Source organism: Providencia burhodogranariea DSM 19968, assembly GCF_000314855.2.
Taxonomy (GTDB): Bacteria; Pseudomonadota; Gammaproteobacteria; order Enterobacterales; family Enterobacteriaceae; genus Providencia; species Providencia burhodogranariea.
In genome coordinates this window covers 1,231,381-1,277,290 of the sequence record NZ_KB233222.1, presented here as the reverse complement: position 1 = coordinate 1,277,290, position 45,910 = coordinate 1,231,381, and the positions used below count along the sequence as shown (strand labels likewise).

Sequence of the window (45,910 nt, the reverse complement as noted above, 5' to 3'; positions counted from 1 at the left end):
ACAGCACATTACACATTAGTTTTTATGATGATTTCATGGTTAAGATGCAAGGACCGGTGCAGAAAATATCAACATCAACACTCGATGAAGACTGTTTTTACGATATGTAAGTTGTTTTTATGTTAAGTAAGATGTTTAATGGCAAATACGCACTTTATGTGAAGTAATTTATTGAAATTAATAGGTTATGTAAGCACGCCGTGTCCGGTGAGCATCATGGTTTCATCGGCACATCTTTCCGCCAGATAACACGATGAGTCCGCCTAAAGATATGGTTTCTCTTAAAGACGTCGCTCAACGCGCCGGTGTATCGTTGATGACCGTATCACGGGCGATCAATTACCCCGAGCAATTGAAGCCAGAGACGTTGCAGCGAGTCCAGCAAGCAATAGCAAGTCTTAACTATGTGCCAGACTTCTCTGCCAGGAAGATACGTAATAATAATGGCAAAAAAGTCTCTACACTTGGGGTCTTGTCGCTTGATACGGCGACTACGCCTTTTTCTGTTGATATCTTGCTTGCTATCGAAGATACCGCCCGTGAATTTGGCTGGGCGGCTTTTTTTGTCAATCTCACCTCACACCAAGATGATGAACGCACCATAAATCACCTGTTAGCTCAGCGCCCAGATGGAATTATTTATACCGCGATGGGCTTGCGGCAGGTCACTGTTCCCGAGCGTCTGAAAGATCAAAATCTGGTGTTGGCTAACTGCACGACGAAAGAGAACAATTTTCCGGCGTATGTCCCCAATGATTTTGATGGCCAATATCAAGCAGTACGCAAAGCCATTGAAATGGGCTATCGTCGACCACTGTGCTTTTATCTGCCCGAAACGGCTATCGCCAGCCAGTGTCGGCGAGGCGGGGCGGAGTTGGCCTGGCGAGAGGCCGGATTGCCGCCGCAAGATTTACGGCAATTTCATATGGCAGATGGCGAGGGACATTATCCCGACGTGGTGCCATTTATCGAACAACACTGCCCACACAATATCCCTGATTTTGATTTATTGATTTGCGGCAATGACCGCATCGCTTTTTTGGCTTATCAAGTCTTGTTGACTAAAGGTATTACGATTCCGCAACAGGTGGCGGTGTTGGGATACGACAATCTGGTCGGTATTGGTGATTTGTTCTTACCGCCGCTGACAACGGTACAGTTACCGCATCATGAGATAGGCAGAGAGGCGGTGCTGCATTTGATCGAAGGACGAGAGTCAACCGGTATTCAAACGCTGCATTGTCCATTATTGGTCAGGCAATCGATGTAAGTATGGGGATTGCCTGGAACCAATAATGAGTTCGATGAAATAACAAAAGAGGGATGGGCTTACACCTATCCCTCTTTTGTTGAACACGAATTAGCGTTTGAGTCTAAGCAGTAATCCCATACCGACCACACAGCAAGCAGCGGCGACGGCAAATACCGCTGAATAACCTAGCTGAGTGGCTAAAACACCTGCTATAGGGCCGGTTACGACATAGGAAATATCCTGAAATGCGGCGTAGGCACCCATCGCGGTACCACGAACTTGTGGCTCGACTCTTTTCACCACTTCGACACCTAACGCCGGGAAGATCAGCGAACAGCCGCAACCAGTGAGTGCTGCACCCAACAGCGCGATATGCGAGGAATGGGCACTAAACAGCAGCAACAGGCCAAGTGTTTCAATTATAAAGGAGCCCAGTGCGACCGGTAATCCACCAAACCGATCAGGCATATGACCGAAGAACACCCGCACCAGAACGAACGCACCGCCAAAGCAAGTCAATGTTAATCCGGCATGTGGCCAGCCTTTGGCGTTGAACAGCAAGGAAACAAAGGTACCAATAACGGCAAATCCGATCCCTTGCAAGAACAGAGCAAAACCTAATGGCGAGACGCGTACTAACATGGTCCAGATGGAAACAGGATGGCCATTAAGCGGTGCCACACCTGCGATACGGGCGTTAATCAGCAATCCAATCAATGGCAGAATAATCACTGCGGCGCCTAAGGCCAAAATTCCCCAATGTTGGTTAATATAAAGACCTAAAGGGGCGCCTGCGGCCAATGCACCATAGATAGCCATGCCGGTCCACGACATCACCTTGCCTGAACGCTGTTTGCCCACCAAACCTAATCCCCAGGTCAAATGACCGGTTATTAGCTGGCTTTCGCCGAATCCCAGAATGAGACGACCAACAATCAGAATTGAGAATTTAACCATCACATCGGCAGGTAACAAGGCCGCCAGAATGTAGGTCAAGCCAGCCAGTGCACAGGCAACGATACCTTGCAGATTAGAGCGTTTACCGCCGCGGCTATCGGCAAGTTTACCGGCATAGGCACGGGTTAATACCGTCGCCAGGAATTGTATTCCGACGACGATGCCAACCATGGTATTGCTCAAACCAAGGACTTTATGAACGTACAGTGGGATCACGGGCAAGGGTAAACCGACGCACAGATATGCCAGAAAAAGTGAAAACGAAAGAGGCAGAAGAGAACGGCTGTTCTCAGCAGTGGTATTGATAGTGTTATCAGATGACATAAACATCACTCATTACGCCAGGTTGGCGCGTAAATACACAAGGTTTCCCGCATAGAAACCATGCGGGAAAATTTCCAACGCTAAAACATAAAGCCGTGCCGCATCATTAATGTGAACAGCGGCCCAGCGATTTTCACCGTCATTAAGATAAGCAGATACCCCTTTTTCCCGGGCTAATTCAATCAGCGGGCTAATGAGTCCCTGTTTAACGCAGTCATGAACTTGTGGCAACCGCACAACAGACACATTAACACCGCGTTGTGCCAACGCGATGCCTGCTAACTCAGAGGCTTTACGTGGATTAGGGGAATCAGCATTGAAATATTCCTCGCTTGCTAGTTGGCCCTTCGTCATCGCGCCTAAGCCAGCAATGGAGGTGATAATCAACGGGCGATCCGAGTCAAGCAATGCTGAACCCATGGCTTCAATAGCTTGTCGGTCGGTTTCGCAGTTGGCGACAAAGGTCGAAAAATCGTGATTAAACGCAGTGTGAATCACGGCATCTGCCAGACTCGCGCCATGTTGCAGGCTATCGAGATTTTCAATATCGCCAATATGTGCTTGAGCCCCCATGCTAAGCAGGGATTGCACGCCAGCCTCTGATCGCGTTAGCCCGAGAACCTGATGTCCCGCATTGATCAGTTGCCCGACAATGGCCGAACCCAGAAAGCCTGTCGCGCCGGTAACGAAAACACGCATGGTAATGATCCTTATAGTGGTTGAGAACCGCCTTTGCATCGCGGTGACAATTACAGTAGATTTTGTTGCTGATACGAACAATGCGATATCGTCGCTATTTTTTGTCTGATCGTCCGGAGTTATATGGATCCTCTTTCAGAATTGTTATCTCTGCTAAAACCACAAAGCTATGTTTCTGGTGGCGTGACGATACGCGCTAACATGGCAATTCAGTGGCCGCCGCATATCGGTATCAAATGTTATGCCGTGGTGTCCGGTCAGTGTTGGTTATCTGTTGAGGGCATTGCCGAACCGGTGCTGCTAACCGCTGGCGACTGTTATTTGTTGCCGCCTGGGCCCGCTTTTTGCCTGGCCACTGACCCGTTGGCAAAACCTGTTGATTTTACAGTTGTGCGCGATGCGTTGCGTCGAGGCGATGAGGCTAACGTTGAAGATGACGGGGGAGATAATTGCATGTTGGCTGGTGGACATTTTGTCCTCACCGGACGTCATGCCGATATGCTGCTTGGATCGTTGCCTGTGATTGTTCATATCAAAAAAGAGGCAGACAAAGCGGCAATGCGTTGGTCAATTGAACGCATGGTCGCCGAAATTCGTTACCCGCAGCCCGGTGGGGCGTTGATTACCCAGCAGCTAGCTTACATGATGTTGGTTCAGGCATTGCGGCTGCATTTGTCTGACAGGAGTAAAAAAGATAGCGGTTGGTTGTTTGCTCTCGTGGATAAACCCCTGTGTGCGGCGATTAGTGGCATACATGATGAACCTGGTTATCCCTGGACGTTACAACAGTTGGCAAGACGAGCAGGGATGTCGCGTTCGACCTTCGCACAGCGCTTTAAAGACGTGATTGCTACCACGCCTATTGAATATCTGACGCGCTGGCGAATGTTGTTAGCCTGCGAAAAACTCACAAGTAGCAGCGACTCGGTTTATCTTATCGCCACCTCACTGGGTTACGAGTCAGAAAGCGCCTTTAGTAAAGCTTTCAAGCGCGTGATAGGACAGACTCCGGGGCAGCATCGTCGGGCATCCATACTCAACCATCATGGAAATGTGGTCTAGCGTTGTGGCTCAACCAATTGCGCAATCACTTGTTCTAAACGGGTTGTGCCATACATCACGGTATCTGTCTCAAACTCAATCCAGCCTTGATTAAAGCCATCAAGCATCTGCATACGCGGCAGCGGATTTTTCATGCCTTGACTGGTAAATAGATCGTGCCAGCTATCGCGTGGTACCACCTGCGTGGCAACGTTTTGTTGTAGTGCCAGCGCAAACGCGTTTGCTACCTCGCGTGGCGTATAACGCTGCGGGCCTTCCAGCTCGACAACGCGGTAACCGCTTGATGCTTCGGTCAATAAAAACGCCGCCAGACTGCCGATATCTTGCGTGGCGATCATGGGGAACGTTTGACTGAGCGGTTGCAAGAAACTGCGATAAACCGACTCCTCTCGCGCTGCCGCAACATCCCACACCGCGTTTTCCATAAACCAAGCGGCACGTAAAACGGTGACGGGCATAGAGAGCGTGGCAAACGCCTGCTCAGCAGCCCCGAGTTGGTTGAGCAAGTTAGGCTCGAGCGCCTGTGCGCCGATGGTCGATAACAGCACCACTTTCGGCGGGTTAGCGGCGCTAATGGCCGCAATGATATTAGCGATCAGTTGGTGTGTTTCAGGAAAGCCCGGCGTTGGGTCGAAATTCGACGGCATTAAAATAAAGACACCATCGACGCCGGTAAAGGCTGTTGTTAACGCCGAAACATCGTGCAGTTCAGCCAGGGCTACGTCGCAACCGCGTTCACGCCATGTTTGCGCTTTTTGTTTATCGCGCAGTACGGCACGAATTTTATGTCCAGCAGCCAACAGTGTTTTTGCCGTTGCGCCGCCAACTTTGCCGCTAATACCTGTGATTGCATACATTGTCATTTCCTCATTGATAAACATTGTGCGAGGAGAGTAATGATTTTGCAGCGTTGACTGAAACGACATTGACTCATATCTTAAGTGACAATTAATCATCAATGGTGACGTGATGGCAATCGACGGACGTATGTTATCGGGGATTGGCGTATTGGTGGCGGTAGTGGAAAGCGGTAACTTTGCCCGTGCGGCAGAAACGCTATCCATCACGCCGTCGGGCGTGAGTCGGGCGATATCACGCTTAGAAAATCGTCTTGGCGTGTTGCTATTACAGCGCACTACGCGTTCGGTGAAATTGACCGAGGAAGGGCAGCAATTTTACGCGCAGGTGATGCCGATGTTGACGTCAATGGAGGATGCTGCCGATGCGCTGTCTGACTCTCCGCATCAGGTACGTGGGCGTTTGCGGGTTAATATCGACAGCTATTTTTCGCGCTTGATCCTGGCACCGCGTTTACCCGAATTTTTTGCCCGTTATCCTCAAATCAAACTAGAGTTGATCACCCGTGAGCAGTGGGGAGGTTTAGTCAGCGATGGCATGGATATCGCCGTACGCTTTGGTATTCCTCAGCCTTCCTCATTGGTCGCACGCCGTTTATTAGAAACCCGGGTGGTCACCGTCGCGTCCCCTGATTATCTACGCCAACACGGCAGGCCCGCCGCGCCGGAAGCGCTTAGTCAGCACAATTGTATTCAGTTTCGTGACCCACAAACGGCGCGTGCCTTTGACTGGGAATTTCATCGCGGACGTCATGATCAAGGGCTGGGAGCAAAAGGCCAACAAGTGCTGAAAATACACACCGACGGCGGATTGCTGATCAACGATGCAGGTGTGTTGCACATCACCTGCCTGGCTGGTGTAGGTATTGCGCAAATGTTTGAGCTAGGTAATGAACAGCAATTAGCCAGCGGTGAATTAATCGATTTATTCCCCGACTGGCCGGGAGAGATTTACCCATTATATGCCTTTTATCCCTCAAGACGTTTTACACCGGCCAAAGTGCGCGTGTTTATCGATTTTTGTCTGGAGATTATCGGGGCGGATATTGGCTGAAGGTTTTAGCTTTTTTATGGATGACTTTTGGATGAGGGAAAATCATGACATTAAAGATTAAGGTATTACTGGAAAATCGTCGCGCAGTTGGAGCAGACAAATCCTTGTTAGCTAAGGCCGGGCTGAGTCTGCTACTTCAGGATGATACGACGACGGTCTTATTTGACACCGGCCCTGATGGCAGTTTTCTGCATAATGCCGTGCTTATGGGTGTCGACCTGTCTCAATTAACCGCGACCGTACTTTCACATGGACATTATGACCACTGTGGTGGGGTGCCTTGGTTGCCGGATAATAGCCGCATAATTTGTCATCCGCAAATTGCTAATGAACGTTACTCGACAATGAGTCTTCCCGGTTATACAGCCAAAATAAAGAAGCTCTCCCTGGATATTGATTACTCGCGATATAATATGGAATACAGCCGTGCGCCATTGAATATTAGTGACCGCTTTATGTGGTCTGGAGAGATTGCTGTTGCCACACCTCGGGCATACGGAATTATTAGCGGGGAAGTGATGGCTGCGGATTGGTGATTGTTACTGGATGTGGGCACCGTGGAATCATTAATATTGTTCGGCATTGTCAAAATATTACCGGAATAAATAAAATTCATGCGCTGATCGGCGGTTTTCATCTTCGCTGTGCTTCACCTTACGCACTTTGGCAAGTAAGGACATTTATGAAGCAACAAAAGCCAGAAAAAGTAATGGGATGCCATTGTACTGGCGCATGGGGGCGCTTATGGTTACCTGAAGTTATAGCTCCGGCAACCGGGGATGTCTTTGTTCTTGGATAAAAAAGCGCAATGCATCAAATTAACATGGTCATTATAATGCTAGGGTTTATTGTTCCAATAAAAGCCACCAAGGTATTTAACGGTGGTAAGGGTTCAATCTGCACGTCTGTTTTCGCTCCAATAGAGTGGGGAAATATAGGATGAGGAAATAATCGCTCTGCCATCATTTTCATCATGGCTTGCCCAAGCTTATTACACGGACTGCCGGTAAGTCTCGCTGAATGGCTGAGCATAGTTGATTCGCAGGCAGTTGCGATGCTTTCCTGAGGCAGAAAGTCTTTAATCGAGAGTAATGTGTACTTTATTTTTTGATTTTTACGTGACATTGTCACTTTTAAGGGGCAGTACCCGCCACTGTGCGAAAAGTGGCGGGTGTGATGTTGTTAAAGAGACTTATGCCTTGGTGCATTCCCCCCCGCAGGGCTTATCAGCATGGAGTATTTGGTATTAGTGACCATTGCTGTGATATTAACAGCTTCCTCTCGTAAAATATTGCGTATATTAACTGAGCCCGCCTTATTCTTTGATGCAGTAGGTTTGGGCTTTTTTGCTGCTTTTGGGGTGCATAAATCTTACAGTTTGTATGGCAATACCGAATTGGCCATATTTCTTGGTTGTATCAGCGCCGTAGGTGGCGGGGCATTACGGGATATCTTCTTACGAAGAGTACCCGCTATTTTTACTAAAGAAATATATGCATCAGCGGCACTTGCAGGCGCGGTTATTCAACTGGCGGGCGAGGTCGGATATATCAATAAGAACTATAGTTTATGGTTTGCCATCGGCACCTGTACCTTAATTCGTCTGCTTGCCATTAGGTTTAAACTCAACTTGCCAAGGATCCACCCATAATGTAAAGGGTTATGAATCAATAATCTAAGTCAATTCTGAAAATCATCAAAACGTTTAGATTTCATTTGTATTTTTTGCAAGATGTAAATAATACTTCTAAAGTTGTAAACGTTGTTGTGCTGATGCTTTCAGCGTTCTGTTTAAAAACACATGGCACTGAATAAAAACCATATTAATGTTGTTGTTAATTCAGGGCTTTTATGTGCCGGATTAAATTGACTTGGACTAACATGAATAAAATCTGTCTCGCTATCATTATGTTGTTGTCAGGTTGTGCTGACTTATCTTCAACGGTGACCAATACGATGGATGGTCTTGGAATGACCCCCGATTACGCAAAAGGGATGACAGCTGCAGACCTAAAAAGGGAGTCGATGAAAGTGTCTGTACCTGAGATTGCTGTCTCAGAAGGAACGCCAGAAGGCGCATTAGTTAAAAATGATGATAATGGACATCTTCTGTTTAAAACCGTCGTGAAAAATAAATGCTTTGATGAGTATATGGATGTGTATTATCCCAATGGGCAATTAAGAGCTCATACTCCGTTGGTGAAGTGTAAAGCGGAAGGGCTCTCGCAAAGCTATACCCAGGCTGGAAAGCTGAAAACGGAAATTTTTTATAAAAATGGGTTAGCGGATGGTGAAATCAAGGTATTTGACGACAATGGCAATGTGGTTAAAAAGATGCAGTACAAAAACGGTTATCCTGAATAGCAGCAGGAACATGAATAAGTCACATTCATCCCAATGAAATAATGTGCATGCTTATTATTTTATGATACCTATATATACCCAATAAACTTCAAGTTGCAGGGTCTACATGAGTGCATTATGCCGATAGTGTTTGATAAGGCCTATCGGCGAATCAATGGCAAAGCGACACCGTTTATTCCCCTCACTGCTAAAGCTCAACGGTTAACATTCCCCCAATGCGTTGTATGGTTTACATGACATTGCTGGCACGCTATTTTGCTCGACTGGCAAGTTATTGCGGGTTGATGATCTTCACAACAGGAAGCCTGATAAACCCGTCACGATTTCACAGTTGGGATAAAACATGACTATTACCGTAACGCTCACGTCTGATTTTGTTTGCCCTTGGTGTTTTATTGGTGAGCGCCGCTTGCAGCAGGCCATTCGTAATCTGGCTCAGGATGTTCAAGTCACTCTGGTGTGGCAGCCTTATGAGCTTAATCCAACGATGCCGGTGGAAGGGGTTGATCGCACCAGCTATCGCATCAAAAAATTTGGCAGCCTGGAATACAGCCAAATGCTGGATCAGCGTATCCTTGCGGCCTCTGCGAACGACGATATCCATTTCAATCACGCCGCTATCTTAAAAACGCCCAATACCTTTAAGGCGCATCGCCTGATGGGATGGGCGCGTCAGTTTGCTAAAGCAGATGATTTAGCCAATGCATTATTTAGCGGTTATTTTGAACATGGCCGAGACATTGGTGATAGCCATGTTCTTGCCGAGATTGCTGCAGAAAATGGCCTTGAGAGGGCACAGGCATTAGCCTATCTCAATAGCGATGCTGGTGTCATACAAACGCGTCAAGCGATTGCGCAGGTCGCTGATATTCAGGGCGTGCCGAACTTTGATATTGACGGAGAGATTATTTCTGGTGCTCATCCAGTGGGTATCATTCAAAACGCTTTGCAAGACGCTATTACGCGAAAACGAGGCGAGCAGGATTAAAAACGGGACGATTAAAAAATGGCTGCACGATTTGTCATAAATCACAGGCATGATTTGTCATAACTGGTTGCGATTTGGATGGTCGTTACTCGCTGAAATTCCTTGCGAACCATTAAGGGATAATGCATCTTGAGGGGCGATTGCTGGCGGGTTATTCGTTAGCAATCGTGACCTATCAATTTGCTTCATTTCACAGTAATACTAATAAAAAAGGGCCGTTATGACGTTAATGGATATTATCAGCCAAACGCCAGTTTTTGTATGGGTAATATTGGCTTGGCTGATTTATCGGGGTATTAATGCGTTGCAGGATCGTGAAATTTTATTGAAACGATTATTCCTCCTGCCACTAGTATTTCTTATTTTGGCCGGCTCTGCTGTTGCTGGGCAAGGTGAGTTAGCATTGGTATTTATGTTGCCTGGGTTATTAGTCGGTGGGCTTATCGGGCGGTTCTGTGCCCGTCGCTCACAACCCCTACGTGCTGGCAGCAAGCCAGGTTCAGTGATAAGACCGGGTTCTTATAGTACTTTATTATTGATTTTGTTTGCCTTTTTTACCAAGTTTGCGCTGATATCTTATGGTGCAACGCATCCAAAAGTACAAAAGCAATGGCTATATAATTCGGTATTTGGTGGCATCAGTGGTGTGACTGCTGGCTTATTCTGGGGGCTGATCTTAACGTTAGTGTTGCCTTTCCAACGCCAAAATAAAGCACGTTCTGCTGCACTGTAAGTGTAATAAATTAAAAATAAGCGGTTAAAGGCGGTCTGATTTAAAACGGGTGATATTCTATATCGCTGATTGGACCGCTGCCTTCACTCATGCAGGTATTCCCCCTCATAATCCATTTCACAAAAGTGTCATATTCGTTTGATATAGTTAGCTATCTATGTGAATTTCAAAAGAAATGGTTATGAGTCAATCTCAGCTTGAAGGGCAATTTATTGCCTCTCACTCCGATAAAAAAGCTTTCAGGAATGTGTTTTTCTCTTCTATCGTCGGGCGTTTTAAAACACGTAAATACAGCATTCTCTCTGGGTGTGTGGCGATTATTCTGCTGTTCTCTTCGCTGCAACTGTTTTCAACCTTCGTTTTATCGAAAATCCTTCACGTTACTAATAATAATGTGGCCGAAACATCGACGCTGCGACAAAGACAAATGATGCTGGACCACGCACGTATGGCATTAGTTATTGCCAGCGATAAGCTTAACCGGGCCGGCGTGTATTATATGGAAGATAAAGAAACTGGCTCGGTAGGCAGTTGGAATAGTTTGCTCAGTGAGGCGCAAGCCGCGCTAAAAGAGTCGGAACAATCGTATCGCCAATTTATTGCGTTGAGTCATCATATGCCTGCTAATCAACAGGCGGCGTTTACTGATTTAAAGACCAGCTATGAGTTATTCATGGGCGGTATTATTGAAGAAGCCGATGGCCTGAGTAAAAAAGGTAATATTGATGCCTTTTTTGAGGTGCCGATTCAGGCATTTCAGAGTGATTTCAATGATAAGTATTTCCAGTTTCAAGCCATTAGCGCGAAGAATTCTGATGATCTCAGCCATAATTTGTTAACGTCACTGGTTAAGGCGAAATGGCTCTCCGTCGCGACACTGATTTTTCTATTCATTATTGCGATAGTGGTGTGGTGGGGAGTGAATTCCTGGATTATTCGCCCACTGAAATCCGTTAATGCGCAATTAAGAATAATGGCGGAAGGGGATTTATCACCAGCCGATGATTTTACCGCCAAGGGCAGTCGTGAAGTTCGCCAACTAGCAGAAAGCATGCAGAGCATGCAATTGGGGTTGGTTAAATTAGTGGAAGATGTTCGTCAAGCATCGGGGCACATTAGTGTCAATATTGATCATATCGTTCAAGGTAATGAAGAACTCTCGCGGCAATCTTCGACGCATCTCTCATCGCTCAATGAGCGAGTGAAAAACAATGTGGCGCATGCACAATCGGCGAATACCGAGTCTGAGCAGGCGCGCACATTAGCGGCGGGGGGAAGCAGCATGATGCAAAAAGTTGAGCACTCAATGAAAGGCATCGTCAGCCAGTCTTCAGAGATGAGCGGTATTGTGGCGATGATAGAAAGCGTGGCGTTTCAGACTAATATTTTGGCACTCAATGCCGCTATTGAAGCGGCACACGCGGGTGTACAAGGCCGGGGATTTGCGGTGGTAGCGAAAGAAGTGGGGATGCTGGCGAGCAAAAGTAGCCAGTCTAGCCAGGATATTCACCAGCTGATCCGCAGCTCTGTCGAGCAAATTGGTAAAGGCGCTGATTCTGTCGGACACCTCGGCCAAAGTTTACAGCAAGTGATTACCGTTATCGAAAGGCTCAGTGCATTAGTCCAAGAAATTACTGACGGTTCCGTCCATCAAAGCCAAAGTATTGATGATGTTGCAGAGCGAATTTCGACACTGAATAAAGTGACTGAACGTAATCACGTATTGGTCAATGATACGGCCACATCCTCAACTAAGCTCTTTGGCCAATGCCAAAGCCTGCAACAGGCGATATCACGCTTTAGATTGCCAGCCTGATTTTTGTGTTACGGTTGTTTATAGCCCAAACACGAGGTGTGCGAGGGCTGTATTAACAAGGCGTTATTTGGCCAGTGTTTTAGCCCGCGGAATCGACTCTGACAGGACTTTGCGCAATGCGCGGTTATGCAAAGAATACACGAGCATCAGATAAAAGGTTCGCGAGTGAATGATAAAAAAACTTCCAATCACCAAGACAATACTGATGCCGCCGCTAAAGAGATTAACGCCTGACCAAGACACCTCGTTGGAATAACTTAGCAGGGTAGTGAAAAAGTATAGACTGGCGATGCGCAGGGTGACTGTGGCTAATACCAAATGTGCTCTGATTGCCGCCATAACACCTTTGCCAACCATAAAGACAATCACAGCATTTATGCCTGCAAAAACTAACGCAGTAGCAAACACTGCAACTAATACTGCATGTTCTGGCAACTAGAACCACGAAAAAATAGCCGACCATAGTGCAAATTGAGGGATAGAAAAGCTCAAAATGATGCCGAGCATACTCAATGCAAGTAGCAGCTCCATAGTATGAAACCCAACTGACAATCCCATTTCGTCTGACAACTTTTCTTTTATTACCTGCAGTTGCTTGCCTTTAGCGCGTTTTATCTCGCTTTCAGTTTGCGAACAGTAAGCCAATCGTGCCTTAAGCGTGTGGATCCACATTAGCGCTCCCATTAGTAGAGGATTGAGAAAACTGCAATAAGCTCCAAAGCATATTATCCACCATGTATAAATGTAGAGGATGACGAATAGTACCTGTTATTGCACCAGTGACAAAAACACAGTCATTAACAAGAGGGGAGGTCAATAGTTGCGCTTTGTAATTATATTAATTGTGGTGTTTTTGCGAATATAATACCGGGCATGGGTTGTCGTTAATATTGATTATCGTTAATAAGGAAGTGAGATGAATAAACATGTTGCACCAGTGGCACTGGAAAAAGCTTACCGCTTACTTAATCATGGGCCAACAGTATTGGTCTCAGCGAGTCATGATGGAGTCAAGGACGTGATGGCGGCGGCCTGGGCCTGCGCTCTGGATTTCACGCCACCAAAATTGACCGTGGTGTTAGATAAAATCTCTAAAACGCGTGAATTGATTGAGAAAAGCGGCACTTTTGTGATTCAAATTCCCACCGTGGCGCAGATGCAACTGACCTATGAACTCGGCAGCCACAGCCTGTTCACCGAACCTAATAAACTGCAAGACAGCGGCGTAGAGCTATTCAGTGTTGAAGGCCACGAGATGCCGTTTGTTGCCGGATGTTCCGGCTGGTTGGCATGCCGATTGATTAACGAGCCACATAATCAAGCCGCTCACGATTTGTTTATCGGTGAAGTGGTAGGAGCCTGGGCGGATAGCCGGGTATTCAGAGAAGGGCATTGGTATTTTGATACGGCTCCCGCAGAATTACGCAGTCTGCACTATATCGCCGGTGGCAATTTCTACACCATAGGCGAGTCATTACAGATTGAAAAGCCGTAGTGATAACGACGATAGCCAGCCAATGCTCAGAGATAATCTATTGGGTGGTTGGCTGTTTATTATTTTATTCATGGAGGAATACCTATCAACTTTACACAAGCAGAATTGCTTTCCCGCGATAAGACGGATTATCGCAAGCGGCTGGCGCTTATCGAAAAACTTCGCCAAGTACCCGGTAAGGAAAGCCAGACTATTTTGTTGCAGATTAAAGAAAAGGACTTTGTATTTAGCGTGCGAGTCGCCGCCTGGCAAGCGCTGTCAGAGCAGGGCGTTGTTTGCCCGCAACCGAAAGAAAAATCAACCTTTACCGTCTATTTAGAAAAAGTATCCCGCACAATAAAAAGAGTTCTGAAGTTCCTTTATGACCTCTCCTGGCTCTCGTAACGCTAAATTCTGTTTATGCCATTAGTGTTAACTTAACGGTTAATCTGGGGATATTCCCCACAAACATTTGCCATCTTTCATCTTATGTAATATTATAAGTTACATGAAAACAAACAACTCATTTTCCGCAACACTGCACATCCTGCTTCATCTTGAGGATGCCGATAAACCGCTAACGTCTGAACAGATGGCCGCTTTCATTGAAAGTAACCCGGTGGTGATACGTAAGCTGCTCGCCGGGCTACGTAAGAGCAAAATTGTTTGCTCGTCGAAAGGACACCACGGGGGATGGACCCTGTGTAAACCGAGTAGTGCGGTCACCTTATATGATATCTACGCCGCACTGGGTTCCCCGGAAATTTTTGCGCTCGGTCATCGTAATGACAACCCCAATTGCCTGGTCGAGCAAGGTGTAAACCGTGTGATGTCAGAGACTTTTCACCAAGCAGAAACGCTTATTTTAGATAGATTTAAGAGCCTTACTCTACAAGATATAGGCACAGAGTTTATTAACTACCTCAACGATAAGGGACAACATAATGACTGATATTTTAGCCTCGGACCTGTCCGTATGCCTGATGATCGCCTTGGCGTCAGCGAGCATATCAATGACCATCACCCAGACTGAGTTATTTGCTGGATGGCGGGCATGGACGGCCAAGAAAAATCCGATGATCGGCCACCTTTTTCAATGCTTTTACTGCTTGAGTCATTGGACGGTGATTGCCGGTATGGCCGTTTACCATCCGTACCTGCTGCATAGCGGCATCACGGCGATTGATTGGGTGATGACCGCTTTCATCACCCTGACGATTACCACATTTATTAATGGACTTATTTTCAAAGTATTCCAGGCCGCAGTAAGCACCCATGTGATGAAGTTCGAAGCGCATAAATTATTGAAGCCAAATGAGCAGTAAGTAGATAGTGGTTAAATCCTGAGCTTACCTCCAACTGACCCCACGTCTATCGTGGGGTTTTACTTTAACTATCCTATGGCAAGTAACGGATGTCATTTCGTGGCTTATTCTCAACACGCGGGGCAGTCACCAAAAATCAAAGCATTCCTGACGTGGATCAAAAGGTTTACCAGGAACACCTCTACCGAGAGAAGCTGAAGCCAGCTCCCGCTATCGTTTACTCAATATTTTATTATTGTGCGGTATAGCGCTTGAATTACCCAAATTGCTAGGTTAGAAGGGTACTGATAACGCTAATATACCTAGCAAAATAATAATTTCTAAGGAGATAAGATGAGTGTTGAACGTGTTCGTCAGTTTCTCGCAGAGCATGCCCCCGATATTAACGTCACCGTACATGAAAAACCGACGGCAACGGTGCAGCAAGCGGCAGAAGCCTTTGAAGTAGAAAACGGACAGATAGCTAAGACCTTGTCATGTAAGGTTAATGAGCAAGTGGTATTGTTGGTAATGGCGGGCACCTCGCGCATAGACAATAAGAAATTTAAACAATTTTTTGGCGTGAAGGCTCGAATGCTACCAACGGAAGAGGTGGCAATCTTGACCGGTTATCACCCTGGTGGTGTGTGTCCTTTCGCTGCTCTCGATGGCGTCAACGTTTATTGCGATCAAAGTCTGAATCAGTATGACGAAGTGATCCCCGCCGGAGGAAGCGCTAATTCTGGCGTTAAAATTACGCCAGAACGGCTTGCCAGTATTACCCGTGCGACCTGGATAGATGTTGCCTGCTAATTTAATCCTATACTCGTCATACTTGACGCTGTTTCTGCGTAGGCTTGACGCAACGCCAATTATTTTGGGTATATCTTTATAAAATCTTTCTTTTTATAATAATCAATTATTTATAATAATAATTGGCAATGACTCCAATTAGTAGAACATGTGTTTTTCGATAAAGGCACCGATGACTTTTTCATGCAGCTCAACAGAGCGTGAGAAGCAGATGGTTCTGCGGGCCAGCCTTTTGATTCGGGTTCTCAGCGTCAGGTTATTGCGCTCAATGCGCTGAGTAAAAATCTTGCCGGTCAGATGCTTATCCTTCGGCACCTCTCTGGCATAACTCCCCCATTCGTCGCTGGTTATCATGCCAATGTTAAAAGGTGTGAGCAGTGCCAGTAATGCCGGGCTTTACTGCCGACAAAGCTCCATTGCTCGTCGAGTTCACAGATAAGCGTAACATCAGCATGGGCTACCGGAGATGACGTTATTCGTCGTGGCGAGAGTTTTTTAAAGTGCGAATGACGGTGTTAATGCCGACTTTCAGTACCCTGGCGGTATCACGAACTCCGGCACCGTTGAAGGCCATCTCGGTGATCTGCTCTTTAACTCCCGGTTTACGGGCCTCGTAAGAGTAAGTGAGCTGAAACACGCGGTGGCAGTCACGGCAGCGAAACCGGTCATGCCCTTTAGGGTTCTGACCATGACGGTAAACCCGGGCGGACTGACAACGGGGACAATGAACGGTAACACTGACCATGAGTGAACCTTAAAATCGGGCATTATACATCACATTCAACCAATTAGAGGCATTACCTGAAACTGCTTATGGTGCACTGGTTTCCTATCTAAAGGGGACTCATGGCTACAAAAAGTGGGAAACAGAAGAGATGGTGAGAACTTCTCGTGATTTCAAAGCTCTTGGTGTTGACAACTTTCGCACGAAAGCTGCTCGCGAAGTTCGCGATCACGCACTAGAAAAAGGACAAGTTAATTTCCTTATTCAGGCATTTAGATACCGTGGTAAAGCGAACTATCGTGACTCTATATTTTTATCCTACGGTGACAACAACGAAGCTACTATAGAAGAATTTATCCAAGATTTGTATGACGTCGCTATTGGCTTCATTAGGGCAACTTCGCATTATTGCAGTCGAAGAGTCGAGAGAGGTACGTGGGCTGAGTTTGTCGAGGATATTTCTGATAACTCAAGGTTGTCTATTGACTCTGTCGTGCTTGAAGTATAACAAACAATTTAAGTTTTGATGGCCATGTTCGGGTGCTCACTTCCCCGGCTGGTTCAGCGAGCTTTATTGAGTTCGAACCAGGTGAACGCCCTATGCAACTTTTCCATATGCCAGATGAAGAAGGTACTCAATGGCAAGCTGCTTTCCATGATTTCGGTTACTTCCCGGGCCAGTTCATGGCCCGTCGGTTTGACATAACCAGTGCGCCCAGCCACCTGGCCAGACCTTTGAGCAAATCTGGGAGCGCTTCGACCGCCAGGGTTACATCTGGCTGGCGCGCAAACCCGGTGACGATCTGGTGATCGTTGGCACCTTCCTGCACTGATTTAAATTTTATTATATCAGGCAGTTTTTTACTTTGATTAGACTTCAAACAACAATGCATAGAGGGAACCATGAAAAAGCCACAACAGATGTACGACCTGCAAATTCCTGATGACGACTATAAAATGGCAGCAGTCATGGAACGTGATAAGTTGAACTTTGAGTCTCCCAACAAATGGTTTTACGTGGGTGCTGACAGCCGAGACCTCGGCTTTGCGAAAGTAGGAATTACGATGGGCGATTTAACATCCCGCTCATACGGCACCAACAACCCTAATTTCTACCTGTTCTGCGCCTTTCAGTGCCAGCAAAGCACAACGGAAGCTCAGCTCAAAAGCATTGAAAAAAGCGCTATAAGCTATCTCGATGGTGTGTTCTGCGCCGAAAACGGTCAGACAAAGCGGGCGCGTCACATGGAGTCACAACGCCTGTCAGAGTGTTATTACGATGTAAATTTCGAGGATTTTTTTGTCGAGGTGCATGACTACCTATTGGATAATCACGTCAGCTATTTCCAGACTTGTGGTTTCGAAAATGAAGCAGGCGGTGATGAAGGCTATGCACTTGCGTGGGAGTTCAGTTCTCTCCTTAAACCCGAAGTTAAAAGGTATTTCCTGAACAGGATCCTCCGGGGGTGATAAATTAAGTACCTCTCTCACAAAGAAAAGCGCCCGTAGAGGCGCTTATTTTATGGGCGTTAATTAGTTAATGTCGTGTTTTTTCTTTAACTTACTAATTGCATCAGATTTTTTTCACATTCATCAAATACTCGAATGTAACGACGGTAATCGTTTTCAGTGTCATTTGCCCAGGAATAAAGAAAACAGCGTTTCTCCGCTTTTCCTTCTGAACGATGGCGCCATGATGCATTAACTTCGTAAAGAGTATACGGAAGTTCCTCTTCATTGAACTGAAGTGGCACACTGAATTTGGCCGCCTGAAAAGAGCTGATTTTATTCGGCATACTATTTAAAAAAAAACATCGCGAGATCAACAATAGCTGCCAACGTCCGATTTTGGCTCAGACCAGACAGTCAGGTATGCTGTGTTCTATCAACAAAACCGGTCTGTACAAGTCCGAACTGATACAAATTAAGACTCCCAAGGAATGATACCCTGGGAGTCTTAATTTATTTTTTCGCTTTCCTGAGTTCTCTTATAAGAAAAGGCGAAAGAAGGTCTTCAACTTTGATAGGGGTTGTTAAATCAACAGCATTTATTATATCTAGTACGGCCATTGTGTTCAGTTCCAACTTTTTTGCCATTTCATCACGCTCGTTTCGCATTCGTAAAGCCTGTTTCCTATACGTTTCATTTGCTTTCCTACCATTAACCAAAGTAGCGATTTCATTAATATCCATATCCATTTGGTTTAACTGACGTTTTTGATAGTCACGTATCATCTCTTTGCGGTTAGGTGTTGATAGAGTGCTGAGTGACCCTGTCACATAGCCTTTCAGCAAAAGACGTTTGTGTAATGTAGCCGCTTTAATCGGGGCATGTTCTATTCCTTCTCGAACCATAGCCAAAAGCTCGGACTCGATGTATTTATCTAATTCGCTACCAGCTAATCGCTTGTTATTATCCATTATTAGTATCCATTCTAGCTTGTTGTGCTTTTTTTCGCTTATGCTCAATGAAGAAAAGGTCTGCGAGTGTATTAGGTGTTTTGCCTATAGCCATTTGTGTTTCAATACGTTTAAAAATAGGTAGCAGAGGGTTAGCTTCATTATGAGATAAAATAGAAATGAATTTTTTATCCCTTAATGAAACAAAGGTGTTTTTTTCAAACTCTTCTAGAATTAAAAGCGACTCTTTGGCTTCATTTAAAGCAGATGTGTATCCTGGATCCTCATCAACCAACTCCTCTAATTTTTTGATATCTATTTCTCGTTGAGCAATCTGTTTACGAATGATAAATATCTCCTTGGGATGACCTGAGAGCGTGAAATATCCACAGGGTAAACCAGATTGGCATTTCATCGCAAAAGGGCATCCCCAACGGCCAATATCGCGTGTACAGCAACCTAATTCGAGAGGATGGAGTAACGCATGCCGTGATATTAATTCAGATGCTTCTTTATCTTTTTGTGATGTAATTAAAGCAGCATGAGCAGCTTTTAATTCAGGTAAAAATGAATCAGAAATGGTACTGGTTATATAATTAGCAACCTCTTTATTAGTTTGGCCATAGGTCTGCAAGTTTGTTTTAAAATTAGTTTCAATATTTACCGTTAGGTCGATCAGCATCATCCCAGTTTCTTTAAGAAACGAATTTGAGTGATTCAAGTCCGGTGCTTGAACTGAAATGTTTTCTCTACGGTAAATTGACAATTGATGATCAATGCCGGTTTGGTTTTTATTAGAACGGTCCTCTAACATCATTGTTGATAAGGATGCAGCACGAAAACTTTGCGATTCAGCCACATGTTGGTAATGGATGTTCTGTGTTATGTCCATTCTCCCCATTAACATCGCTTGTAAGTGATCAGTTACCTCGGCAATGGCTAAAAACGTATTAATATTATGCCGAGGGAAATGAGTGCCCATAGAGATACGAGAACCATCATCTTCAGTCATTCCTAGCATTTCGAAAAAAGATTTGCGATTCGGTTCCGCTCCCAGCCAAGCCAAGATATTAGCCGAATCAACTGGAACAGGATTCGATAAAATGATGAGATTTTTATTCAAAGCAAAAGATCCGATAGGGGCTATAAATAATAAGTCTTCATATAAAAACTTGTGGGATTGTCCACTTTCTTTGATCATCATTGAACATTCATCACCAACTTGAAACGCTTTTAATTTTTCATATCTAGATTTTATAAATTGATTGACTTGTTGCTTTGTGAAGAAAAAATGCTTATCTACCTTATTTATTTCCTCAATATGAACTGGCTGCATTCCAATACCATGATTTTTGAAAGATGAAATTATTGAGCGTCTGAAACCACCATTACCACGGATACCACCACTACCTTGGAATATGATGTTTTCTAGCTCTGATACTTCTATTAAATCCCGATCTAAGTCTAAAAGTGGAGGAGGGAGATAATTCATAAAACTGGATTTTCTGTAATTATTTAATCGCTTTCTGCTATCTGAGGTTAGTTCTTTTACTGCATTAAAAATAGACTCAACTAGAGGTATTGTGCTGGGTGCCAACCAATGAATTCGCCAACCAGCCTTTTTTGCCCCTAAATATCTGATGCCTAGATGATATATTGGTAATCCATTACTTCTTGCATGTTCAATCTTATCCAAATCGATAATCTCTCGTTTAACTAAAGCATCTATAGTTAAACATTGAGCCTCTCTGAAACGAAAACCAGTAACGATTAATAGCATCATGAAATTCAAAAATACTTTTTCAGCATCAGTTTTTGCCAAATAAATCATTTCAACAATATGCATAAATGTACGAATTGTTATTAACTTTTCATCATCTGTATGTTCGCCAGTCATCTCGGCCAATTTACGCTTTTTGGTGTTATGTGTAGGGTTACGACAGGGATATTTATTGATGCATTCAATATTAGTGAGTGTGAAATTTTGTGTACGTAAAATTCGAGCTAATAGCACTGCTATATCACAATAATCACTAACATTTGATTTACTCGATGAGTTGTCATAATGCCTTTTCATCGCACTATAGACAATATCAGCAGTTAGATAGATTGGGGATGTTTGACTCGTTAATATGAATAATTCATGATACCAACGTTTTAATACATTAAGCCTTTTATCTAATGCAATACCAGATAAGGACATATTTTTGGTGAAAATCTCAGAAATAATAATAGCCTTCATAAACTCGATATATTGGCAATTAACCTCTAATTTTTCCAAACCATTCATTTTATATGTGGATGCAAAATTTAAATTACCAGCCCCTCCTTGACGAAACCAGGCCACACCTTTTTCACCAAAAAACCATTGAGGATCATACCAAGAAATCATGCCCTCACAACCATATTCAGCTAATTTTAACTCGAAAATCTCTTTCTGTTTTAAGATGAATTTTTTTAAGTTATCTAGTTGTATTTGCATATTAAAAATCATTCCTTGATGAATATAATTGGATCCTAGTCATAACCATCATTACATATTGTTTTCTTCTGGTTATTTCAGCAATTAATGGATGAGATTCAATGTGACTAGAATCTGCTTGTTTTATTAGTTGAATCAACTCTTCATTTATTGAATCAAACACCTTCTGATGTTCACCATCTATAAAAGGTTTAAAATAAAGGCATCCGTAGCAAGCTCTGACCTGAGAGAATGGGCAGAGAGCATTGTCGTAAGTACAACCCCCGATATTAAAATGAAATTGATTGTTAATATTTCCTGCCACTTTACGACCAATCCAGTCATTTCTTTGAACTAAACTACCTGTCATCATTAAAGCAATCATGTTCTGAAAAACAGGGTTGGAACCTAATGCATTTTCTCTAATTTCAGCCAAGCTTCGTGTTGATGAAATATAATATCCCGCAGCAACCGTACTTGAATGGCCTAAGATATAGGCTATTTCTTCAGCGCTAGAGCCGTTAAGAGCCATTGAATGTCCAACATTATGTCGAAATAAAGATGAAGTGTACCTCGGTACAATGGTCGCATTGTTTTTTACTGCATCTTGAAAATCTAATGATGAAAAACGTATTAATTGACGATTGATTGCATCATTAACCATAGTGATGGAGCTTACTTTTTGTGGAAGTAGTGGATCACTGGATGTAAGTTGGGTAAGTGATATATATAAACAAATTAATTTACCTAGCTCATCAGGTAATGCTACTGCAATCCGTTCAATGTTTACTTTCGTTTTTTTTGCATATGGGATCATTACTGAAAATCGGGTCGTTAAATTCGATTGAGCATCAATACAAATATCTTGTACAGCAATTTTGGAAAGCTGCACAGGCCTTGCGCCTGTGATAAAACACAAACCAAGTATGATACAGTCAAGTAACTGACTTTCTACCTGAAGTTCTTTTATTTTTGTCAATAGCTCTTTTTTTTCTTTAGGCGAATTCAAAGTAGGTGTATACCTTGTAGCCCATTCTGTTAACCCATTTTCAATCAATGAAATAACTGAAGAAGGTAGTACATTGTCAATGTTTTTATAAACACCAAAATCACCTGTTTTTGGTCTAGGAATGAATAAAAGCTTATCCTCCAAATCCTCACAACTATTTTTCTAAGCTGTTCACTTGCTGCATCAAGTAGACCATTTAACCGACTGTTAATACCGTATTGTTTTTTAAGCCTAACTTCCTCATCAAATAACTTATTGTAAATATATCCTAAGGTGATATATGCCCATGAATGTCTACCAACATGAGGAGTGATCTTAGGCATTAAGGTATGAAAATCTTTGTCAGAATATAAGCTATTATAATGTGAATTTATTTTGGAATAATATTTTTGGACCGTGTCATATGTTATGGGCCTGCATGAACCTCGATTGGTAATAAATAAAAGTTGCGAATCATTTACAATCGACTTATCAGTGTTAATGAATAATGGGTTCCTTAATTCATTAATATAATAGTAATCTTTCTCATCTAAAAGAATTTCACGCAGGGAAAATCTATTTTTTATTGTTATTGGTTCTTTTCTAGGGTCTCTAATATGACTAGGTAGATTATTTACAGATAGAATGTAACGAATTTCACCTAAATTTATTTTCCCAAAACTCAAAGAAATACTTCAGCGTGAACAATTCTTTTTCTTGAGTGCGAAAGCGTAGAAGTGAAAGCTTTCTTATTGAGTATATTGCAACAAACAAGGATGGAAGAGTTGTCTGCTCATCGATTAAGGTCAGTATATGTTTCTTATCTATGCGTAAATGTTGTATCGAGTATCCCATTGAAATTCTCAGATTGGCTAGAAGTGAAGTTATTAAATTCTTAACGCGTATCTTAGTCAATAGGGCTTTGTAGTGCTAAATCATTGAAAGGATCCATCTCATGAAGTTATTGGTTATTACGTCCCATTTAACATAATATGCATTATGCGAACCAGTGTATGAAATGAAGAAATCTAGCGTTCTGGCTGGTTAATCATATTGGTTCTTTTTCGCTTCGTTATAGTCATTTATGAACCGAGTTACCTCATGCAACTTCATTTGTGGATTTTTAGTTCCTTGCCTATAGAGACGCGTTTCAGGTAATTCAACACCCAGAAGCTTATTGTTACTTAAACGTGCATTGTTATAATCAATCCAACCAATTTTAATCATTTTCAAAAAAGACTCTTCATCATCCAAATCACTTTTTATCATTCATTACGTTCAGCAGTTAATTCAGCTGCATCATCAGTAAGTTGCATCCATTGATCCGCATTCTTAGAGCGATAAATCCAACCTTCATCAAAATCATCCATCATGATTATATTCCCTTCATTCATCGTAAGCGTTAGATTATTAATTTCATTAGTATTATAAATTTCACTTATGTTATTTGCAACCTAAACACTGTTATAACCAACTTTTGCGCACAATCATTGATTTTACAAGGTACGCAGAATTCGCGCACGAATAAGAATATACATCACAGATGATGTCTTCATTTTTAGAATTAGAATCAAATAACCAACCGATTAAAGGAATATCGGAAGCCCCTGGTGTTGATGTCGAAGAATTAACTGCATTGTGCTGGATCAAACCACCGATTAGCAACGTATCACCGTCTTTAAGTTGAACGGTTGTATCAATCATTCGCTGATTAAAGACGATATCAGACGTCGATAAAATGTTCAAAATACTGTCAGCCTTTGATTCTATGGTTAACATAATTTATCACCATTCAGAACAACAGGAACCACATCAAGGGAAATGCCGATATTTCGTCCCTAAAACGATATGAACCTTACATTCACTATATTTTCTCAGTTATTACAACCGCAGTCGCTTCGATTTCAACTAAAAGCCCGTTGAATGCTAGTCGTGGTACTGGAATCAAGGTACTCGCAGGATAAGGCCCCTCACCCCATATGCTTCGTGCGGCTGTTGACCAAATGGGCAGTAGTTCCTCAGAGTAGTTTACGATAAGTAAATTGATCCGTGTAACATCATGCACGTTAGCTCCTCCCGCTTGTAATGCAATAACCATATTAGCCAGAGCTTCATCTAATTGAGCAGTGAAATCTCGAACTCCACCATCGCCGATATGATATGAGCATTGACCTGATACATAAATGGTATTACCTGTAAGTGGCGCTACCACTACATGGGTATAACCACTTGGAGTTGGGTCATGTAAACCTTTAGGATTAAGGTGAATCAATTCATTAATCTGAGATATTTGCTGGTTTAATAACGGTTTTGACACTGTTAAATCCTTATTAATCAATAGATTATTGCCTTCACAATACGGTAGAACCATGTTGCTACTTGGTTAGTTACTAACTGAACATTACTCTAATCTTATGCGGGAAATATTCCAAGTATTTTCTTTGATTATTAAAGTCCCAGTGATGTGAGAATTTTTCCTTCATGATGTGACAGTGTCACATCTATATTGTAAAAAATTCAAACCCAAAAATACAAAACCTAGTTTAATTGGAAAAAACGATTCCATTTTTTATTGTGATTATTATTTTGCCTACAAAATATCACGTCAGTTATTGTTATAACTATATTAGATCAGATTTTATGATTATCTGATATGTCGAGTTGTGTTAAATTTATGTCCAACAATGCTGAAATACTTGCGTTAGAATAGAAAAATTCATTAAGTAACAATAACGAAACTGAGGTAGATATGATTATTTTAGTGACAGGTGCAACATCAGGATTTGGCGAAGCAATCGCTCGTCGTTTCATTCAACAAGGCGCTATCGTTATTGGTACCGGCCGCCGTATCGAGCGTTTAGAAGCCTTAAAACAAGAACTTGGTGAGCAGTTTCACCCTGTCATCTTAGACGTACAAGATAGAAATGCAATTCAAGTAGCTATCGAAAACTTACCTAGTTCGTTAAAAAATATCGATGTGCTCGTAAATAATGCTGGTTTAGCTCTTGGCGTAGAACCGGCATTCAGTGCCAATCCTGAAGATTGGGCAGTTATGATTGATACTAATACTAAAGGCTTGGTCAATATGACTTATGAAGTACTGCAAAATATGGTTACTAATAATCATGGCCACATTATTAATATTGGGTCAACAGCTGCAAATTGGCCTTATAAAGGTGGTAATGTTTATGGTGCAACTAAGGCATTTGTTAAACAATTCTCTTTAGGACTACGTGCGGACTTACAAGGTAAAAAAATACGAGTTACCGATATAGAGCCTGGTTTAGTCGGTGGAACCGAATTTTCTAATGTTAGACTCAAAGGTGATGATGATAAGGCTGCAAATATCTATAAAGGCGCAGATGCATTAACACCTGAAGATATTGCAGAAACAGTTTATTGGGTCGCTAATTTACCCGCACGAATGAATGTAAATACACTAGAATTGATGCCAGTTTGTCAAACTTTCGCAGGTTTAACAATTCATAAAGAAGTGTGATTTTTCGTACTTTTCTATGAGACTAAATGCAATATTTTTGTCTATACTGTGCAGATAGAAATAATTAGCAAGGAGCTGTAATGAAATCATCAAATAAATTCATCAAACGAGGTTTAGCCCTCTTATTCCTTAGTCTTCCTCTGTTAGGAATTTCATCTGCTCAGGCAGCAAATGTTAACTGTACAGCAGGAAGTACTTGTGTAACATCTGGAAATGTTGATAGCCAGTTGACTAAAGAGCAAGCGCGTCAAGAGAAAGAACAGTGGGATCAGACTCGTAATTTACGTACTAAGCTAAACTCTCGTACAGAAAAAGAATTCGATAAGATAGATTCGGCATTTGATAATAAAGATGCTTGTGAAAAGAGTCTTAACCTAAATGCCTATTGGGAGCCAAATACCAAGCGCTGCCTTGATGTAAATACAGGACGCCCGCTAGTGCGCCCTTAAGTTGTTTCATTTATTAAGGAGTTTTAATGAAAAAGACACTTTTATTGCCCGCACTATTTATGCTACTTGCTCCAGCGTTTGCACAAGCATCATGTGAAAGTGTAATCGAAGAAATTAAGCAAAAAATTATCAATAATGGCGTTCCTGCTGATAATTTTAGCTTAGTTGCTGTGCCAAATGATGAAGCAGAACAAGCACAAGGCCAGATTGTTGGTCATTGTCAAAATGAAACTTATAAAATCATCTATACACGCCACTAAGTTATATAGTACCTAATCTTATAGGGCGCATCAGCGCCCTTTTCAGTTATACTATTGAGTGATAGATAAGGATTCTTTTAATTTATCCTTATTTAAATAGTGGCAAAGTTCCTTCTGTTCTGGGCGTAATAAATATGGGATTTCACCCAATAATGGTGCTTTTAAATGCTTCTGCAATCGATTAATAATTTGAGCGTAATGTGCCAGCCCAGGATTAATTCGATTAGCAATCCAACCGACTAAAGGTAATCCATCTGCTTGTATCGCATCCGCAGTTAACAGTGTATGGTTAACGCATCCATGTTGGATCCCAACAACGAGTATAACTCCTACTTGTTGCTCTTTTAGCCAATCAGTATAGAACGTATTATCATCTAATAAGTAGCGCCAACCACCATTTCCTTCTATTATAACTGTATCGCATTGGCTATTAAGGTGGTTTAACCCCTGCTTTATTCGCGAAAAATCAATGACATTTTCGTGATTATAATTATCTTTGATTGTAATTGGATTCACATCATCGTATGAGACAAGATCTTGTGATGCTCCTTGAATTAATAATGCATCCTTATTTCTCATGCCTTCTGGGGTATCAATACATTTATCAGCAATAGGTTTATAACCTACCGCTTTAATTCCTTGGCCATTAAGAGCCTGCAATATCGCTAACGTGGATACTGTCTTCCCGACATCTGTATCTGTCCCGGTAATAAATAGATTCATCATGGTTGTTTTCTATCCTGAAGTGACAGACTACTGCATAAGTTGCAGTGAAAAATGATATGGAATCAGTTTATTGGAATGGGTTACTATAAAATTTGCGTTAGCTCAATTTTATAGTTAATAGTAAAAAATTTATTAATTTCGGTTAACCTTGCAACAGTTGAAGTAGCAATGAGCCATTGTACAATGCTTGTTGAATTAAGGCTGTTTCACTCTCTTTCTTGGAGATTATGGATTTTTCTATAAGCAAACCTTCATAATATAGAGGGATGACCTGCTTAACGCAATGTTGCTGTAATAGGGTGTGCAAGGTTCTTTCCACTCGGTTTAAAGGTGAATTAATTAAAATTAATTCTGTACCAAAAATGTTAATTAATACACTAAGCTGCTTTGCTAATAATTCTGTAATATTATTCAGTAAATGAAGACAAAGCGGATCTTTTTCATCAATCCCAATACAAATATTTTCAATGGTAACAGTACAATTAAAAAGATAGCTTGAGGGATATAAATTTAGTAGTTCAGTCGCTTGCCTTAAAATTGAAGGAGTGGAAACTATAGTTTCTAAACACCCTATTCCACCACAATAGCATAAATCACCATCGCTATGAGCTTGCACATGCCCAAAGTGTATTGCACGCCTTGTATTACTGTCTAAAGCAATTCCATTATTAATAATCGCTGCACTTACAATATCGTCAATTTGAAGGTAGATAATGTTCTTTGCAGTCCTTTTTGCATGTAATGAAAAATAATCGGTCAAAGCTAAAGCATTCACATAAGGCTGTATATAAGTAGGTAATCCAGTTTGTTCAGTTAAATAAGAACCTAAAGATAGATTATTAATATCATAATAAGGTAATTGGTAAATAACACCCGAATTAGGTTCTAATATACCATCTAAAATAATACTAATTGCTGTAACTCGCTCAAGATAATGTGAATACGTCGCAAAAAATTGATTGATTAACGATGCTAGTATCGTAGAAAACGCATCATTCCCCTTCACATTAAATGGATAATCATGTTCAACGATTGTTTGAGTATTAATTTCTTTTAAGCAAAGAATAACCGAATGATTTTCAATTCGAATTGATAAAAATTGCCATCCTTCACTTTCGATCACTAAACCAATCGCGGGTCTACCGCGTAAGCCAAGAACAGGAAATTCAATTTCTTTGACTAAATGCGCATCAATAAGCTCTCGAGTAATCTTTGTGATACTTGCTGGGGCTAACTGTGACTGCTTAGATAATGCAATGCGTGAGATTGGCCCATATTGATCAATTATACGGTAGACAATACCGGTGTTTAATTGTTTGATTTGATCGATATGACCCGTTTGATTTTCCATACTTAAGCATTAAATCCCATTATAAAGCAGTCAGTTATTGTGTGTAATATATGATATAACAGCCTCGATATACATATTAATTGTGAATTAAATCACGGTATTTATCCGACCATGTTTTTAATCAGTAAGTCAGTGAGCGTTTTAGCCGCCGCAGGTAGTACTCTACGCGTATTGTAGACTAACCAAACTTCAGATACTGCGTCGATATTTGAAAAATTGATATACTTTACGCCATCAATTTTCATCCGAGTAAAAGACTCCGTTACAATAGAAATACCCATCCCGGCAGAAACTAACCCAAGAATGGTCATTGCTTCCCCTGCTTCTTGTGTGATTTTTGGAGTAACACCGGCTGAAGTGAGTAAATGATTGATTTCATCGTACAATGCAGTCCCAACTTCTCGTTCAAAAAATACCAGTGGATAGTCAGCCAGTAAACGAATATCGACCCCTGTCTGCTCGTACATCAATAAAGGATGACCTTCATACACAGCAACCATAAAGGGCTCTTTAGATAACAGCTGGTAGTCTAACTGTTCAGGTAAAATCGTATTGCGCATGATACCAATATCGAGTCTCCCTGTTAGCAAAGGTGCAATTTGTTGCTTGGTATTCATTTGATGCATATGAATAGCGACTTCAGGAAATGCTTCACGATATTGACGTAAACTCATGGTGACTTTATTCATAAAAGGCGTTGTAGATGTAAAACCGATAGAAAGCTCACCTAACTCCCCTTTTTCCATTCTTTCAGCTTTGCTTACAGCAGCATCCACTTGGGACAATATTTGATAGGCTTCTTTGAGAAACATATTGCCTGCGGGTGTTAACGAAACATTTCTATTATTACGCTCCAATAATTTTGCTTTGACTTGTTCTTCAAGGGATTGAATTTGCTGACTTAATGGTGGTTGTGAAATATGCAAACGCTCTGCTGCACGGCCAAAGTGTAGCTCTTCAGCAACGGCAATAAAATAACGTAAATGTCTTAACTCAATAGCCATTATTTGATACTTTTAAAATATTATTTGTAATGATTAATATATTAGACAAAATATTTCAATTTTCCTATTCTTTGATCGAAATCAATTGGGTTGTTATGGCAAGGGATCACTATGGAACATTCATCAAATAGTCTTACGACTGACAGTACTGCTAACGGAGAACGCTCTAACCCCATAAATACACCACCGAAAAAACATTATATTCAACGTGATGATGCGCTGTATTTACGAGTTACACTATCTTTTTTTACTGTCGGTTTGGCAACATTTGCTTTGCTTTATTTTGTACAGCCTATTTTACCTATGCTATCAGAAGATTTTAATGTTTCCCCTGCAACCGCCAGTCTTTCACTATCTCTATCCACTGGGTTTATGGCTTTAGGTTTACTCATCACAGGTCCTATTTCAGATGCGATTGGTCGCAAAAATGTCATGGTTATCGCATTAACCAGTGCAGCTTTGTTTACGTTACTGAGTGCTTTTATGCAAAGTTGGCAGGGGATCTTAATCGCGAGAGCACTTGTGGGGTTATCATTAAGCGGTGTGGCGGCTGTTGCTATGACTTACCTTAGTGAAGAAATCCATCCAAGTTATGTTGCTTTATCTATGGGATTATACATCAGTGGTAATTCTATCGGTGGGATGAGTGGACGCCTTGTAACGGGTGTCATTGCTGACTTTTATTCTTGGCGTGTTGCTGTCGTATTACTTGGTTCCCTTGCCTTAATCGCGGCGATTGGCTTTTGGCGATTACTTCCTCCATCACAACATTTTAGAGCGAGTTCTTTAAAACCGAAAAGTTTATGGGTAAATTTACGGCTTCATTTTCGTGATAAAGGTTTACCTTGGTTATTCGCTGAAGGCTTCGTCTTGATGGGTGGTTTTGTCACCATGTATAACTATATTGGTTATCGGCTATTAGAGTCGCCTTATAATCTTAGCCAAGCGACTGTAGGTTTTCTTTCAATCATTTACTTGACGGGCACATACAGTGCATCTAAGTCAGGACATTTGACCAGTAAATTTGGTTTAGCAAAAGTATTAATTGCTGCACTAGCCTTTATGCTTACAGGAATATTGCTGACATTGTTTGCAAATTTTTGGATTATTTTATTTGGTATGACCGTACTAACAACGGGGTTCTTTGCTGCGCATTCAGTGGCAAGTAGCTGGGTTGGACACCGAGCTAAACGAGCTCGTGGGCAAGCCTCTTCGCTGTATCTCTTTAGTTATTATTCAGGTTCAAGTGTTGCTGGAACAGTTGGTGGGATTTTCTGGTTACAATATGGGTGGAATGGTGTTGCTTTGTTTATTAGCGGTATGCTGCTTATTGGTCTTTTAATTGCATATAAACTGAAAGTCAGCTGTTAACGAGCAATATTTTAACTAATCAACGTGTTCTCGTTTGGCAATATCTATTAAATGATGGAATGTATTTCAAGCTTAAAATAAGAAAAGATATTGCCTCATTTAAAACGAGGATAGCGAATGAAAAATTTATTACTACTTTCCCTTTTATTTTGTTTTTCAAACACAATATGGGCTCATGGTTACGTTGAAGTACCTAACAGCCGTGCGTATTTATGTAAACTTACTGCAAATATTGACTGTGGGGATATTCAATACGAACCTCAATCCATCGAAGGCGCAAAAGGTTTTCCTGCATTGGGCCCGGAAGATGGGGAAATTGCTAGTGCAGGTATTAGCAGTTTTGCAAATTTAGATGTTCAAAATGAAAAACGATGGATAAAAAATATCATTACTAATTCTCAAATAATGTTCAATTGGCGTATAACTGCCCGTCATAAGACAACTAAATGGGAATATTTTATTACTAAATCTAACTGGAATCCAAATCAACCACTTACGCGTTCTCAATTAGTGTTGGAACCTTTTTGCCAATTTCATAAAGTTGAATTTCCAAATCCAGTTGTCGAACAGCACTGTAAACTACCATCAGAAAACAAGGGCTATCACATAGTTTTAGCCGTTTGGACCATTGAAGATACGCCTAATGCATTTTATCAAGTTGTTGATCTCGATATTAAATAATTAAACCTATAACTATGTTCAATTAAGACGGAAATGAATAACTGTTTATTTAGTTTTTGAGCATAGTTTAATTGCACTTTTGCTGATGTTTGTTATTATCAATTACCCTGCATGTTGTAACTAACTGATGATATATAATAATGAACAATGCTAAATACTCTTTAATTTCCCAATTTAACTTGCTAGAAAGCAAAATTAGCCAATTAAATCTGTTGATTGCTAAACAAACTACTATTAATGCGGCTGTATTTCGCCTTCCTGATACAATAAAAGGTGATGAAAATAGTGAAATTAACGAAATAATTGTCAATAAAATAACGGGCCAAGAAGCGATTAAAGCAGCTATTGCGCATTTTAGTTTGTTATTTATTCACGATAAGTCTGACGTGATAAGTAATAAATCAGCGATCCGTTTACCTGGCGCAATCTGTATAGAAACGCCCTATTCAACCTATATCGCATTTCAAACGTTGCTTGACGAGATCAATTCACTAAAATTACAAATAAAACAAATTGTCACGAAACTCTCTGGAGTTGATGAGTCACAACGTTTTGAATTTATTCATAGTAGCCTTCATGGTTTACTTACGCTTAATACATACCGTGCCCTAACCTATTTGGTAGATGTAGATACAGTTCGATTTGGCTGGGCAAATAAAAAAGTAATTAATAAAACTACCAAGGAAAAAATATTAAATAAATTACAAGCAATCCTTGAAAATGGCCGTAAGCCTCAAGGTATGGATAATAAATATTGGGTAGGTCAAATAGAACAAGAAATTTTATTGATCAGTAAACTTAGCCACAATGCGGTATTGAAAACACAACGACCTGTAAAGGTTCAACCTATAGCGAGAGTTTGGGATAAAGATCAGCAAAAGCAAACACAATTTGCTTGTGCAAACCCTTTAATTATATTCGCGGTTGAGAAATCACTCGATGATATTTTAATAGGTACCCTGCCTGACTATCATGTAGATGTAATAGCGCTTCGAAATCGCCCTAGATCCAAGCCAGTTGAACTGTTGATCTCAAGACTTAATTTATATATTGAACAGTAAAAAGCACCCGTTATTACTAAGCAGGTGCTTTTTTATCAAGTAATCAGAGAGAGATATTTACTGATCAGCCTTTCATGCTTCCAACCATATCTTCAGGGCGAACCCACTCATCAAACTGCTCAGCAGTCAGATAGTTAAGTTTCAATGCTGATTCTTTCAGTGTCAGCCCTTCTTTATGCGCCTTTTTAGCAATTTCAGCCGCTTTGTCATAACCAATGTGGGTATTTAAAGCTGTTACAAGCATCAATGACTCATGCAGCAGTTTTTCAATACGGTCACGATTTGGTTCAATACCGACTGCACAATGCTCATTAAAGCTGCGCATACCATCAGCCAATAAGCGGATAGACTGTAAGAAGTTATCGATAAGCATTGGACGGAATACGTTTAGCTCAAAGTTTCCTGAAGCACCACCGATATTAACGGCCACATCGTTACCCATGACTTGTGCGCATAGCATTGTTAACGCTTCGCATTGTGTTGGGTTAACTTTACCCGGCATGATAGAGCTGCCTGGCTCATTTTCAGGAATTGAAATCTCACCGATACCGCAACGAGGGCCAGATGCCAACCAACGAACGTCGTTAGCTATTTTCATCAATGATGATGCTAAACCTTTCAGAGCACCATGAGAGTGAACTAACGCATCACAAGTTCCCAAAGCTTCAAATTTATTCGGTGAGGTGACAAATGGTTGCCCTGTTAGCTCAGCAATTTTTTTAGCAACACGTACCGCATATTCAGGGTGAGTATTCAGACCTGTACCTACTGCTGTACCACCTAAAGCGAGTTCACATACGTGAGGAACTGAGTTTTCAATATGTTTTACACTGTGAGCCAGCATCGCGGCCCAGCCAGAAACTTCTTGGCCTAATGTCAGTGGTGTTGCATCTTGTAAGTGGGTACGCCCAATTTTGACAATATCTTTAAATTCTTTCGCTTTAGCATCTAACACTTTGTATAATGCTATTAATTCAGGTAACAGATGCTCACGAATACCCACAACGGCAGCAACATGCATGGCCGTAGGAAACACATCGTTTGAACTTTGGCTTTTGTTTACATCATCATTCGGGTGGATAAGACGATCATTGCCTCTTTCTCCCCCTAAGATCTCACTACCGCGGTTCGCTAGTACTTCGTTCATGTTCATGTTACTTTGAGTACCGGAACCCGTCTGCCAGATAGCGAGAGGGAATTCAGTTGGATGCTTGCCAGCCAATACTTCATCGGCAGCTGCGATAATAGCATCGCCACGCTCTTTTGGTAGTAATCCTAAATCCATATTGACGCTTGCAGCGGCTTTTTTAGTTACCGCTAATGCATGAATCAGCGCAACAGGCATCTTTTCTACAGATATACGGAAATGTTCTAAAGAACGCTGAGTTTGCGCGCCCCACAACTGGTCAGCAGGTACTTCAATTGGTCCCATTGAGTCTTTTTCAATGCGAGTGGCTGCCATTACTATCTCCTTAAGTACATAAACAGAATAATCAGTTTTAGAATCATCAGCTTGCAGGTAAGCAGATGACAACACACTTATAGTGCCATACATTTAATTTCAATAATGCGACTGAACCGTGTTTATTGTATTGTAGTGAAAAGGAAATAAGTTGATTTTTAAAAAAAAGAGAGTTTATTCATGTTAAAAATGATAAATAAAATCCAAAATTACGATTGGGGAAGTAAAACTGCGTTAACCCAATTATATTCAATCCCAAATCCAGATCATTTGCCAATGGCTGAGTTATGGATGGGAGCACATCCAAAAGCAAGTTCTTATGTTATCGACCCTAAAACAGGTCATGAGATTGCACTAATTGATTTCATTGCAAGTAATCCTGAAAAAATCTTAGGTAAAAAAATTGCAGATACCTTTTCTCGCTTACCTTTTTTATTTAAGGTCTTATGCGCAGATAAACCACTTTCAGTTCAGGTTCATCCAAGCAAAATGTATGCGGAAGTTGGGTTTGCAAAAGAAAATGCGGCGGGAATCCCTATCGATTCACCAATTCGTAACTATAAAGATGACAATCATAAACCTGAGTTAATCTATGCTCTAACGCCTTTCAAAGCGATGAATGCATTTAGGCCTCTAGAGGAAATTCGTGAGTTACTCGATTTTGTCTCTGCTGCACACCCTGAAATTCAATTTTTTGTTCAAGCACCAAGCGAAGAAAAATTAGCAAAACTTTTTGCACAAATTCTGAATTTATCTGGGGAACAAAAAGAACTGGCTCTCGGCGTATTAAAAGCCGCTTTAAATAGCCGTCAAGGGGAGCCGTGGAATACCATAAAACAAATGGTTAGCCTTTATCCAGAAGATACGGGGTTATTTGTCCCTCTTTTACTTAATGTAATTGAGTTACAGCCGGGCGAAGCTATGTTCTTGTATGCAAGAACACCACATGCATATATTGAAGGTGTGGGTTTAGAAATTATGGCAAATTCCGATAATGTCCTACGTGCCGGGCTTACTAATAAGCATATTGACGTTCCGGAATTAATAGCTAATGTCGATTTTATCCCTAAAACAAGCCAAAGCTTATTAAGTGAACCGTTAAAATCAGGAAATGTCTGTAAATATCACATACCAGTAGAAGATTTTGCATTTAATATATATTCTATCAATAGCACGGGCACAACCATAACTAACGAGACAGCCTCTATCTTATTCTGTATTGAAGGTGAGCTAGTTCTTAAGTCAGGCGATGAGGAATTAAAGATCGGTTCAGGAGAATCTATTTTTCTTTCCGCCTTTGAAAATGAAATTTATATCACTGGTGTGGGTAAACTGGCTCGTGTGTATAATATTTAGCGTTTTTTCTATGTTTTATTCGTCTTTAATTGCACGCAATAGACGGTTAGATGAAACTTGTACATATTTTATTGCGCGTTTGTAAAACGTGCTGAAAGGATGAATGTTTATAATGAAAAAGTCATTAGTTGCAATTGGTGTTATCGTTGCTGTAGGTGCAGTTTGGACTGGGGCATCTTGGTATACAGGCTCCAAAGTTGAAGCTGAATTGAATAAAGTGATTGGTAATACTAACGATTTCTTTGCTGCGAATGCACCTGACGCTGGCGTTAAATTTAAAGTTGAAAACTTCAATCGTGGCGTCTTCTCTTCTCAAGCTAATATCGTTATCACATCAAGTGATTCATCAGCGGCTGATGAGGCTATCGTTTTCAATACGAATATTGACCACGGTCCTTTCCCTCTATCTCAAGTTGCTAAATTTAATTTATTGCCTAAATTGGCAGCTGCACATATTGAACTTGCCAATAATGCAACTACCAAAGAGCTATTTGAAGCAACTAAAGGTAAATCTTTTGTCTCTGGTACTGCCGTTATTGGTTATAGCAAAAACATTAATTCTAATTTAGACCTTCTACCAATTGAATATACAAAAGAAGATGCAAACATCTCCTTTAGTGGTTCAAAATTGGTATTCAACACATCATCTGATTTAGCTAAAGTAGATGCATCATTAATTACTGATAATTTAGTGATTCAAAATGCAGCTAAAACTGAAGGTATGGAATTAAAAGGATTAAAATTATCTTCTGACGTAACTAAATCACAATATGGTTTCTATACAGGCACACAAGAATTTGTAATTGCAGATACCAATTTAAATATTCCAAATACTCAATTTTCGTTCAAAAATTTAGTTATCGGTTCTGATACTGCGCTTGAGAACGAAAATGTTAAAGGGAATATTTCTTATAGCATTGATGAGCTTAAAGCATTAGAACAAAATTTAGGTGCTGGTAAAGTTGTCCTATCTATTGATAAATTAGATGCAAAAGCATTAGGCAAATTTGTTGAGCAGTACAACAAAGCCTTAGCTGATGGTTTAGCAAGCGGGAGTCCATCAGATGCAGCGGAACAAATTGCCATCGATATGATGACAAAAACATTACCTGAGCTACTGCAAAGTAAACCAACATTTTCAATCAGCCCAGCTTATTGGAAAAATGATGCCGGCCAAAGTTCATTTGATTTGAGCATGACGTTCAACAAATGGGATCAAGATGAGATAACAGCATTAGCGATGTCTAATAAAGTTGATGAAGCTGTTAAAAGCCTATTAACCTCACTTGATTTTAACTTAGTACTTAACAAACCAATGACTGTTGAACTGATGTCTCAAATTTCTATTTTAGATCGCGGTGTGCCAGTTGATGCAACAACTAAAAAACAGTACCTAGAACAAGCAACAGCTGAATTCAGTCAAGCACAAGTAATGTTAACTTCTGATATGTTCTCTTCACCTTTCGAAGAAATGTTTATGACAGATGAAGAACGCGCAGAAAAAGCAAAACAGAAAAAATCACCGTGGATGGTTGAGAAAGACAATGACTTAACTATGACCATCAAATTTGCGGGCAACGATATTTCATTCAATGCTGATAAATATACACTTGCAGAGTTCTTAACTAAGATGAAAATCATGTCTAGCCCTGAAGACAATATGGGGTATGATGAAGAAGACATGACTGCCCCACAAAATGACGTTGAAGAAGCACCAGCACCTGAAGCAGGTGCTGATGTAGCAAAACCTGCCAACTAATTTTGGTTTCAAATAAGTTAAAATAAGTCTAATATGCCAGTCAAATTTTTTGACTGGCATTTTTACATCTATACTGATGTATATTTTAAGATATTAGATCTACACACAATAGGGACGATATTAAGTGATAAATAGACAACTACCTTTAACGGATATTCATCGCCATCTTGATGGTAACATCCGCCCAGAAACAATCCTTTCGCTTGCTCAGCAACATAATATTATTCTGCCTGCAAATGAGATTGAAACATTAAGACCTCATGTACAAGTTATTACTCAAGAAGCTGACTTAATTGGCTTTTTACAAAAATTAGATTGGGGCGTGGCTGTATTAGCCGATTTAGATGCTTGCAAACGTGTCGCTCAAGAAAACGTTGAAGATGCTTACAATGCAGGTATTGATTATGCCGAGCTACGTTTCTCGCCCTATTATATGGCAATGAAACATCAGCTCCCTGTTGAAGGTGTAGTTGAAGCGGTAATTGATGGTATAGCAGCAGGCTGCAAACAATATGATATTAAAATTAATTTAATTGGTATTCTTAGCCGCACATTTGGTCAAGATGCTTGCACAAAAGAGCTCTCTGGTTTATTGGCCCATCGCGATAAACTTTGTGCGTTAGACTTAGCCGGTGATGAATTAGGCTTCCCTGGCGCTTTATTCCACTCACATTTTACCAAAGCACGTGATGCTGGTTTACAAATTACTGTCCACGCAGGCGAAGCTGCTGGTCCAGAAAGTATTTGGCATGCGATTAAAGAACTTGGTGCACAACGAATTGGTCATGGTGTCAAAGCATGTGAAGACCTTGAACTGCTTGATTATTTGGCAATGCATAAAATTGGTGTTGAAAGCTGCCTCACCTCCAATATCCAAACAAGTACTGTACCATCATTAGAACAGCATCCTCTGAAAATGTATTTAAATCATGGCGTTCTGGCAACTATTAATACCGATGACCCGGCAGTACAGGGTATTGAATTACATTATGAATACGAAGTTGCTGCGCCTCAAGCCGGCTTAACTCAAAAAGAAATTGAACAAGCACAGATAAATGGGTTAACAATCGCTTTCCTAAGTGACAGTGAAAAAGAGCAATTGAAACAAAAAGCAGCACTGCGTTAATTTAGTTTATCTTGATTAATCCCCCCTCCTCAGAGTAGAAAATGGGGGGATTAGTAAATATAAATACACTACATCACTTCTGAAAATAGTTATTTCAAATAGTTTTGCTGGCACACTATATCATTAAGCTTTTTATCCGGATTTATCAGGTATTCCACTACGGTGTTATCCACACATAAATTTTCGCCTGTCAACGCCAACGTATGTCCATCACCTTCCAATGTCAACAGTGGGCTTCTAAATAACGTCGCCATAGCTCTGGCATTCTTCCAAGGAGTCGCAGGATCATGCCGTTGAGCAACAAACAATAACTGTGGCAAATTAGGCACATTAACTGGACGCTTAGCATGAACGCTATTTTTCCATGGCCATAAATTACATAATTCTAATGAATCCTCTTCAATATAAGGCTGATAATTAGTTGCAGAAAATGCTTCATTCCTCAGTTTTTGTATATGAAGAAGTTCACTCCGACTGAGATCATTAATAGATTGATCCGCACAATTTATAACCTGTAATGCATCCTGTTCAGCAAATGATTCCGTTGTATCTAGTAATTGAATGATTTCTGGGCTAACAATACCAGCACTGAGCTGATTGATTGCAATCGCCAACGATGGCCAGCTTGAGCGACCGATCAAGTGGTAAATAGTCAGTGAGATAAGATCATTGGAGGTTATCTGCTGGTCTTTAGCTCCATATAAGGGCTGAAAATACAGTTGATTTAATAGATTTCGGTACTGTTGGGTAGCAATCATTTTATCTGCTGATAAAAAACAACTGCCAGTTTCTGTGCACCACTTGGCAAAACGCTCAAAGGTTTTCTGATATTCCCGTGCTTGATTAAGCCACACAGGGTGATAATCCTTAGCTTCATCTAAGTCAACAACACCATCTGTTACTATAGCTCGAGTGGTTAATGGAAAACGTTCGGCATAAAGCAAAGCCACCTGCGTACCATAGGAATAAGATACAGCAGTTAGTTTTTTGTCATTAAGAGCTTGACGAATACGGTCTACATCGCTGACAGCTTCATCCGTGCCTATGTGTTGTAATACCTCAGCACCCGTATTATCTATACAAGCTTGAAGCTGTCTTCGAGATTCATGATCCTGCTCAGTAACTTCAATAGGTGTGTCATCTGATATTTCGCAGTTAATTTTAGGCGTAGAATTACCGACACCTCGTGGGTCATACCCTACAATATCCCAAGATTCATTCAGTTTATTGACTGAGTTAATATCGAGCCAAGGGTTTATACCGGACATACCCGGTCCGCCCGTAATTACGACTAAACTTCCTTTGCGAATACCTGTCGCTGGTAGTAAAGTCAGCGCAAGTGTGACAATTTGATTTGAGCTTTGCCCTTCCTCACTGGTCCCATCTTTATACTTTAATGGTACATCTAAATATCCACAACGTAATCTAGGATCATGTATGCCACTAAACCACGACTGAAAAGTGGTATTTAGGCAGGATTCCCATTGGATTGAACTAGACTGGCTAGTAAACGGGATAAAACTAGCAATAAGTAATATAAATAACCGGGGTTTTAACATAAGTTATCCAATGAATCGATAATGATATCATCATAACAAAGGCAAATTAAATAATTGCGCAATCATTATGTATAAATAACGACCAACTGGTTTTCGATCTAAAATCGACTTTTCTACCTTGTTTAACATATTTAAATACTAATGCTAATGCAACTATCCACTATCAACACTTAGAATGTTGTAACTAATTAGGGTGATAATTACTATGAAAATTAAACTGTTTATTGAATAACACAGGAGCGATGTCGGGATTTACATAGCATCCCGACATCCTAAAGGCTATTTAGATAAGCGTTTCGCATAGCGTTGTGCCAATACCGCACAAACCATGAGTTGAATTTGATGAAATATCATTAAAGGTAATAGGATAATCCCTACGACAGAGGCTGGGAATAGCACATTTGCCATTGGCACACCATTTGCCAGACTCTTTTTTGAACCACAAAACACAATTGTTATTTCATCTTCTTTACTAAATTTGAATAACCGCGCTACTAATGTATTAATGGCCATTACAATAAATAAAATAATACAACTTACTACTGCTATCATAAATAATGAATAAGCATCAATACGTTGCCAAATTCCTTCTACAACAGCTTCGCTGAATGCAACATAAACAACCAACAAAATAGATGAACGGTCAGTGATATTGACTAGTTTACGGTTACGATTAATCCAGTTGGCTAATAATGGTCGGGATAAATGCCCTACTACGAATGGCAGCATTAATTGTAATAAAATCGACCCGATTGCATTAAGCGTATCCATTGCTTGGCTGCCATCTTCATCCATCAGAAAACCAACGAGTATTGGTGATAAAAAGACACCAAGAATGCTAGATGCTGAAGCACTACAAATTGCAGCCGCGACATTGCCTCCGGCTACAGAGGTAAAAGCGATCGCAGATTGCACTGTAGCTGGCAATGCACACAGATATAGAAAGCCCATATAAACAGTGGGTGACATCCACGAAGGCACCATAAAGTGCAAACCCAGACCTATGATGGGAAACAAGATGAATGTACTAGCAAAAACCAGTATGTGGAGTCGCCAATGCCCTATTCCAGACATGATAGACTCACGTGATAACTTCGCTCCATGCATAAAAAATAACAAGGCAATGGCTGCGGTAGTGAGATATTGGAAACCTGTTTTTATATTCCCTTCACAAGGAAATATACTTGCGATAACAACAACACAAATCATGATAAGCAAGAAAGGGTCAATCTTTAATTTAGCTAACAAATTCATTTTATTACCTAACAAAGAGCCAGCAAATGCTGGCCCATGGGTTTAAACATTAAAAGTCAATATTAACAGTACATTTTTCTTTATTAGAAAGTATTCCGGCTTCAATGACTTTCATAATATCAATTGCTTCTTGAGGGAGAACTGGATTTGCAGCCCCGTGGCGTATTGCATCGTGAATTGCAAGGTAGTATCCACCATAGTTACCTTTCTCATTGATTAATTCTTGAGTAATTAAGTCATCACCTTGTGACAGGGTAACAAAACCATTGCGTTTATCTTCACCCCAATTTTCAATGATTGGTAATTGTCCACTTTTCAAGCAATCTTCTTGTGAATCGAGGCCATATTTTACATAACTTCCTTTCATACCATGAACGACATAAAGAGGAGATTCAGCCGCAGCAACAGTTGTGGAATGTAAGATTACTTTCTTGTCGGTATATTCGAGAATAGCATGGAAATAATCTACAGCTTCTGCTGCTGGGCGAATGATCCCTAAATCAGCAGTAATGCTTTTTGGCTTACCAAAAAATTGTAATGCTTGGTCTAACAAATGTGGTCCAAGATCGTACCAAATGCCTCCGCCTGCTGCCGCGGATTCACGCCATCTTTGACGAGTTACTGGACGATAGCGATCAAAATGAGACTCATAATATTTGATATCACCTAAACTGCCATCAGCTAAAAGTTTTTTCAGCGTCAAGTAACCAGCATCCCAGCGGCGATTATGATAGATGGATAATAACTTACCTGCATCTTGTGCTTGTTTCTGCAAGGCTTGTGCTTCTTCAACAGTAATAGTAAATGGTTTATCTACAACCACATGTTTACCTGCGGCTAATGCTTCACTTGCCAGTGGATAGTGAGTGTCATTTGGCGTCGGGATAATAACTAATTCTATTTCAGGATTAGAAAATAGCTCTTCAGGCGAAGACACAACAGCAACATTAGGCCAATCTGCGCTCACTTTATCAGGGTTACTGCTGGAAATTGCCGTTAATTCGTACCCTTGCAAGGTTGCTATAAAAGGCGCATGAAATGTTTTACTCGCATAACCATAACCTACAATACCAACTTTAATCGGTGTAGACATAACAACCTCATTTATCAGTTTTCACTTAGTGCGTAAAAAGTATCACCATAACGAATTAATTAGCAAATAAATCTATGATAGTATAGCCATTGATTGACACTAGTGGATTGAATTTATATGACACCTGTTTATGACCATCATCGTATCACCGGCTGGCTACTTGCACCCGCAGCATTCATCTTAGTCACCTTTTTTGCTGTGTGCGCGATGGTGATTATGTACTCTATTAAACTTTATCAAATTATCACTACCATTGAGAATTGGTCTAACTATATCCCTCTCGATTGGTACTTATCCTTTCTGATTACCATCAGCATGGTGCTATTTACGGCTCACATCATAAAGCTAATGTTTACCCGTTCGCGCTATTTTCCACGCCGCTTTATTATCTGGTTATTGGTTCTATTATTACTCGGGTTAAAAACCTTCGCTTTTGCTGCCATTGATGATGAAACTGCAATTAAAGCTCTTGCGTGGCCATTACTTGGAGCTGGTATTTTTGTTCCTTATACCAAGAATTCGGCTCGAGTGAAGATGACTTTCACACAAGATCGATAAGCATCATAAAAATAGCTTGTTATCATACAGCTTGATTAACTGGCATTAGCCAGTTTTTGTTTTTTATTACTGTTTTCAGGCTATGAAATGACTGATTATCTTCTACTATTTATAGGAACAGTACTGGTTAATAACTTCGTACTTGTTAAATTCCTTGGACTATGCCCATTTATGGGCGTATCAAAAAAACTCGAAACCGCCATTGGGTTAGGCTTTGCCACTGCTTTTGTAATGACACTTGCCTCAATTAGTTCTTGGTTGATGGATACATTGATTTTAGTACCATTAGACCTTCTCTATCTTCGCACATTAAGCTTTATTTTAGTGATTGCTTTTGTGGTTCAATTCACTGAAATGGTTGTTAGAAAAACCAGTCCAACATTATATCGGTTACTCGGTATTTTTCTTCCCTTAATCACCACTAACTGTGCTGTATTGGGTGTTGCACTCTTAAATATTAACCAATCACACACGTTCTTACAGTCTGCGATTTATGGTTTTGGTGCTGCTGTTGGTTTTTCTCTGGTTATGGTGCTATTTGCTGCTATTCGTGAGCGCCTTGCCGTCGCCAATGTTCCAGCACCTTTCCGTGGTTCATCTATTGGCCTTATCACTGCTGGACTTATGTCTTTAGCATTTTTGGGCTTTAGTGGTTTGGTGAAATTCTAATGATGTCGTTATGGATAGCTACTGGCATATTAACTGTCTTTGGGCTCATTTTTGGCTTAATTCTCGGTTATAGCTCTTTACGATTTAAAGTTGACGAAGATCCAATTGTTGAACAATTAGATGCGATTTTACCGCAAAGCCAGTGTGGCCAGTGTAGCTACCCGGGCTGTCGCCCTTATGCCGATGCTGTGGCTAATAATGGTGAAATGATCAACAAATGTGCGCCTGGTGGTGAGCAAGTGATGCTCAAAATCGCTGAATTGCTAAACGTGGATCCACAGCCAATTGATGGTGATGAAACATCACAAAACCCCGTTCGTAAAGTCGCTATCATTGATGAAGATAATTGTATTGGATGTACTAAATGCATCCAAGCTTGCCCTGTTGATGCGATTGTTGGCGCAACTCGGGCAATGCATACTGTTATTGAAGACCTATGTACTGGCTGCGACTTGTGTGTTGCTCCCTGCCCAACTGATTGTATTGAACTTGTGCCCGTGAAAACAACAACTGCAAATTGGAAATGGGATCTAAATAGTATTCCAGTAAAAAATATTCCTGTGTCCCCCTTTGAACAACAAGCTAACTCTGCACTATCCGCTGTAAAAGGTGATGCACATGTTTAATCTATTTAATTGGTTAAAAAAAGATAATATTTGGGATTTTGCTGGGGGAATTCATCCCCCAGAAATGAAATTACAGTCAAGCCAAGTTCCAATGCGTATTGCTTCTATTCCTGACGAGCTCGTTATTCCTTTACAGCAGCATCTTGGTCCTGAAGGTGAATTGATCGTCAAAGTTGGCGATCGTGTACTCAAAGGGCAGCCATTGACTCAAGGTTTTGGTCGAACTGTTCCAGTACATGCATCTACCTCTGGTACTATTACAGCTATTAAGCCTATGGTTACTGCGCACCCTTCAGGGTTAAAAGAGTTATGTGTCAGTATCAAATCTGACGGTCAAGACACATGGTGTGAGCTTTACCCAGAACCAAATTATTTACAAATGACTCCTCAAGAGTTACTACAAAAGATTGAGCAAGCTGGTATCGCAGGGCTTGGTGGTGCAGGTTTTCCAACAGCATCTAAACTTTCTGGTGGTAAAGACGCTATTAAAACATTAATAGTGAATGCCGCAGAGTGTGAGCCTTATATCACCGCTGATGACCGTTTGATGCAAGAGCATGCTGATGAAATTATTCAAGGTTGCCGTGTTCTACAGCATTTACTCAATCCAAATCAAATATTAATTGGGATCGAGGATAACAAACCTGAAGCAATTGCCGCTTTAAATAACGCAATCACTAAACAAGATAGGCAAATTCTTGTTCGCGTTATCCCAACTAAATACCCTTCTGGTGGTGCTAAACAACTCACTAAAATATTAACAGGTAAAGAAGTTCCCTCAGGTGCGCGCTCATCTCAAATTGGTGTTTTGATGCAAAACGTCGGTACTGTTGTGGCAATTAAACGAGCAGTACTTGATGGGCAGCCGTTAATTGAGCGGGTTGTCACTGTAACCGGCGAATCAATAATATCACCGGGTAATTTCTGGACACGCTTAGGTACTCCTGTTTACCACTTATTACAACAAACAGGCTTTACTCCATCAACCGAGCAAATGGTGATTATGGGTGGCCCACTGATGGGCTTTACGCTACCAGACCTTAATGTTCCTGTTGTTAAAATTTGCAATTGCCTTCTGGTACCTACTGTTGAAGAAGTTGGGCAAAAAGCGATTGAAGAGGCTTGTATTCGCTGTGGTTTATGCGTTGAAGCTTGCCCTGCTGCTTTATTACCTCAACAGTTATATTGGTTTAGCAAAGGTAAAGAGCACGAAAAAGCGCAAAAACATAACCTGTTTGACTGCATAGAATGTGGAGCCTGCGCTTATGTTTGTCCAAGTAATATCCCATTAGTCCAATATTATCGACAAGAAAAAGCAGAGATACGGGAAATATCTCAAGAAGAACGTCGTGCTGCAGAAGCTAAATTACGATTTGAAGCTAAACAACAGCGTATGGAGCGTGAAAAATTAGCTCGTGAAGAGCGCCATAAAAAAGCAGCCGTACAAGTTGAAGATAAAGATGCAGTCGCTGAAGCACTAACTAGAGTTAAGGCTCGTAACAATACAGCGACATCAACTATTGTTTGTGTGGCTGACGCAGAGCCTGATAATAGTGCAGTTATCGCAGCTAGGGCTGCCCGTAAAGAACAAGCAAAAGCTAAACAAGCTGAGAAAAAGGCAACAGGACCCGCAACAGAGAATTCGATTGACGAACATGCAGAGGATCCTCGCAAAGCTGCTGTTGCTGCCGCACTTGCCCGTGTTAAGGCTAAAAAAGCGACTCAGCAAGCCGAGGCAACCACCGAAGCTAATGCACCTGTGGTGTCTATTGAATC

47 protein-coding genes and 2 pseudogenes are annotated in these 45,910 nt (G+C 41.1%); 29 read left to right on the top strand and 20 right to left on the bottom strand.

What is annotated here, in order from left to right; all coding sequences use genetic code 11:
* The first annotated feature begins 271 nt into the window (after positions 1–271).
* Positions 272–1,270 carry a LacI family DNA-binding transcriptional regulator gene (locus OOA_RS05430; protein ID WP_040691132.1) on the top strand — a complete coding sequence of 333 codons (999 nt, stop codon included), beginning with the start codon at positions 272–274 and terminating at the stop codon, positions 1,268–1,270.
* Between the two features lie 90 nt (positions 1,271–1,360).
* Here OOA_RS05430 and OOA_RS05425 read toward each other — a convergent pair whose 3' ends face one another.
* Positions 1,361–2,533 (bottom strand): MFS transporter, encoded by a 1,173-nt coding sequence (locus OOA_RS05425; protein ID WP_008911130.1) that lies wholly within the window; start codon positions 2,531–2,533, stop codon positions 1,361–1,363.
* Positions 2,534–2,545: 12 nt separating this feature from the next.
* Complete coding sequence (locus OOA_RS05420; RefSeq protein WP_008911129.1) at positions 2,546–3,232, bottom strand: NAD-dependent epimerase/dehydratase family protein; 687 nt, start codon at positions 3,230–3,232, stop codon at positions 2,546–2,548.
* 123 nt (positions 3,233–3,355) lie between these two features.
* On the opposite strand from OOA_RS05420, the gene OOA_RS05415 reads away from it, so the two are divergent.
* A complete protein-coding gene (locus OOA_RS05415; protein WP_008911128.1) occupies positions 3,356–4,294 on the top strand; it encodes an AraC family transcriptional regulator in 939 nt (312 codons plus the stop codon).
* On the opposite strand, the gene OOA_RS05410 is transcribed toward OOA_RS05415, so the two are convergent.
* Positions 4,291–5,220: an NmrA family NAD(P)-binding protein gene (locus OOA_RS05410; protein ID WP_236611169.1), complete on the bottom strand. Its 930-nt coding sequence runs from the start codon at positions 5,218–5,220 to the stop codon at positions 4,291–4,293. The two genes, OOA_RS05415 and OOA_RS05410, sit on opposite strands and share 4 nt — an antisense overlap.
* 43 nt (positions 5,221–5,263) lie before the next feature.
* Between OOA_RS05410 and OOA_RS05405 the strand changes: the two genes are divergently transcribed.
* Positions 5,264–6,205, top strand: coding sequence for a LysR family transcriptional regulator (locus OOA_RS05405; protein ID WP_008911126.1), 942 nt, complete (start codon positions 5,264–5,266; stop codon positions 6,203–6,205).
* Positions 6,206–6,249: 44 nt separating this feature from the next.
* Positions 6,250–7,004: pseudogene (locus OOA_RS05400) on the top strand (MBL fold metallo-hydrolase).
* Positions 7,005–7,018: 14 nt separating this feature from the next.
* On the opposite strand, the gene OOA_RS21235 reads toward OOA_RS05400, so the two are convergent.
* Entirely contained in the window at positions 7,019–7,330 is a 312-nt protein-coding gene (locus tag OOA_RS21235; protein ID WP_008911125.1) for a hypothetical protein, read from the bottom strand.
* Between the two features lie 106 nt (positions 7,331–7,436).
* On the opposite strand from OOA_RS21235, the gene OOA_RS05390 reads away from it, so the two are divergent.
* The 5 genes from OOA_RS05390 (at position 7,437) to OOA_RS05370 (ending at position 12,106) form a co-directional block, all read left to right on the top strand.
* Complete coding sequence (locus tag OOA_RS05390) at positions 7,437–7,856, top strand: trimeric intracellular cation channel family protein (protein WP_008911124.1); 420 nt, start codon at positions 7,437–7,439, stop codon at positions 7,854–7,856.
* Between the two features lie 230 nt (positions 7,857–8,086).
* Entirely contained in the window at positions 8,087–8,569 is a 483-nt protein-coding gene (locus OOA_RS05385) for a toxin-antitoxin system YwqK family antitoxin (protein WP_236611167.1), read from the top strand.
* Positions 8,570–8,912: 343 nt separating this feature from the next.
* Positions 8,913–9,557 carry a DsbA family oxidoreductase gene (locus OOA_RS05380; RefSeq protein ID WP_008911122.1) on the top strand — a complete coding sequence of 215 codons (645 nt, stop codon included), beginning with the start codon at positions 8,913–8,915 and terminating at the stop codon, positions 9,555–9,557.
* 220 nt (positions 9,558–9,777) lie between these two features.
* Positions 9,778–10,290, top strand: a complete 513-nt coding sequence (locus OOA_RS05375; RefSeq protein ID WP_008911121.1) for a hypothetical protein — start codon at positions 9,778–9,780, stop codon at positions 10,288–10,290.
* A 175-nt stretch (positions 10,291–10,465) separates the two neighbouring features.
* Positions 10,466–12,106, top strand: coding sequence for a methyl-accepting chemotaxis protein (locus tag OOA_RS05370; RefSeq protein ID WP_083880263.1), 1,641 nt, complete (start codon positions 10,466–10,468; stop codon positions 12,104–12,106).
* Positions 12,107–12,169: 63 nt separating this feature from the next.
* On the opposite strand, the gene OOA_RS20265 is transcribed toward OOA_RS05370, so the two are convergent.
* Positions 12,170–12,541: a hypothetical protein gene (locus OOA_RS20265; RefSeq protein ID WP_008911119.1), complete on the bottom strand. Its 372-nt coding sequence runs from the start codon at positions 12,539–12,541 to the stop codon at positions 12,170–12,172.
* A 481-nt stretch (positions 12,542–13,022) separates the two neighbouring features.
* Here OOA_RS20265 and OOA_RS05360 point away from each other — a divergent pair, with 481 nt between their 5' ends.
* The 5 genes from OOA_RS05360 (at position 13,023) to OOA_RS05340 (ending at position 15,697) form a co-directional block, all read left to right on the top strand.
* Positions 13,023–13,601, top strand: coding sequence for a flavin reductase family protein (locus OOA_RS05360; protein WP_008911117.1), 579 nt, complete (start codon positions 13,023–13,025; stop codon positions 13,599–13,601).
* A gap of 48 nt (positions 13,602–13,649) precedes the next feature.
* Positions 13,650–13,985, top strand: coding sequence for a hypothetical protein (locus tag OOA_RS19745; protein ID WP_008911116.1), 336 nt, complete (start codon positions 13,650–13,652; stop codon positions 13,983–13,985).
* Between the two features lie 103 nt (positions 13,986–14,088).
* Positions 14,089–14,532 (top strand): Rrf2 family transcriptional regulator, encoded by a 444-nt coding sequence (locus tag OOA_RS05350; RefSeq protein WP_008911115.1) that lies wholly within the window; start codon positions 14,089–14,091, stop codon positions 14,530–14,532.
* Positions 14,525–14,905: a hypothetical protein gene (locus OOA_RS21230; RefSeq protein WP_008911114.1), complete on the top strand. Its 381-nt coding sequence runs from the start codon at positions 14,525–14,527 to the stop codon at positions 14,903–14,905. Before OOA_RS05350 ends, OOA_RS21230 begins: the two co-directional genes overlap by 8 nt.
* 333 nt (positions 14,906–15,238) lie before the next feature.
* Entirely contained in the window at positions 15,239–15,697 is a 459-nt protein-coding gene (locus OOA_RS05340; protein WP_008911113.1) for a YbaK/EbsC family protein, read from the top strand.
* A 138-nt stretch (positions 15,698–15,835) separates the two neighbouring features.
* Here OOA_RS05340 and OOA_RS20255 read toward each other — a convergent pair.
* A pseudogene (locus tag OOA_RS20255) lies at positions 15,836–16,442 on the bottom strand (IS1 family transposase).
* Between the two features lie 130 nt (positions 16,443–16,572).
* Between OOA_RS20255 and OOA_RS05335 the strand changes: the two are divergent.
* Together OOA_RS05335 and OOA_RS21225 are read left to right on the top strand one after the other, a co-directional pair.
* Positions 16,573–16,929, top strand: coding sequence for a hypothetical protein (locus OOA_RS05335; RefSeq protein ID WP_008911111.1), 357 nt, complete (start codon positions 16,573–16,575; stop codon positions 16,927–16,929).
* A 395-nt stretch (positions 16,930–17,324) separates the two neighbouring features.
* Entirely contained in the window at positions 17,325–17,891 is a 567-nt protein-coding gene (locus OOA_RS21225; RefSeq protein WP_008911109.1) for a hypothetical protein, read from the top strand.
* A gap of 86 nt (positions 17,892–17,977) precedes the next feature.
* Here OOA_RS21225 and OOA_RS05320 read toward each other — a convergent pair whose 3' ends face one another.
* The 7 genes from OOA_RS05320 to OOA_RS05290 all read right to left on the bottom strand — a co-directional run bounded on the left by OOA_RS05320 (position 17,978) and on the right by OOA_RS05290 (position 24,587).
* Positions 17,978–18,175 (bottom strand): hypothetical protein, encoded by a 198-nt coding sequence (locus OOA_RS05320; protein WP_148284497.1) that lies wholly within the window; start codon positions 18,173–18,175, stop codon positions 17,978–17,980.
* Positions 18,176–18,383: 208 nt separating this feature from the next.
* Positions 18,384–18,842 carry a hypothetical protein gene (locus OOA_RS05315; protein ID WP_008911107.1) on the bottom strand — a complete coding sequence of 153 codons (459 nt, stop codon included), beginning with the start codon at positions 18,840–18,842 and terminating at the stop codon, positions 18,384–18,386.
* Positions 18,835–21,303, bottom strand: coding sequence for a hypothetical protein (locus OOA_RS05310; protein ID WP_040690821.1), 2,469 nt, complete (start codon positions 21,301–21,303; stop codon positions 18,835–18,837). The genes OOA_RS05315 and OOA_RS05310 overlap by 8 nt, the downstream gene beginning before the upstream one ends.
* 1 nt (position 21,304) lies before the next feature.
* Positions 21,305–22,435, bottom strand: a complete 1,131-nt coding sequence (locus OOA_RS05305) for a site-specific integrase (RefSeq protein WP_148284496.1) — start codon at positions 22,433–22,435, stop codon at positions 21,305–21,307.
* An 879-nt stretch (positions 22,436–23,314) separates the two neighbouring features.
* A complete protein-coding gene (locus tag OOA_RS05300) occupies positions 23,315–23,497 on the bottom strand; it encodes a hypothetical protein (protein ID WP_236611198.1) in 183 nt (60 codons plus the stop codon).
* Positions 23,498–23,734: 237 nt separating this feature from the next.
* On the bottom strand, positions 23,735–24,049 hold the full coding sequence (locus tag OOA_RS05295; RefSeq protein ID WP_008911102.1) for a pilus assembly protein PilQ: 315 nt from the start codon (positions 24,047–24,049) through the stop codon (positions 23,735–23,737).
* A gap of 85 nt (positions 24,050–24,134) precedes the next feature.
* On the bottom strand, positions 24,135–24,587 hold the full coding sequence (locus tag OOA_RS05290; protein ID WP_008911101.1) for a RidA family protein: 453 nt from the start codon (positions 24,585–24,587) through the stop codon (positions 24,135–24,137).
* A 432-nt stretch (positions 24,588–25,019) separates the two neighbouring features.
* Here OOA_RS05290 and ydfG point away from each other — a divergent pair, with 432 nt between their 5' ends.
* The 3 genes from ydfG (at position 25,020) to OOA_RS05275 (ending at position 26,478) form a co-directional block, all read left to right on the top strand.
* Positions 25,020–25,769 carry a bifunctional NADP-dependent 3-hydroxy acid dehydrogenase/3-hydroxypropionate dehydrogenase YdfG gene (gene ydfG / locus OOA_RS05285; RefSeq protein ID WP_008911100.1) on the top strand — a complete coding sequence of 250 codons (750 nt, stop codon included), beginning with the start codon at positions 25,020–25,022 and terminating at the stop codon, positions 25,767–25,769.
* Between the two features lie 80 nt (positions 25,770–25,849).
* Positions 25,850–26,218: a DUF1283 family protein gene (locus OOA_RS05280; protein WP_008911099.1), complete on the top strand. Its 369-nt coding sequence runs from the start codon at positions 25,850–25,852 to the stop codon at positions 26,216–26,218.
* A gap of 26 nt (positions 26,219–26,244) precedes the next feature.
* Positions 26,245–26,478 (top strand): DUF1161 domain-containing protein, encoded by a 234-nt coding sequence (locus OOA_RS05275; protein WP_008911098.1) that lies wholly within the window; start codon positions 26,245–26,247, stop codon positions 26,476–26,478.
* Positions 26,479–26,529: 51 nt separating this feature from the next.
* Here OOA_RS05275 and bioD read toward each other — a convergent pair whose 3' ends face one another.
* The 3 genes from bioD to OOA_RS05260 form a co-directional block, all read right to left on the bottom strand.
* On the bottom strand, positions 26,530–27,204 hold the full coding sequence (gene bioD, locus OOA_RS05270) for a dethiobiotin synthase (RefSeq protein ID WP_008911097.1): 675 nt from the start codon (positions 27,202–27,204) through the stop codon (positions 26,530–26,532).
* Positions 27,205–27,346: 142 nt separating this feature from the next.
* Positions 27,347–28,555 (bottom strand): ROK family protein, encoded by a 1,209-nt coding sequence (locus OOA_RS05265; protein ID WP_008911096.1) that lies wholly within the window; start codon positions 28,553–28,555, stop codon positions 27,347–27,349.
* Between the two features lie 101 nt (positions 28,556–28,656).
* Entirely contained in the window at positions 28,657–29,559 is a 903-nt protein-coding gene (locus OOA_RS05260) for a LysR family transcriptional regulator (protein WP_008911095.1), read from the bottom strand.
* 111 nt (positions 29,560–29,670) lie between these two features.
* On the opposite strand from OOA_RS05260, the gene OOA_RS05255 reads away from it, so the two are divergent.
* The 3 genes from OOA_RS05255 to tus all read left to right on the top strand — a co-directional run bounded on the left by OOA_RS05255 (position 29,671) and on the right by tus (position 32,672).
* Positions 29,671–30,930 (top strand): MFS transporter, encoded by a 1,260-nt coding sequence (locus OOA_RS05255; protein WP_008911094.1) that lies wholly within the window; start codon positions 29,671–29,673, stop codon positions 30,928–30,930.
* Between the two features lie 117 nt (positions 30,931–31,047).
* On the top strand, positions 31,048–31,611 hold the full coding sequence (locus tag OOA_RS05250) for a lytic polysaccharide monooxygenase (protein ID WP_008911093.1): 564 nt from the start codon (positions 31,048–31,050) through the stop codon (positions 31,609–31,611).
* A 140-nt stretch (positions 31,612–31,751) separates the two neighbouring features.
* Complete coding sequence (gene tus / locus OOA_RS05245) at positions 31,752–32,672, top strand: DNA replication terminus site-binding protein (RefSeq protein WP_008911092.1); 921 nt, start codon at positions 31,752–31,754, stop codon at positions 32,670–32,672.
* Positions 32,673–32,736: 64 nt separating this feature from the next.
* On the opposite strand, the gene fumC is transcribed toward tus, so the two are convergent.
* Positions 32,737–34,134 carry a class II fumarate hydratase gene (fumC, locus tag OOA_RS05240; protein ID WP_008911091.1) on the bottom strand — a complete coding sequence of 466 codons (1,398 nt, stop codon included), beginning with the start codon at positions 34,132–34,134 and terminating at the stop codon, positions 32,737–32,739.
* A gap of 180 nt (positions 34,135–34,314) precedes the next feature.
* Here fumC and manA point away from each other — a divergent pair, with 180 nt between their 5' ends.
* The 3 genes from manA to add all read left to right on the top strand — a co-directional run bounded on the left by manA (position 34,315) and on the right by add (position 38,375).
* Complete coding sequence (manA, locus tag OOA_RS05235; protein ID WP_008911090.1) at positions 34,315–35,490, top strand: mannose-6-phosphate isomerase; 1,176 nt, start codon at positions 34,315–34,317, stop codon at positions 35,488–35,490.
* Positions 35,491–35,602: 112 nt separating this feature from the next.
* Entirely contained in the window at positions 35,603–37,249 is a 1,647-nt protein-coding gene (locus OOA_RS05230) for a YdgA family protein (protein WP_008911089.1), read from the top strand.
* Positions 37,250–37,373: 124 nt separating this feature from the next.
* The gene (add, locus tag OOA_RS05225) at positions 37,374–38,375 is read left to right on the top strand and encodes an adenosine deaminase (RefSeq protein ID WP_008911088.1); all 1,002 of its coding nucleotides are present in this window, start codon (positions 37,374–37,376) and stop codon (positions 38,373–38,375) included.
* 89 nt (positions 38,376–38,464) lie between these two features.
* On the opposite strand, the gene OOA_RS05220 is transcribed toward add, so the two are convergent.
* The 3 genes from OOA_RS05220 to OOA_RS05210 form a co-directional block, all read right to left on the bottom strand.
* Positions 38,465–39,934 (bottom strand): alpha/beta hydrolase, encoded by a 1,470-nt coding sequence (locus OOA_RS05220; RefSeq protein WP_008911087.1) that lies wholly within the window; start codon positions 39,932–39,934, stop codon positions 38,465–38,467.
* A gap of 279 nt (positions 39,935–40,213) precedes the next feature.
* Positions 40,214–41,188, bottom strand: a complete 975-nt coding sequence (locus OOA_RS05215) for a bile acid:sodium symporter family protein (protein WP_040690817.1) — start codon at positions 41,186–41,188, stop codon at positions 40,214–40,216.
* A 49-nt stretch (positions 41,189–41,237) separates the two neighbouring features.
* A complete protein-coding gene (locus tag OOA_RS05210) occupies positions 41,238–42,281 on the bottom strand; it encodes an oxidoreductase (protein WP_008911084.1) in 1,044 nt (347 codons plus the stop codon).
* Positions 42,282–42,398: 117 nt separating this feature from the next.
* On the opposite strand from OOA_RS05210, the gene OOA_RS05205 reads away from it, so the two are divergent.
* The 4 genes from OOA_RS05205 to rsxC form a co-directional block, all read left to right on the top strand.
* Complete coding sequence (locus tag OOA_RS05205) at positions 42,399–42,839, top strand: DUF2569 domain-containing protein (RefSeq protein WP_008911083.1); 441 nt, start codon at positions 42,399–42,401, stop codon at positions 42,837–42,839.
* Between the two features lie 87 nt (positions 42,840–42,926).
* Positions 42,927–43,508, top strand: coding sequence for an electron transport complex subunit RsxA (gene rsxA / locus OOA_RS05200; protein WP_008911082.1), 582 nt, complete (start codon positions 42,927–42,929; stop codon positions 43,506–43,508).
* A complete protein-coding gene (gene rsxB, locus OOA_RS05195) occupies positions 43,508–44,134 on the top strand; it encodes an electron transport complex subunit RsxB (protein ID WP_008911081.1) in 627 nt (208 codons plus the stop codon). Before rsxA ends, rsxB begins: the two co-directional genes overlap by 1 nt.
* The coding region (gene rsxC / locus OOA_RS05190) for an electron transport complex subunit RsxC (protein ID WP_008911080.1) at positions 44,127–45,910 on the top strand (1,784 nt) is incomplete at its 3' end. The genes rsxB and rsxC, both read left to right, overlap by 8 nt.

Coding starts and splice junctions, on each gene's coding strand:
- rsxA (WP_008911082.1), top strand. CDS start 42,927: ATGACTGATTATCTTCTACTATTTATAGGAACAGTACTGGTTAATAAC.
- OOA_RS05255 (WP_008911094.1), top strand. CDS start 29,671: ATGGAACATTCATCAAATAGTCTTACGACTGACAGTACTGCTAACGGA.
- OOA_RS05220 (WP_008911087.1), bottom strand. CDS start 39,934: ATGTTAAAACCCCGGTTATTTATATTACTTATTGCTAGTTTTATCCCG.
- OOA_RS05350 (WP_008911115.1), top strand. CDS start 14,089: ATGAAAACAAACAACTCATTTTCCGCAACACTGCACATCCTGCTTCAT.
- OOA_RS05375 (WP_008911121.1), top strand. CDS start 9,778: ATGACGTTAATGGATATTATCAGCCAAACGCCAGTTTTTGTATGGGTA.
- fumC (WP_008911091.1), bottom strand. CDS start 34,134: ATGGCAGCCACTCGCATTGAAAAAGACTCAATGGGACCAATTGAAGTA.
- OOA_RS05380 (WP_008911122.1), top strand. CDS start 8,913: ATGACTATTACCGTAACGCTCACGTCTGATTTTGTTTGCCCTTGGTGT.
- OOA_RS05405 (WP_008911126.1), top strand. CDS start 5,264: ATGGCAATCGACGGACGTATGTTATCGGGGATTGGCGTATTGGTGGCG.
- OOA_RS21235 (WP_008911125.1), bottom strand. CDS start 7,330: ATGTCACGTAAAAATCAAAAAATAAAGTACACATTACTCTCGATTAAA.
- tus (WP_008911092.1), top strand. CDS start 31,752: ATGAACAATGCTAAATACTCTTTAATTTCCCAATTTAACTTGCTAGAA.
- OOA_RS05275 (WP_008911098.1), top strand. CDS start 26,245: ATGAAAAAGACACTTTTATTGCCCGCACTATTTATGCTACTTGCTCCA.
- OOA_RS05420 (WP_008911129.1), bottom strand. CDS start 3,232: ATGCGTGTTTTCGTTACCGGCGCGACAGGCTTTCTGGGTTCGGCCATT.
- OOA_RS05390 (WP_008911124.1), top strand. CDS start 7,437: ATGGAGTATTTGGTATTAGTGACCATTGCTGTGATATTAACAGCTTCC.
- ydfG (WP_008911100.1), top strand. CDS start 25,020: ATGATTATTTTAGTGACAGGTGCAACATCAGGATTTGGCGAAGCAATC.
- OOA_RS05315 (WP_008911107.1), bottom strand. CDS start 18,842: ATGGATAATAACAAGCGATTAGCTGGTAGCGAATTAGATAAATACATC.
- OOA_RS05230 (WP_008911089.1), top strand. CDS start 35,603: ATGAAAAAGTCATTAGTTGCAATTGGTGTTATCGTTGCTGTAGGTGCA.
- OOA_RS05425 (WP_008911130.1), bottom strand. CDS start 2,533: ATGTCATCTGATAACACTATCAATACCACTGCTGAGAACAGCCGTTCT.
- OOA_RS05300 (WP_236611198.1), bottom strand. CDS start 23,497: ATGATTAAAATTGGTTGGATTGATTATAACAATGCACGTTTAAGTAAC.
- OOA_RS05415 (WP_008911128.1), top strand. CDS start 3,356: ATGGATCCTCTTTCAGAATTGTTATCTCTGCTAAAACCACAAAGCTAT.
- OOA_RS05265 (WP_008911096.1), bottom strand. CDS start 28,555: ATGGAAAATCAAACGGGTCATATCGATCAAATCAAACAATTAAACACC.
- OOA_RS05250 (WP_008911093.1), top strand. CDS start 31,048: ATGAAAAATTTATTACTACTTTCCCTTTTATTTTGTTTTTCAAACACA.
- OOA_RS05205 (WP_008911083.1), top strand. CDS start 42,399: ATGACACCTGTTTATGACCATCATCGTATCACCGGCTGGCTACTTGCA.
- OOA_RS05370 (WP_083880263.1), top strand. CDS start 10,466: ATGGTTATGAGTCAATCTCAGCTTGAAGGGCAATTTATTGCCTCTCAC.
- manA (WP_008911090.1), top strand. CDS start 34,315: ATGTTAAAAATGATAAATAAAATCCAAAATTACGATTGGGGAAGTAAA.
- OOA_RS05310 (WP_040690821.1), bottom strand. CDS start 21,303: ATGCAAATACAACTAGATAACTTAAAAAAATTCATCTTAAAACAGAAA.
- OOA_RS05335 (WP_008911111.1), top strand. CDS start 16,573: ATGGTGAGAACTTCTCGTGATTTCAAAGCTCTTGGTGTTGACAACTTT.
- bioD (WP_008911097.1), bottom strand. CDS start 27,204: ATGATGAATCTATTTATTACCGGGACAGATACAGATGTCGGGAAGACA.
- OOA_RS05215 (WP_040690817.1), bottom strand. CDS start 41,188: ATGAATTTGTTAGCTAAATTAAAGATTGACCCTTTCTTGCTTATCATG.
- OOA_RS05430 (WP_040691132.1), top strand. CDS start 272: ATGGTTTCTCTTAAAGACGTCGCTCAACGCGCCGGTGTATCGTTGATG.
- OOA_RS05360 (WP_008911117.1), top strand. CDS start 13,023: ATGAATAAACATGTTGCACCAGTGGCACTGGAAAAAGCTTACCGCTTA.
- OOA_RS05295 (WP_008911102.1), bottom strand. CDS start 24,049: ATGTTAACCATAGAATCAAAGGCTGACAGTATTTTGAACATTTTATCG.
- OOA_RS05385 (WP_236611167.1), top strand. CDS start 8,087: ATGAATAAAATCTGTCTCGCTATCATTATGTTGTTGTCAGGTTGTGCT.
- OOA_RS21225 (WP_008911109.1), top strand. CDS start 17,325: ATGAAAAAGCCACAACAGATGTACGACCTGCAAATTCCTGATGACGAC.
- OOA_RS05340 (WP_008911113.1), top strand. CDS start 15,239: ATGAGTGTTGAACGTGTTCGTCAGTTTCTCGCAGAGCATGCCCCCGAT.
- OOA_RS21230 (WP_008911114.1), top strand. CDS start 14,525: ATGACTGATATTTTAGCCTCGGACCTGTCCGTATGCCTGATGATCGCC.
- rsxB (WP_008911081.1), top strand. CDS start 43,508: ATGATGTCGTTATGGATAGCTACTGGCATATTAACTGTCTTTGGGCTC.
- OOA_RS05260 (WP_008911095.1), bottom strand. CDS start 29,559: ATGGCTATTGAGTTAAGACATTTACGTTATTTTATTGCCGTTGCTGAA.
- OOA_RS05410 (WP_236611169.1), bottom strand. CDS start 5,220: ATGTCGTTTCAGTCAACGCTGCAAAATCATTACTCTCCTCGCACAATG.
- OOA_RS05210 (WP_008911084.1), bottom strand. CDS start 42,281: ATGTCTACACCGATTAAAGTTGGTATTGTAGGTTATGGTTATGCGAGT.
- OOA_RS05280 (WP_008911099.1), top strand. CDS start 25,850: ATGAAATCATCAAATAAATTCATCAAACGAGGTTTAGCCCTCTTATTC.